Origin of the sequence: Pseudomonas sp. I8001 (genome assembly GCF_013385345.1) — a bacterium.
Taxonomy (GTDB): Bacteria; Pseudomonadota; Gammaproteobacteria; order Pseudomonadales; family Pseudomonadaceae; genus Aquipseudomonas.
In genome coordinates, this window is sequence record NZ_JACAQC010000003.1 from 1 (window position 1) to 57,671 (window position 57,671).

The following is a 57,671-nucleotide window of genomic DNA, read 5'->3' on the forward strand; positions in this document are numbered from 1 at the left end:
CGAGTGGTGGGGCAAAGACCTTTTACTTTTGGCTGGGCCGGCATTCCGGGCGTTTGCCAAAAGTGACCCGCTGTAAGAGCGGAACCATAAGTCGCCGTTACCTAAATAACGGATATGCCCCCAAGCAACCGCTCAGCGCCCCCTAGCGAACAATCTTGTCCACCTGAATCCCCAGCTTCTTCAACCGATACCAAAAACTGCGCTCGGAAATCCCGATCTTCTGCGCCGCCGCAGCCTGCACCCCGTTGCTCTCCTGCAACGCAGCCATGATGTAAGCCTTCTCCACCTCAGCCAGCGCCGCATCCAGATCCTGCGGCACACCCGGCCCGTTGCTGAGTATCGCGCCCACCCCGTCCTCAGCCGGCGTCGAAGCAAACAGATACGCCGGCAAATCAATATCCTCGATCACCGGCGTCGCCGCGACAATGGTCGCCCGCTCCACACAGTTCTGCAGCTCACGAATATTGCCCGGCCAGGAATACGCCGCCATGGCCTGCAACGCCTCGGGGCTGAAACCGGTGATGCGTTTGCCCGCCGTGGCACTCAAGGTCTGGGCAAAGTGCCGGGCCAGCGGCGCGATATCTTCCACCCGCTCACGCAAGGCCGGCAGCGGAATCGGAAATACGTTCAAGCGGTAGTAAAGGTCTTCACGAAACTCTTTGTTCGCCACCGCATCCAGCAAATTCTTGTTGGTGGCAGCGATCACTCGCACATCCACCTTGCGCTCGCGCGGGTCACCCACCGGCTCGATCACCCGCTCCTGCAAGGCCCGCAGGATTTTCGCCTGCAACGCCAACGGCATGTCACCCACTTCATCGAGAAACAACGTGCCCTTGTCGGCCTGCATGAAGCGCCCGACCCGATCCGCCACGGCGCCAGTGAAGGCGCCCTTGCGGTGGCCGAACATCTCGCTTTCCAGCAAACCTTCGGGGATTGCCGCGCAGTTGACCGCCACAAACGGCTTGTCGGCGCGGTTGCCGTGCTTGTGGATGGCGCGGGCGACCATCTCCTTGCCGGTGCCGCTTTCGCCCGTCAGCAGCACCGTAGCGTTGCTGTCGCGCACCGAGTCCACGGCGTGCAGCACGCGGCGAAACGCCGGGCTGTCACCCACCAGGCTGTCGAACTGCGCATGTTCATCCAACTCGGCACGCATGCGCGCGTTGTCGCGCATGATGTCGCGGAACTGCAGGGCCTTCGCCACCGTGATGTCCAGCTCGTCGATATCGAAGGGCTTGGCGATATAGTCGTAGGCGCCGTTGCGCATCGACTGCACCGCGTTTTTCACGGTGCTGTAGGCGGTCATCACGATCACCGGCAACTGCGGGTAGCGCACCTTGATTTCCGCCAGCAGCGCCGGCCCGTCCATGCCGGGCATGCGCCAGTCGCTGATCACCAGGTCGATGTCTTCCTGCTCCAGCACCTTGAGCGCGTGCAGACCGTTGCCGGCGGTAAACACCTGGATCCCGCTCTGGCTCAAGGCCGACGAAAGCAAGTCACAGAGCTTGGGTTCGTCGTCAACTACCAATACGTTATGCGTCATCACCATCCTCATCATCGCCGTCGTCTGCACCCTGGGCCGGAATGTACAGGCTGAAGGTGGCGCCGGCATCTGTCTCGCTGACACATTCGATGCTGCCGTCATGACTTTCCATGATCGAGAACACTTTGGCCAGACCCAAGCCCGTGCCCGAGGCCTTGGTGGTGACGAATGGTGTGAAGATCCGCTCGATCATGTCCGGCGCAATGCCCTCGCCGGTATCGCCGATGCTGATCACCGTGTTGCCGCCCACGCTGTGGATGCCCAGGGTCAGGCGCCCGCCTCCGGGCATGGCGTCGATGGCGTTGAGAATCAGGTTCAGGCACGCCTGCTTGAGCTGCTTGGCATCGGCATAAATCGTCGCGCCGGGAGCCGCATCATCAATTTGCGCGTCGATGTTATGGGTCGCAAGCTCAGGCCCGCAGAAGCCGAGGATCTCCTCCACCACCGGGCGTGCCGCCTGCACGGTGCGCAGCGGTGCACTGGGTTTGGCGAAGTCGAGGAATTCGGTGATCAGGTCGTTGATCCGGCTGACTTCGCTGATCACATATTCGAGGTGACGCTTGTCGGTTTCCGGCAAATCGGCGCGGCGATGCAGCAATTGGGTGGCCGTCTTGATAATGCCCAGCGGGTTGCGGATTTCGTGGGCCAGGCCCATCGCGACTTCGCCCAGTGCATGCAGGCGGTCGCGGCGGCGCAGTTGCGCTTCCAGGTGATGCAACTCACCGAGGCGCTCGGTCATGTGGTTGAAGGTGCTGCTCAGTTGCGCCAGCTCGTCGCCGCCGCTGACCGCCACACGATGCTGATAGTTACCCGAGATCACCGCGCTGACGCCTTCGGACAGATCCCGCAATGGCCGGGTCAGGCGCTGGGACACCAGCATGCCCGCACCAAGGGACAACGCCGAGCTGAGCAGGAAGATCAACACGAACAGATTGCTCTGGTTCACCAGGCCCACCAGGCTGGTATGGCGCAGCAAGCCACTGAAGATCACCCCTTGCAGCTCGCCGGCATCGTTGAAGATCGGCCAGTACAAACCGCTGTAGTTGTTGGTGAACTGTTCGCTGGGCTGCTTGGTGCTGCGCAGCGCAGATTCGATACTCGAAGGAATCCGCGCGGGGTGATCGACAAAGCGCTGGGTGGAGAAAATCTCCGAAAACCCGCTGGGGTTGGCCAGGTACAAGCGCAGGTCGAGGGAATGCACATCGGCCACACTGGTCAGGAAACTGCTGTCCAGATAAGTGGCCACCAGCAGTTGATAATCGACGCCGTCCTCGCTGGTCTCGAAGGTGGACACCACAACCCCGGTGGTCACGCCACCCACTTCGACCGTCTGCAACACCGCATTACTGGCCAGGTTGATTTGCTTGACGATGTCGTCGGCGGCGGTGGTAAACACGATTTTGTGGTCACTGCTGCGGATCAGCGCGACCACGTCGATGTCGGTGGCGGCGGCAATATCAGCGGTCAGCTTGTCGTGTTTCTCGGCCTGGCGCGACGACGGCGGTTTGGTATAGCGCAGGAACAGTTGGGCAACCCGGGCGTTGTCGTGGAGGATGTCGCCGATCTCGTCCTTGACGATCTTGGTCGACTCCTGCAGCCAGATGCGCACGTTGCTGTCGAAGATCTGCGACAACGTCGTGGCGGCCAGCTCCGCCGCGATCATCGTCGGAATTACCGTCACCAGCCAGAACGCCAACACCAGCTTGCGCTGGACGCTCCAACGCGAAATGGCAAAGGGGCGGGCTTTTTGGCGGGTCTTGTTGATCATCAGGTTTCGCTTATCGCAGCAGCCATGGCAGGGTCGGATCGATCCGGTCGGAGAAACACTTTTGCAACGAACAGCGCACGGTTGACCAGCCAGTTACGGTGGCGGAAAAACATGCTGTTGCCCTGGAACTCGCAGCCCAGCAGCAACTTGCTGGCATAGCCGGCCTGACCACATTCATATAACGCAATATCGTTGCGAATACAGTAGTCGATGTTGGTTAACCAACTGCGCACCGCCAGGCTGTATTCGCGACTGTAGTTACTGTCTTCGCCGAAAAACTTGTCAATCAGGCGATCCCGGTTAAGCAGGATCAGGTTGAACGCCACCAGTTGCTCGTCCACCCAATAAAGCACACAGACCGCACGTTCCTGCAGCTGTTCAAGGATACCGGTGAAATAGCCTGCCGGCAGTCGCTCGAACTGCAGGTCGGAGCGTTCCAGGGTGGCCTCATACAGCGCCATGATGCGCGGCAGTACGTCGTCGATGTTGCGTCGCCACTCGACACGCGGCCCCGGCGCACGCAGTTTGCGGCGCAGGTCCTTGCGGGTGGCTTTGTCCAGGGAACCGAGGTAGGCGTCCACTGAACCAAAAGGGATCGGCAACAAGGCCGTTGGCAGGCTGGGCATGCTCTGGAAACCCGCGCCAAGGCAGCTGTTTGACCAGCCTTCGTCCCTGGTCGGTGCATCCTTGACCGCCACCAGCCCGACGCCGAACGTATCGGCATCCTGGCGCGCGGCAGCGAGCAATTGCGCAAGCAGAGCCTCGCGCCCTGATTCGGCAACGTGGCTGGCGATGCCCGCATTGCACTGCTCCGCCACCGGCGAGCCGATGGCATACAGGCCCAGCTTCAAAACACCCGGCCACAGTCGCTCCAGGCGCTCGGTAAAGCGCTTGCCTACGCCTGACACGGTGGTGTCCAGGCGATACCGCGTGATGAACGCCGGTGCGACCGCCACCAGCCTTGCATCGTCAAACACCGCGAGGTAGCGCCACTGAAAGTCATCAATAGCGGCGTTTTCCACGGCCACGTAATAGTCCCAATCCTCCAGGGCATCGGGAAAACAGTCGTTCCAGGCACTGCGTTCGATGGCCCGAATGGTCGAAAAGGCTTGGGCGGTGATCACGTCAAATCCTTAGGGTTCAAGCCAGCTGTCGATAATCTTCAGGTGCCTCTGTGGCGTGTGCGTGCTGCCCGACAAACTCGGCACTCAACTCGATCACCCGACGGTATTGCAGGTCGACGGTGATCATGTGGTAGCAGTTGTCCAGCAGGATCTTGGTCACGGGGCCGCCGAGATGGCGTTCCACGTAATCGGCGTTCCAGCGGCTGGTGATGTCATCCTCGATGGAATGCAGCACCAGGGCCGGGGTCTTGATCGATGGCATGAGCTTCTTCACCACGGCATTCATCCAGTGCAACTCGCGCACCGTGACGCCCTCCATGGTCAAGAGACCCGCCTCGCTGCTCTCCCCTTCCTTCATCTGCCGCTCGACGATCGCCCGCAGGCGCTCGTTCTTGATGCCGTAGGGCGGCTTTTCAGTAAAGCGGAACAGGCGCACACCGAAGGGAATACGGATCAGCAAGGGCGTGATGAACGCCATCTTGTTGATGCTCCAGCCGTCGTACTTCAACGTCGTGGAGTACATCAGCAAGCCGGCAACCTGGCCGGGGAACTGCGACGCCACGTACATCGACATCACCGCGCCCATCGACAAGCCGCCGACGAATACCTGCTCGTGGCGCTGTTTCACCGCGACGAACGTCTTGCGCACGCCTTCGTACCAGTCCTGCCAGCCGGTGGCTTGCAGGTCGCTGTTGTCCCCGCAGTGGCCGGCCAGGGTCGGCACGTACACCGTGCAGTTACCGACCTTGGCCAACCCCTGGGCCACCCGACGGAGTTCCGTCGGGGTGCCCGTCAGGCCGTGGATCAACAAGATCCCAATCGGACCGCTACCGAGAACGAAGCCGGCATCACCTTCACCGAGGTCGATCTCGTGGCTGCTCACCGTTTGGTCGCTCGCACAAGCAGTTGCTCGAGCAGCTTCAGGCCCAGGTCGATTTCCGGGTAGCTGATTTCCAGGGACGGTGCCAGGGTGATCACGTTCTTGTAGTAGCCGCCCACGTCGAGGATCAGGCCGAGTTTCTGACCGTCAACCACCATGTCGCCCTTCATGCCTTCCTCGACCATGTAGTCCAGGGTCGCCTTGTCCGGAGTGAAGCCGTCCGGGCCGCAGATTTCGCAGCGCAGTGCCAGGCCCAGGCCGTCGACGTCGCCGATGATCGGGAAGCGCTTTTGCAGCTCTTGCAGGCCGGCCAGGAAGTATTTGCCCTTGGCCATGACCATCGCGCCGTAGTCGACTTCGCTGGTCATCTTGAACATTTCCAGGCCTACCGCGGTGCCCAACGGGTTGGACGCGAAGGTGGAGTGAGTGGAGCCTGGCGGGAAGATCTTAGGGTTGATCAACTCTTCCTTGGCCCAGATGCCGCCCAGCGGGTTCAGGCCGTTGGTCAGCGCCTTGCCGAAGACGATCACGTCCGGCTTGACGTCGAAGTGTTCGATCGACCACAGCTTGCCGGTACGCCAGAAGCCCATCTGGATTTCGTCGACGACCATCAGGATGCCGTGCTGGTCGAGGACCTGCTTGAGCTCGCTGTAGAAGTTCATCGGCGGGATCACGTAGCCGCCGGTGCCCTGGATCGGCTCGACGTAGAAGGCGGCGTATTCGCTCTGGCCGACTTTCGGGTCCCACACACCGTTGTATTCGGTTTCGAACAGACGGGCGAACTGCTGCACGCAGTGGCTGCCGTATTCTTCCTTGGTCATGCCTTTAGGGCCGCGGAAGTGGTACGGGAACGGGATGAAGTTGGCGCGCTCGCCGAAGTGGCCATAGCGACGACGGTAGCGGTAGCTCGAAGTGATCGACGAAGCGCCAAGGGTACGGCCGTGGTAGCCGCCTTCGAAGGCGAACATCAGGCTCTTGCCGTTAGTGGCGTTACGCACCACCTTCAGGGAGTCTTCGATGGACTGCGAACCGCCCACGTTGAAGTGCACACGACCGTCGAGGCCGAATTTTTTCTTGGCGTCGACTGCGATCATTTCCGACAGCTCGATCTTGCCTTTGTGCAGGTACTGGCTGGCGATTTGCGGCAGGGTGTCGATCTGCTGTTTCAGCGCGTTGTTCAGGCGCGGATTGGCGTAACCGAAGTTAACGGCCGAGTACCACATTTGCAGGTCGAGGTAAGCCTGGTCTTCGGTGTCCCACACGTAGGAGCCTTCGCAGCGGCTGAAAATGCGCGGCGGGTCGATGTAGTGAACGGTGTCGCCGTAGGAGCAGTACTTGGCTTCTTTATCCAGAAGAACCTGGTCTTCTGCGGTAGCGATGCGGATATCAGACATGGTGGAAGAGTTCCTGATTGTCGGAAGAGGTGCTGAAGGAGGTGGCGTTGGCGGCGATGCCCTGAGGCAGCTTGGCCAGCAATGCCGGCAGTTCGGCGAAGGTGTCGAACCGCGCGTAAGGGATGTTGTTGGTTTCGCAGTAGTCGGCCAGGCTGGCCTTGGCGAAGACGAAGTCGGCGGTGGAGGCTACGCACATGTCGGACTTGCCGTCGCCGATCACCAGCACGCGCTTGTTGCGCGGCGTGGACTTGCACTTGCAGTTGCCGGAGGCGGCACGGCAGGCGTCGCTGGCATACGGGAAGTCGATGCGCCAGCTGTTCTGGTCGACCTGGCGCAGGCGGTTGGCGAGGATCGGCAGCAAGGTCACGTAGTTGCGCGACAGAATCCGCGCGATGCCTTGTTCGATGCCATCGCTGACCACTTCAATGGAAGCGCCCAGGCCCATGACGTGGTCGACGAAGTCCGGGAAGTCCGGATCGATCTCGACGCTGTCGAAATACGCCAGCAACTCGGCCGGGGTCGCCTTGATCAGCGCCAGTTGACGGCTCAGGCATTCGCGCGAACCGATGTGCCCATCCAGCCATTCCTGCTCGATGGTTTCCCACTCGGGGCCGGCGAAGCGTTGGAGGACGTTGTCGATGACGTCGGTAGGAGTGATAGTCCCGTCGAAGTCACACACGATATGCCAGTGGATCATCTGCATTTACCTATGAAGTAGGAGCGCGCTGTTGCGCTTGCAGAGTGCTAGAGCATGGACTGTGCCAAGTGCTCGCACCCCCTGTTTTCAAAGGGTTTGGCGGGTATTTGCATTTGGTTGTGTCGGAACTGGCTACAATTTTTGTAGCTTGCTACAACCTAGATGAGTGCTTGCCTAAGGTCGGGTGTTTGCGCGTTCATGCGCGCATGTTCACAAAAGGAAATGGCTCCATGTTCAGGGTTACTTTTGCTGTATTCACCGGTTTGCTGGGGCTGTGGGGCGTTTGCGGCGCTGCGCTGGCGGACGGAATTACCGGCGAGGTCGGCGCAGGCGTCAGCTATCAGCCCCATGATCCGACGGGCAGCCGCTACGAAACGCGGCCGATCCCGTATTTCGATCTGGATTGGGGGAGTGTCAGCCTGGGTACCGACGATGGGCTGACCTGGAGTGCCCTGAATACCCATGGCTTTACTGCCGGGCCTTACATCAACTACTTGCCGGGGCGGACGGCCAATGGGTCGCTGCGGGGCTTGCGTGATGTTTCGGATATGGCCGAGGTTGGAGGCTTTATTCAGTACGCTCCGGCTGATTTCTGGCGGGTGTATGCACAGGTGGGTCAGGCCGTGGGCGGGGCGCGTGATCAAAGCGGGGTTGTGGGCAAGCTCGGCGGCGAGTTGGGTTATCCGTTGGGGAGCGGCATTATCGGCAGCACCGGCCTGATGGCGCACTTTGCCGATGCCCGCCAGGCGCAGACGTTTTTCGGGGTGGATGCCAATGAGGCTGCGGCCTCCGGGTTTCGGCCGTATAACGCCAGTGCCGGGTTTCAGAACCTGACGTTGACGCAGAGTTTTGAGTTTCCTTTGGATGCGAAGTGGTCGCTGTTGACCAGTGCCAGTTGGATACACCTGGTGGGGTCAGCGGCCAATAGCAGCATCGTCAAGGAGACCGGGGATGTGAATCAGGGGCAGGTGCAGACTGCCATCAGCTATAAGTTTGATTGAAGCAACAGCAAAATCAAAGGCGGGCACGCTCCAAATGTGGGAGCGGGCTTGCTCGCGAAGGTCGTTAACGATGACTTGGGCCTCCTGATTCAACGCGGCGCCCTCTGGTTCTTCGCGAGCAAGCCCGCTCCCACATAAAGCGGCTCTGCTTTTGCTTCTAACACTCAGGTCGGCTGCTTTTGATTTTTATCTGACAGCCCCATTCAGCCCTTGGCCTCACTGATAATCTGCCGAATCGCCCCGACAAACGCCTCAGCCGGCTGCCCACCACTCACCGCGTACTGATCGTTGAACACGATGGTAGGCACAGAAGTCACCCCGCGAGATACCCACAACTGCTCCTGCTCCCGCACCTCGGCGGCATATTCGTCCGAAGCCAGAATTTCCTCTGCCCGCACACGGTCCAGCCCAACACCCTCGGCAATCCCCGCCAACGTCCCGTGATCAGACGGATCCTGCTGGTCAGTGAAATACGCCTTGAACAATGCTTCCTTGAGGTTGTACTGCAACCCCTCAAGCCCCGCCCAATGCAACAGACGATGGGCATCAAACGTGTTGTAGATACGACTCTGCCCGTCCGTACGAAACGCAAAACCCAACTCCGCCCCCATATCACGAATCCGCGCCCGGTTAGCCTGGGACTGCTCAGCCGTGGAACCGTACTTTTCAGTGATGTGCTCGGTAATGTTCTGCCCTTCGGCAGCCATGTTGGGGTTCAGCTCAAACGGCTGGAAATGAATCTCGGCCTGCACCTCCGGACCCAGTTGGTCCAGGGCCTCGGTCAAGCCACGCAGGCCAATGATGCACCAGGGACACGACACGTCGCTGACGAAATCGATTTTCAGGGGAGTACTCATGACTAGGCAACCTCGCTGGCATTAAACGCCGGAAAGGTCCCACGATACACCCCGTCAAGCCCTTACAAAACCTTCGCAGGCACCACCGGGTCGATCTGCGCCCAATGCGCCGCATCCTGCCGATGCTCTTGCAAGTAGGGCAAGACCGCCGCCAGCAACGGCGCCTTGAACGCCTCCTGGAAACGATGGGCCAGCCCCGGAATCAGCCGCAGCTGGCTGCCCTGGATATGCGCCGCCAGGTGCACCCCATGCATCACCGGCAACAACGGATCGGCCGTGCCATGCACCACCAGCGTCGGCACCCGCAGTTGATTGAGCAACGGCACCCGGCTCGGTTCGGCAAGGATCGCCATGATCTGGCGCTTCACACCGTCAGGGTTGAACGCCCGGTCGTACGACTGCGCCGCCTGCTGCAACAGCACCTTGCGGTCATCCTTCACATAAGGACTGCCCAGCGCCGCCAGCAGGTCGGCCTGTTGTTCCAGGGCCACTTCACGATTGGGCGCGCTGCGGCGCGACAACAGTTGCACCAGCGCCGCACTCGGTGCCGGCAGGCCTTCGGCGCCGGAGCTGGTCATGATCAGCGTCAGGCTTTCCACCCGTTGCGGCGCCATGGCCGCCAGGTGCTGGGCGATCATGCCGCCCATGCTCGCGCCCAGCACGTGGAATTGCTGGATGTGCAAGCCGTCCATCAAGCCCAGTGCGTCGTCCGCCATGTCGGTCAGGGTGTAGGGCGCCGCCACCGGCAGGCCGAGCTTGTAGCGCAGCACTTCAAAGGTCAGGTTGGCGCTGGCCGGTGCCTGGCGCCAGGTGGACAGCCCGACATCACGGTTGTCATAACGAATCACCCGAAAGCCCTGCTCACACAGGGCCACCACCACCTCGTCCGGCCAGTGGATCAACTGCCCGCCCAGGCCCATCACCAGCAGCAAGGCCGGGTCGGAGGCACGACCAATGCTCTGGTAGGCCAGGCTCACCTGTTCCAGATCAACCCGTTCAGTCGGGACATTCACATCACATCGAGAAGCCGCAAAGGACGGCAGGCCGAATAACAGAGCGGCCATGAAAAACAACACGCGCATGAAAAACACCGAAACGCAGAACCCCAGTAGAGCGCGAGTCTGATGAAATTTGTACAAGCGCGCTGCCACAGTTCAGTGACAGTTTGATGAAGGGCGCCCAACGGTCATCCGCGTATCTATCTATCACCTCACGCCCTGGCCCCGCCTTTTTAATGGTGCATTCACCGGCAAGCCCGGTCTCACCAGAGCATGAACACACCATCATGAGTGACCTCACCCTACTTCCCCCGTCTGCCACCCTGAGCGACTTCGCCTCACCGTCGCTTCCAGGCCAGGCCCGCCTCCAGGACCAGAGCCTGTCCCTGCAAGCCTCAGCGCGCTGGCGCGAAAGCCAACAGGAGCTGCATCAACTGATTGCCCAGGCACCCGGCGTGCGCGACTCCATCGAACAACTGCTCACAGAGCATTGGCAACTGGGCGCCGCACCGGTCGGCCTGGGATTTCTCAAGACCGAAGATCACGACGAGCACTTCGTCAGCCTGGTGGATGCCTGGGGATTTATCTGCCAGTTTCCAGACATCTCCCCCACCCTGGATACGCGCAGCACCGTGGTCGGCCTGGCGTCCCACCGCCTGTCAGCCCTCACGCCCGTGCAATTGCTCAAGCGGCTCCAGGCACTGGGCCTGGGGAAACTGCTCAGCGCCCGCTGGGAAAACTATTGGAGTACCCGGGCGCCGGGTACGCCGTTGTCCCGTCGCGAGCGGGCGGCACAACTGTACTGCCAGCATTTCGAGGCCTGCGGGCAATCGGCCTATGCCCAGGGAAGGCTGGGTGCCCAACAACTGATCTCGTTGCAGACAGTGCTCAACCCGGTCACCACCCCCAATGGCGTACGCCCCGTCGAGACCTGCCAGCTGGCGTTGCTGCTGCCCGACCAGAGCAAGGTCAAATTGGCTGGCGCCTGGGTCATCTCCGTGGGCCAGGAGCCGCTGTTGACACAAACCCTGTACCTGCCCTGCCGGCAACCCGGCGTGATGGTCTTCAGCCAACGCCGCGACATGGAGCAGTGGCTGGTCGCAGCGCATCAGCAACTGATCCCGCCGGACGTCGCGGCTGACGCTGTCACCGTCGAATACAGCTCGCGCACCGAACCCCTGGAGCACGGCATTCTGGACCTGCTGTCGCACCTGCACGCGGCTCAGCTGGAAAGCCTGCGCAACCGTCATCGCAATGGCAGTGACCTGGCCCGTTACGCCAGCCATGCCCTGGATGATGCCGACCGCCTGGACAGCCAGCGCCGGGAAATCCCGATGCTTATCGCACCGCATCAACCGGCAGATACGCCCGGCCCGGACGCTGACGACCTGCCTCCTGCCCTGCCCTTCGGCCACCTCAGCGCCGACATTGCCCTGGGCCAACGCTGGGCCGCGATCAGGCTGCAACGCAGCGCACTGGAGCGCTTCCTGGGCGATGGCCCTGAGCAAACCGCCCGGCTGGCGCAGTTGAAGGGTTTGATGCAGGCGCTGAAAGACGCAGAGCAGGCCGGCAATGATGCCGCCAGCGGCCTGCTGGCAAAAAAAGCCGCCTTCGATCAACTTGAGCTGCGGCAAAAACCCAATCCGGACTATGACGCGCTCTACCAGGCGCGGCTCGCCGCCCTGCGCGCCGAGGGCGCCATCCAGCATGCGCTCCAGCAGATCAACGATGAAGAACACGGCCTGCTCCTGGCCGTCACGGAACACCCCGCGGCCCCGGAACGCCGCCCGGCTGTCGCGGTGACCCGCCTGATCCTCTCCAGCCGTGACCCAAGGGAAGGTTCCGAGGAGCTGACAGGCCTGTTGCTCATCACCCAGACCAGCGCGCTGACCTCTTCGGCGCCCCACAGCCTGTTGCTGTACTGGCCCGGCAATGCAGGCGGCCTGCAGCATTTCGAATCCCGCCAAGCCCTGGAACACTCGCTGTTCAAGCTGTCGAGCGAAGCGCAGGACGTCACCCTGCAATTGTCGCTGCTCACCGGCGACCCGATTGAATACTCGTTGCAACAGCAGCTGTACGCCAGCGAACAACAGGCGTATGCGCTGATCTCCCTCTTCCCGGTGCCTCCGTTCGGCCAGGAGCGAACCGAAGGCCTGGACAGACTCAAAGAGCAAACCCTGTTTACCCTGCAAACCCCGGTGTGCCCGGCGCGGGAACTGGCGTATGGACAACTGCTCGAGCAACAACGCAGCAGCACCCTGGCCGGGGCACTGCCTGGGGAGTTGAGCCAGTTGCCGGCAGATGAACGCCTGGCGCTCAAGCACCTGATACACGCGCAGATCAGCGCCCTGCATCGCTCGCAGCAATTGCTCGAACGCGAGCTGGAACCCTTCGACGACTTCGGCCAGCGCCGCCTGGACCAACGCCTGCGCGAAGACTTCCAGCTTGAACACACCTGGTCGGTGCAACTGGACCTGCCCGATACGGTCAGCCAGGAGCGCGAATACCTGTCCGAATACGCGGGCCCGGGTACACCGTTCAAGTATGTGACGGTGCCCAGTACCCGCCGCAGCACCCTGTCATTGTTGCAACTGGCCCAGCAAAACATCGACCCGACGCTGGCCCAGCGCCTGACCTACATGAAGCTCGATGTCTCCGGCCCCAATGCCCCTGAAACCACCCGGCTGACCACCGGCCTGTCCCTGGAATACCTGAAGACCCTGGTCAAGGAGCTGGACCTCGCCGGGGCCTACGAAAGCTTGATCACCCGCACCTTCCTCGGTGATCCCGCGGCGGCGCCTTTCACCACGCAGCACCGTCGCGAATGCCTGGCCGAGCCGCTGCGCCTGATGCTCAAGCTGCAAGGCAAACGCGCCCGGGCCCTGGGGCGATTCGACGACAACGATCTGCGGCTGCTGAACATCGCCATCGACGCCGACAACGCGGATGCCTGGCAGGTGGAAGACAAGAAAATCGTGCTGCTGCCGGCCACCCTGAGTGCGGGCGGTGAAGATACCGACTTCGGTCCGACCACCCTGTCAGGGGTCACCTTCATCCAGGAACAAATCTCCGGCACAACCCTGCTGTACCTGCCAAACAGCCCGGACAACCAGGACCTGCGGCGCTACGCGAGCCTGGAACTGGCCCGCAAGGCGCTCTACGACCTCAGCCTGGTCAGCGGCATGAGCGCCTACCTGGCCGGCCTGGCCATCAAGGGCGACACCGCCGCCCACCTCGCCCGGATCGCTCAGGCCCAGCAACGGAATTTTGATCCGGTCTTTGCCGTCGGAACCCCGTGGCCGGCCACCACATCGCTGGCCGCCCATTTGCTGAACGCCCATATGGGCCGCGTCATAGAAGCGCATCGCGCGACCTCGCGCTCCAACGCGGCCTTGTTGCTGGAGCAGAATGCGCTGCGCGCCGGGCTGATCTTCAACTACCTGAAAATCGCCCTGGGGCTGGTGCCTTTCGTGGGTTCGGTCGTCGCGTTGTATGACGCCTGGTCCAGTGCCAACCTGGCCACTGCTGCGTTCTTGCGCGGGAACGTCGGCCATGGCCTGGCCGAGGTCGAGGCGGTGCTGTTGTCGCTGATCGACTGCGCCATGGACATTCTGCCGGGCAGCCTCGCCCTGCCGGTCAACGCCCGCGCCGCCACGCGCCAGCGTCAATTGCGCCATCTGGCCAGCAGCGCCGCCAGCCTGCACCTGCCCTCGGTCACCCAGGCTCGGCGGGCGGCACAGCGTTTCGCCGGTTATGAATATGAAGGAGTGATCTCGCTGGCCGGGCTGCAACCGCAGACCCACGGTTTTTATCGCAATGTGTACCGGCATACCGAAGGCGACTTCATCATGCGGCGCGGGCGCATCTATCAGGTTGAGCTGGCCGGCGATCCCCTGGACTGGCGCCTGAGCCCGACCCGCAGCAAAACCTACAAGCAGCCGATTGCCCTGGATGAAAACGGCGAATGGGACACTCACTACGGCGTCTACGGCAGCGCATTCAAGGGCGGCCTGGCGGGTGGCGGCAGCGTGCTCGGGCATATGGCCGAAGTGCTTGATCCGATCTGGCCCCAGTCGATCCGTGATTACTTGCCACGCTGGTGGACCGACCGCGCCCTGCGCCGCCAACAGGCGCTGGCCAACAGTATCAACAGCCGCGAAGACCTGATTGCGCTCTCCATTAACCGAACCGAAGAACTGATGGCCCGCACCGACAGCGCAGGCCCGGCGATCCGCAGAGCCTTCGAGCAGGACATCGAGCTGTACAGCCGCCAGTATCAGGAACTGACGGAGTTCGTGCCCTTTACCAGCGGCAACCGCCAGCGCGCGATCAGAGAGGACATGAGCCGCAATGCGGCGCGCCTGACCCTCACCACCCTGAACCGGGCGCGCTATCACTTCAAGCAGATCGAGGCACGGATCCTGGAGCTTGGAACCCATAACATGACCGCCATCAACCCCGAGATTTTCGGCACACCGGCGCTTGTTCCTGCCGTGCTGGACATTCTGCGGCAACGTAAAAGGATCAGTGTCGAGATTCTGCGCAACCTGGACATAATCGATGCCGACTTTCCCCAATTCAATCGCTGGTTCGAACAGGTGACTGACACCGCCCACCGTGCCCGGCTAAGCCCGATGCTGGAACGGTTCCGACACGTGCTTAATGACAACTACCGCATGCACCTGAGGCTGGCGCACCGCTTCGACACCCTTGAGGTATACCCCGAAGTGACCGAACTGTCCTGGTGGTACCTTAGAGCCCAGGCCCGTGACAGCTATGCCAAGGTCAACCGGGCCCAGGCTTCGCATTTTGAATTGCCTAACGCCACTGCCAACATCACACAGCGGCGCAAGGTGCTGGAAGACTGCATACAGGCCTATGAACAATTCCGGCTGACCATCCGCACCTGGAACCTCGGTTACCCCCAGCATTTCGACCAGGCGCAACTCAGTGCGTTTTTCGTCGACATTGACCAGATGATCGAACTCGCCCGCCGGGCCATCAAGGAGTCGCCGGCAAGCCGCCCACCGGCCGGGCAACCTGTACGGCGGGTATTCGACACCGAGGACAATATTTCCCTGGTAGGTACCGAGATCATAGACCCGCAAACCCAGGCCACCACTTACCGGGTCGATAGCGCCAGAGGGCGGTCCGAGACCTGGATCAAGGGCCCCGGCGGCAAGTCCCGGCTCAAGGACAATGCCGCCTCGGAACCCGCGCCGCCGGAGTCCAACGTCAAGCCGTTCGTGGTGAGCGAAGCCAGGGCTCGCCTGGACAACGTCGCGCTGTACGAAAACCGCGCCACCGCCTACACCGAGCAAAAAATGCTGCCGGTGGACCTGGAGCACCTGCTGGTCAGTGAAGCGGCCGAGTTGAACCTGCGGGCCAATCGCCTGGAACGCCTGAACCCCACCGAAGACCTCGTGCGCCAGTTGCGGGCCAAGGCCGCGGAGCTGACCATCAAGGGCCGCAACCTGCGAATCCGCCAGACCCTCGCCAGCAAAACCCCCACCGAAGGCTATCTGGACTACCTTCGCGAACAACGGGTGGTGGAGATTCGCAAGGGCGAACCGGCCCGCAACCTCAATGAAGGCAAGAAAGGACGGGCGGATTTTCTTCAGGAATACGTGATTCAGGACCTGACACAAACGCCGCCCGCCACCCTGTGGTATGCGCACTTTCATTACGACAAGGCCGGGGCGCAGTTCGACGAGTTCATCAAGGCCCACTTGAAGATTCCCGAGCAGCGCAACCTGGGCCTGCAATGGCAAGTCGCCCAGGCGCAAGCCGGGGTCGCGGTGGACCCTATCTGGCGCGGCAATATCGGGCGAGCGCTGGCCACCCGGCACTTTGCCGGGGTGTAAAGGCGGCGGGACTTGCGCACGACGGTCGACACACATAACAACATGAGACAAACTCAACCGATCCGAATTTGTCACAAGTTATATTCATGGAGACCCCGTGCTCGAAATCCGCCATCTCAAGACCCTGCACGCCTTGCGCGAAGCCGACAGCCTGGTGGAGGCCGCTGAGCGCCTGCACCTGACGCAATCAGCACTCTCCCACCAGTTCAAGGAACTGGAAGAGCGCATGGGCATGCAGTTATTCGTGCGCAAGACCAAGCCGCTGCGCTTCACCAGCGCCGGCCTGCGCCTGCTGCAACTGGCGGACGCCACCCTGCCCTTGCTGCGCGGTGCCGAACGCGACATCGCGCGCCTGGCCGGCGGCACGGCCGGGCGTTTGCACATGGCCATCGAGTGCCACAGTTGCTTCCAGTGGTTGATGCCGACCATCGACCAGTTCCGCGATGCCTGGCCGGAAGTCGAGCTGGACCTGGCCTCCGGCTTCGCCTTCGCGCCGCTGCCGGCCCTGGCCCGTGGCGACCTGGACCTGGTGGTGACCTCGGACCCGCTGGAGCTGCCGGGCATCACCTATGTACCGCTGTTCACCTACGAAGCCATGCTCGCCGTGGCCAACCAGCACCCGCTGGCGAACAAGCCGTACATCGTGCCCGAAGACCTGATCAGCGAAACCCTGATCACCTACCCGGTGGAACGGGATCGCCTGGACATCTTCACCCGCTTCCTGGAACCGGCAGATGTAGAACCGGCCCAGGTGCGCACCTCGGAACTGACGGTGATGATGATGCAGTTGGTGGCCAGCGGTCGCGGCGTGTGCGGCATGCCCCATTGGGCGCTGCATGAATACAGCTCCCGGGGGTATGTGAAGGCCAAGCGGCTGGGGGAGAAAGGTTTGTTTGCCACGCTGTACGCCGGGATTCGCGCCGACATGCTGGACGCGCCGTACATGCGTGATTTTCTGCTGACGGCCAAGGACACCTCGTTTTCGACCCTGGACGGCGTCAGCGCCGTTCGCTGACCTGTAGCGGATACCTGTGGCGAGGGAGCTTGCTCCCTCGCCACAAGATCAGGCAGGGATCAGAGAGGCGCGGTAGAACGGCAGAATCAAATCCCGGGTCAGCGGCGCAAGCTGCAAACCGCCGTCGCCCGCCGGGTCGATCCAGCACACCTCTTCAATCTCGGCAGCCGGCATCACCGCCACGTCGATGTGCACCTGGAACAATTCGGCCTGCACCACAAACCCCGGCTCATTCGCCGCCGGCGCCGAGAACTGCCCAAGGTACACAGCCGCCTCCGGATCAACTCGCAGGCCCAGTTCTTCGTGCAGCTCACGGGCCAAAGCCTCTGCGGGTTGCTCGCCGGCATCGATCTTGCCGCCCGGCTGCATGAAGGCCTGGGTGCCGCGCTTGCGTACCAGCAGGGTCTGGCCGTCGCTGCCGATCAGCAGGGCGGCGGCGATGCGAATGGTGGAGGTCATGAAAAGGTCGCCTTGAATACAAAGGCGCAAGGATCCCATGAACCGGTCTCACCCCGAAAGCAGTGCCTCATCCGGCTCCTTGATGAACACGCTGTACTTCGCCCCTTCCATGGCCTCGAACGCAATCAGCTTGTCCACCAGCGGCAGGTTCAACACCTTGCCGGCGTTGAGCAGCAGCATGCCGTTGTCGGCGTTGAGGTTGCGCGCCAGCACCATGCCTTCGGCCAGTTCGCGGGTGGTCAGGACCTTCACCGACGGGTCGCCCAGGGTCACGTCGCTGAGGAACGCGGCGCAGGCCTGGATGAAGTCCTCGACCATGTCCGGGTCGTAAAGGCGCCCGGCGTATTTGCGGATGTAGAGCAGCGCTTCGTCGCTGTTCATCTGCCGCTCAAGGATCAAGCCGCGTTGCAATTCGATGAAGTCCACCGCCAGTTTCAACAGGCGCGAACCTACAGGTATTGCTTCGCCCTTGAGGTGGTCGGGAAAGCCGCTGCCGTCCCAGCGTTCCTGGTGATGGCGGATCAAGCGTGCCGCGTCTTTCATCGGTTCCAGGGTCATCAGCAACGATTCGCTCTGGGCCGGATACGCCCGGTACCGCTCACGGTAGGTGCTGTGCAGCAGGTCGCTGGGAGAGACCATCATGTTGTCGCTCCAACTCAACTTGCCGATGTTGTAGAGCGCGGCGGCCATGGTCAGGTCGCGATTGCTGGCCTCATCCAGGCCGCGGCCGTGGCACCAGGTGCGCACCAGCTCGATGATCTGCCGGTTGGTTTGCTTGGCTCGGGGCAAGCGCAGGTTGGCCAGCAGCGAGAACACTTCGGTGCCGGTGGCGTAGCTGTGTTTGAGTTCTTCGTAGGCCAAGTCGAGCATGTCAGCGGTTTGCTGCAGCTCGCTGGTGCGTGAGGCCACGCGTTTTTCCAGGCTGGCGTTGAGTTGCTTGAGTTCGTCGTTCTGCTGGCGGGTCAATTGCTCCAGGCGCAGGCGCTCACGCTCGGAATGTTGATGGGCCAGGGATTGCCGCAACGCCAGCAGCAGTTCTTCGTCTTTCCAGGGTTTGCTCAGGTAGCGGTAGATCTGCCCTTCGTTGATGGCCTTGATGATCAGCGTCAGGTCGGTTTCACCGGTCAGCAGGATGCGCACGGTGTGCGGGTAATCATGGTGGATCTGCGCAAGCAGGGTGGCGCCGTCCATGTCCGGCAGGCGCGCGGCACTCATCACCAGGTCGACGGGTTGCTGCGCCAGAATCGCCAGCGCGTGAGCGGCGTCGGTGGCGCTGCATAATTCAAAGGGTTCCAGGCGCAGCAACTGCGTCAGGCGGTCCAGCACGTCCGGGTGTGCGTCAATCAACAGCACTACCGGGCGGTCGGGATTTGCGAAGGTCACTGACTCTCCCATGGGGCACCTCGTATAGCGTCGATGTGCGTGTCCTACGGTCAAGGTAACAGCCTCCTGGCCATTACCCAGCAGTTTAGTCGGTTTTTCTTTGCAGTGATGGCCTTGCGACATCACTTCGTCAGATGGGCATAAAAAAGGGCCACTTCATTGAATGAAGCGGCCCTGAGGTAACGCGCGGTGCATCACGCCTCGGCGGTTTTACCGGCCGAACCAAACGACGCAAATCGCTTGTTGAAGCCGGCGATGCGGCCTTCGGACTGGGTCTTGCGCTGTTGGCCGGTGTACACCGGGTGCGAGGCGCTGGACACGTCCAGGAGCACGTAGGGATAGGTGTTGCCGTCGCTGTGTTGTTGCGTACGGTCGGTTTCCACGGTGGAACCGATCAGGAAGAAAACGTCGGCGGCGGTGTCATGGAACAACACGGTGCGGTAGTCGGGGTGGATACCAGGTTTCATAAGGCCTCCGGGGCGTCTGGGTGAACATCAAGTGTTATACAGTAACACAAATGATGCACCCAAACGAGAACCGATTGCAATAAGAATAGATCCCGAGCTTCTATGCGGCTTCCTGAAAGTCCATTTCCGGGGGCTGCCGGGAGAAGCCCCGCGTCAGGAAACCCAGGTACACCAGGCCAATCGCCAACCAGCTCAGGCCCAGGTAAATCGCCAGGTGATCAAGGCTGACCATCAACCACAAATCCGCCACCAGGCCGATGGTCGGGAACACCAGGAACAGCACCAACTCCCGCAAACCGCGCTGCTTGGCACCGATCCAGTAGTGGAAGATCACCGACAGGTTCACCAGGCTGAAAGCCAGGAACGCACCGAAGTTGATGAACGAGGTGGAGGTAGTGACGTCCAGTCTCAACGCCAGTAACGCAACCACCGCGCACAGCAGGATGCTGTTGACCGGCGTACCGAAGCGCGCGTGCAAGGTACCGAAGAACGACTTGGGCAACACCCCGTCGCGCCCCATCGCAAACAGCAACCGCGAACCGCTGGCCTGCGCCGACAGCCCCGAGGCGAACTGGCCGACGATCAGGCCGATCAGGAAGATCGACACAAACAGGTCGCCGCCAATGTTGCGGGCAATCTCGTAGGCGGCAGAATCCACGTCGGTGAACTCAAACGATGGGTGGGCGATCTGCACGAAGTACGACACACCGACGAAGATCAGCCCGCCGATCAGGGTGATCAGCATGATCGCCCGGGGAATCGTGCGGCGCGGGTCGCGGGTTTCTTCGGTCAGGGTGCTGACCGCGTCAAAGCCCAGGAACGAATAGCAGGCGATCGCCGCGCCGCTCATGATCAACGGCATTTGCATCTGGCCGTTGAAGAACGGGGTGATGGTCCACAGCGGCTTGCTCGCATCACCGCCGATGTAGTGGATGCACAGCGCGACGAAGGCGACCAGCACCAGGAACTGCACCAGCATCAGCAAGGCGTTGATGCCGTTGGCGAGTTTCAGGCCGATGATGTTGATCACACTGGTGACCCCGATAAACGCCAGTACCCAGACCCATTGCGGCACGGCCGGGAAGGCCGAATGCAGGTAGGCCGCGCCGATCAGCCAGATGGCCATGGGCAGGAACAGGTAGTCGAGCAACACCGCCCAACCGGCGATAAACCCGAGCTTGGGGCTGATGGCCTTGCGCACATAGCTGTAGGCGGACCCGGCCACCGGGAACGCCGAGGCCATGCGGCCGTAGCTCATGGCGGTAAAGAACATCGCCACCAGGGCGGCCAGGTAAGCGGCCGGGACCATGCCGGCGGTGGATTGCGCCAGGATACCGAAGGTGCCCAGGACAATGATCGGTGTCATATAGGCGATGCCAAACAGCACCACCGACCCTAACGACAGGGTGCGTTGCAAACGAGCCATGAGCGATTCTCCGCGCAATTATTAGATTTATGGCAGAACTGAAGTCGGTGCAGCGAACGCAATAATTTTTATGGTTGAAGCAGCTTTTTGGTGAAATGCAGCTTCTGTGGCGAGGGGGCTTGTCCCCCGTTGGGCTGCGAAGCGGCCCCAGAAAAAGCGGGAGCGCTTCGCACTCCAACGGGGGACAAGCCCCCTCGCCACAACAGCATCCTTGCCACGAGACCCGTGTCAGGGTTTGGGGATCAACAATTCCCGCGTCCCGTCCTCGCGCTCAATCACCTCCCCCGGCAATTTCAAGCGCTGGTCATCCAGGTAGCGATAGTCCTGTCGCGCCGCCGCCAGTTGCCCCAGGTCCAGTTCAACCCTGAACTGCCCTTCCCCGCGCCCGGCTTCAAACAGCAAGCTGCCGAACGGGTCGACCAGCGCACTGCCACCGGCGAACATCAGGCCGTCGTCGCCCTCTTCCACTCGGTTGACCATCAGCGCGAACGCCTGGTTTTCCTGGGCGCGGGCCATGATCGCAGTGCGGTGGGTGGGGCCGTACGGGTCCATGTTGCCGTTGGTGACGATCAACACTTCAGCGCCCAACTGCGCCAGGGCCCGGGCGGTTTCCGGGAATTCGATGTCGTAGCAGATCAACAGGCCGACTCGCACGCCGTTCCACACGCAGGTGGCGTAGCGGTCACCCGGGGTGAAGACGCCGCGGTCCGAGGCCCACAGGTGGGTCTTGCGATAGCGCAGGGCGATGCCGTCCGGGGTGATCATCAAGGTGGTGTTATAGAATTGGCCCGCGTCGCTCTCGGCCATGCCGATGACCACGGCGATGTTGCGCGCACGGGCGGCCTGGATAATCGCCTGCACGGTCGGGCCGTCCACCGGCTCGGCCACCTCGGCCACGGTGCCGGCGGTCGGGAAGCCCATCAGGTGGGTTTCCGGGAATACGACCAATTGGGTATCCGCCGCACACGCAGCAATTGCCGCCAACGCGCGCTCAAGGTTGTAAGCTGTGCCGTTATCGCGGCCTGCCAGCTGGGCAAATTCGACCTTCATGGTTATTCCTTGTTCTTTATCTGTGGCGCAGTATGCGCAGCCGCGAACACTCGGGAAATCACGCAGCCGGGTTAACCCTATGGGGGTAGATGCATGACATTGTCGCTGGAAGACATCGCCTGGCACCGTTCGGTGGGGCAGATGATAGACGCCCTGGACCAGCCGAATTTCTGGACGCAGCTTGTCCGGTTGCTGGACCAATATGTGCCGTTCGACAGTTGGGTGGTGTTGCTGTTCAGCAGCGAGCACAAACCCCTGGTGTTCGCCGAATGCCCGGGCCAGGACGGCGAACCCGACCATCTGTTCCAGGATTACCTTAACGGTTTATACCTGCTCGACCCCTTCTACATCGCCAGCCGCGAACACTCGCGCACCGGGCTGTTTCGCCTGGCCGAAGTGGCCCCGGAGCATTTCGAGCTGACCGAGTATTACCAGCGCTACTTCCGGTTGAACGTGGTGGCCGATGAAATCCAGTTCAATTGCCAGCAACCGGACGGGCGAACCCTATGCCTGTCCCTGGGCTCCAAACAGCGCTTTGACCCACAGCAGATTGCCCTGCTGTCGCTGATTCAACCGTGGGTACTGGGCTTGCTGCGCCAGCGCCTGCCCCATGAACTCAACCAGGTGAGCGCTCCGGAGCAGCCGATCCACAACGATGGCTGGGGCGCGCAACTCACCGCGCGGGAGCTGGATGTGGGCCGTTTGATGCTCAGTGGTTGCTCCAGCAAGGAAATCGCTCGTAAGCTGGAAATCTCTGTTGAAACCGTGAAAGTCCATAAGAAACACATGTACAGCAAGCTGGGGATCAAATCCCAGTCGGAGCTGTTCTCGATTTTTCTGCAGGCGCAAAACGCCTGATCGAGCCCTGTAGGAGCGAGCTTGCTCGCGAAAAACGTCAATGCACCGCGGTCATCCAGACAACCGCGCTATCGTTAACGACCTTCGCGAGCAAGCTCGCTCCTACAGGATAAAAACTAAGGAACCCTGTATGAGCCTGTCCTTGTTAAGCCGTTACGCGTTCTTTGCCGTCTGCGTCATTTTCACCCTCGCCAGCATGCCGTTTATCGAACACGAATGGCTGTGGCCGATCGCCGTGGTCACCGGCATCCTTAGCCTGATCGGCATTTTCGACCTGCTGCAAAGCCCCCACGCGGTGCGCCGCAACTACCCGATCCTGGGCAATATCCGTTACCTGGTGGAAGGCATCCGTCCGGAAATCCGCCAGTACCTGCTGGAATCCGACAGCGACGCCCTGCCCTTCTCCCGGGCCCAGCGCTCGCTGGTCTATTCCCGCGCCAAGAATGAAAGTGCCGACAAACCCTTCGGCACGCTGATCGACGTGTACCAGTCGGGCTTTGAGTTTATCGGCCACTCCATGCGCCCCGCGCCGCTGAGCGACCCCAGCGCGTTTCGCGTGATCGTCGGCGGCCCGCAATGCAAGCAGCCCTACTCGGCCTCGGTGTTCAACATCTCGGCCATGAGCTTCGGTTCGCTGAGCGCCAACGCGATTCGCGCGCTCAACCAGGGGGCCAAGCTCGGCAACTTCGCCCATGACACCGGTGAAGGCAGCATCAGCCCCTATCACCGGGAAAACGGCGGCGACCTGACCTGGGAGCTCGGCAGCGGCTACTTCGGCTGCCGCACCAGCGCCGGCCTTTTCGACCCGGAACGCTTCGCCGTGCAGGCGCAGAACCCGCAAGTGCGGATGATCGAAATCAAGATGAGCCAGGGCGCCAAACCGGGCCACGGCGGGATCCTGCCCAAGCACAAGGTGACCCAGGAAATCGCCGACACCCGCGGCATCATGATGGGCGAGGACTGCATCTCGCCGTCGCGCCACAGCGCGTTTTCCACTCCTATCGAAATGATGCACTTCATCGCCCAGCTGCGTGAACTGTCGGGCGGCAAACCGGTGGGCTTCAAGTTCTGCCTGGGCCACCCGTGGGAATTCATGGGCATCGCCAAGGCCATGCTCGAAACCGGCATCCTCCCGGACTTTATCGTGGTGGACGGCAAGGAAGGCGGCACCGGCGCCGCGCCGGTGGAGTTCACCGACCACATCGGCGTGCCGCTGCGTGAAGGCTTGTTGTTCGTGCACAACACCCTGGTGGGCTTGAACCTGCGGGACAAGATCAAGCTCGGCGCCAGCGGCAAGATCGTCAGCGCGTTCGACATCGCCAGCGTCCTGGCCATCGGTGCCGACTGGGCCAACTCGGCGCGGGGCTTCATGTTCGCCATCGGCTGTATCCAGTCGCAAAGCTGCCACACCAACAAATGCCCCACCGGGGTGGCCACCCAGGACCCGTTGCGCCAGCGCGCACTGGTGGTGCCGGACAAGGCCCAGCGCGTGTTCAACTTCCACCGCAACACGTTGAAGGCCCTGGCCGAAATGCTCGCTGCCGCCGGTCTCGACCACCCTTCGCAACTGTCGGCCAAGCACCTGGTGCGGCGCATGTCGGCCACCGAGATCAAGTTGTTTTCGCAGCTGCATGTGTTCCTGAAACCTGGCGAATTGCTCACCGGCGAAGTGAACGGCGAGTTTTATTCGCGCATGTGGCAGATGGCGCGGGCGGACAGTTTTGAGCCGAATGAAATCGCCGCAGCCTGAGCCCGCACTGAACAACCCCGCTGAACCGGACCACCGAACGGCATCGTTGAAACAAGGAGCTTCACCATGCCGTTACTCGACTTCACCGCCCTTGCCGCCCAACTGCCGGACACCTGGAAATCCACCCGCGTGGGCCAGGTCGGCCCGGCGCGGATCAAGGTGCTGCGCATGGATGCACAGGCTTATGAAGAAGAAACCCACGACTACAACGAAGGGCTGTTGGTGATCGACGGCCTTTTGCGCCTGTCTATTGGCGAGGAGGCCATCGACGTCGGCGCCGGTCAGATGTATTTGGTTGAAGCCGGCATCGCCCACGCGGTACTCGCCGGCAGCCAAGGCACGCTGGTGATCATCGACGTTTAAACAAAGCGATGAGACATTCAGCAAAAAACTCAGCTTTGCAATTGCTTACAAATACCGCCAACCTGCGCCCGCCCGACGTACGGCTCGACTGAAGCCGTCGTCCACTTGTCATTACTAAACCCCTTGTTCAAGAGCCCGCTGCCATGTTGAACGGACGCGACCCGCGCATCGATTTTTTTCGGGGCCTGGCGTTGATCTTTATTTTCTGGGATCACGTGCCCCACAACCCTCTGGGCCAGATCACCCTGCGCAACTTCGGTTTCAGCGACGCGGCGGAGGTCTTCGTGTTCCTGGCCGGTTATGCGGCCGTGCTGGCCTACGGCAAGATCCTGCAGCGCGACGGTTATCTGATCGCCTGCGTGAAGATCTGGCGGCGCACCTGGGTGCTGTACGTGGTGCACATCTTCCTGCTGGCGATGCTGATGGGCATCGTGTTCTTCGCCAACAGCCATGTGGAAACCCGCGACCTCGTTGAAGAGATGGGCCTGACGCACTTCGTCACCCATCCCCAGCAAGCCCTGGTGGATGAACTGCTGTTGCGCTTCAAACCCAACCTGATGGACCCGTTGCCGCTGTACATCGTGCTGCTGGGTTGCCTGCCGCTGGTGTTGCCGTTGCTGTTGCGCAAGACCTGGGCGGTGGTGGCTGTTTCGCTGGCGGTGTACTTGCTGGCGCCGCACCTGGGCTGGAACCTGGCGGCGATTGCCGACGGCGTGTGGTACTTCAACCCGGTGACCTGGCAGTTGCTGTTTGTGCTGGGCGGCGCGGCGGCGATTCATGCCGGGCAACCCCGCCCTGTCGAGACTCGGCGCCTGTTGCGTCAGCCGTTGTTCGTCGCTGCGGCGGTGTATGCGCTGTTGGCGGGGGTTCTCACGCTCTCGTGGCGCTGGCCGGAAATCCACGACGCGCTGATGCCGTCGGCGCTCAGTGACCTGCTGTACCCCATCAGCAAGACCGACCTGTCGCCCGTGCGTTTGCTGCACTTCCTGGCCCTGGCCTATGTCACCGCCAAGCTGTTGCCTGGCCACGCCTGGACGCAAAACTGGCTGGCGCAGCAAACCTGCCGCATGGGCCGCTACTCCCTGGAGGTGTTCTGCCTGGGGGTGCTGCTGGCACCGCTGGCGGACATGATCAATGCGATCACCGGCGATGCCTTCGCCATGCAAATCTTCACCGCATTGGTAGGCGCCGGGCTGATGGCGCTGCTGGGGGCCTGGCTGGATTTGAACAAGCGGCTCACCCAACCGGCGCCTCCCGCCACCGCCTGAAAAACAAAAAGCCCCGTAAGGGGCTTTTTGTTGAGCGCAGGAAACTCAGCTCGCGGTGCGTGCCGCCGCTTGAGTCGGCTGCAACTTGAACACGTAGAACAACACCGTCAGCAGCACCAGGAACACCGGCCCCACGTAGAGCGCCACACGGGTGTCCGGGAAGTACGCCATCAGGCCCACCACCAGCACCAGGAACGCCAAGGCCAGGTAGGAGCTGACCGGGTACAGCCACATGCGGTATTTAAGGCCGTCACGTTCGGCCTGGGTCAGGCTCTTGCGGAATTTGAGCTGGGCCAGGAGGATCATCAGCCAGGTCCAGATCGCGCCGAAGGTAGCGATGGAAGTGACCCAGACGAAGACTTTTTCCGGAACCATGTAGTTGAGCAGCACGCCCAGCAACAGCACGAAGATCGACAGCAGCAGCGCCTTGCGCGGCACGCCGTTGCTTGAGGTGGTACCGAACGTGGCCGGGGCCTGGCCGTTCTGCGCCAGGCTGTAGAGCATGCGCCCGGTGCTGAAGATACCGCCGTTGCACGACGACAACGCTGCGGTGATCACCACGAAGTTGATGATGCCGGCGGCGGTCTTGATACCCAGGCGCTCGAAGGTCATCACGAACGGGCTGCCCTGGGTGCCGATTTCGTTCCACGGGTAGATCGACAGGATCACGAACAACGCACCGACGTAGAACAGCAGGATGCGCCAGAACACCGAGCCGATGGCACTCGGGATGGTCTTCTGCGGGTTCTTCGCTTCACCGGCGGTGAGGCCGATCATCTCCACGCCCAGGTAGGCGAACATCACCATCTGCAGGGACATCAACACACCCTGCACACCATTGGGCATAAAGCCGCCGTGGGTCCACAGGTTGGAAATGCCCAGGGCCACGCCATCGTTGCCAAAGCCGAACGCGATGATGCCGACGCCGCCGATCACCATGGCGATGATGGTGACGATCTTGATCAGTGCGAACCAGAACTCGAACTCACCGAAAGCCTTGACCGCGATCAGGTTGATGGTGCCCATGCTGATCAGTGCTGCCAGGGCCCAGATCCAGCGGGGTGTATCGGGGAACCACACGCCCATGTACACGGCGACGGCCGTGATTTCTGCCACGCAGGTCACCAGCCACAGGAACCAATAGTTCCAGCCGGTGAGAAAGCCCGCCAGCGGGCCGAGGTAATCCTGGGCGTAGCGGCTGAACGAACCGGCCACCGGGTTGTGCACGGCCATCTCGCCGAGGGCGCGCATGATCACCAGGATCGCCAGGCCGCCGATGATGTACGACAGCATGATCGCCGGGCCGGCCATTTCAATGGCCTTGGCCGAGCCTAGGAACAGGCCGACGCCGATGCATGCACCGAGGGCCATCAGGCGAATATGCCGTTCGCCGAGTTCGCGTTTCAGCGGACCGCCCTGAGCGGTCTCGCCATGGGGCAGATGATTGCCAGCTGGCATAGGGATACAACCTCGTCTTGTTATTGGATATGAGCCACCGAGTCCGGGGCGTCATGGCGGGTCTGCCATGGCGTACCGTTGCCGGATCACCTTTTGGGTAAAACGGTCTGGCCGGGCCAGATCAGCGGGGGTGCAGTATAAAAAGCTAAACCCAGGGGTTTTCACTCTATAAACGGCAAGATTCAGCGGGAACTCTCGGTAAAGGCGCCTTTTGCGGAGGAGCATCACCTGGTTAGCGTAGGAATCATCGCCACCGAACGGCGGCGAGTATTGCACGGTAATGGTGCAGCGTCATGCCCCTACCTTTGGCGGGTTTACGAGTGGGGGAGGCTCTAGCTCGACGGTTTGGGGTTATGTGGCGGGGTTATCTGTGACGAGCGGGCTTGTCTGTGGCGAGGGGCTTGTCTGTGGCGAGGGGGCTTGTCCCCCGTTGGGCTGCGTAGCAGCCCCAAAACCTGCCATAAGTTCTATCCGGAAAAATGCGGTGTCTTTACTGGGGCTGCTGCGCAGCCCAACGGGGGACAAGCCCCCTCGCCACAGACAAGCCCGCTCGCCACAAATCTACCTTCGAGAAACACGCCGACACTGAACTGCAAGAGAGCACTCCACAGCAGCTGCTAACGTCAATTGACTACTTCCCCTCAAGGAGCAAAGGAATGCTTCATCAACCCAACTCTCATCTGTTACGCCGTGGTCGACATTCAGAATCTGGCCGTCCTTATCTGATTACCGCCGTGGTTCACAACCGGCAACCCCTGTTCAAAGACTTCCATTTGGGAAGACTACTGGTAGCAGAATTCAGGAAGACCCATGAATTGGGAATGGTCGACTCTCTGGCATGGGTCGTCATGCCTGATCACTTTCATTGGCTATTTGAGCTGCAAGGCACAACGTTGTCGCAGGCTGTGGGACGTACCAAATCCCGCAGCACCCTCACCATTAATCGCGCACGCGGCAGCAAAGAACGATTCTGGCAACTTGGCTACCATGACCGAGCAGTGCGTAGCGATGAAGACCTTCGCAAAATTGCCCGCTACATCATCGCCAATCCTCTGCGAGCGGGCCTGGTCGAACATATTGGTGACTACCCACTATGGGACGCAGCCTGGCTCTGATTTTTCCTGTGTGGAGAGGGCTTGTCTGTGGCGAGGGGGCTTGTCCCCCGTTGGGCTGCGCAGCAGCCCCAGTAAACACACCGCATTTCTTCAGGAAGATCTTCATGGCAGGTTTTGGGGCTGCTGCGCAGCCCAACGGGGGACAAGCCCCCTCGCCACAAACAGCATCACCCTCACAAATTCCTCCCACTCGCCCACCACCGTCTAAGCTTCAACCAAGTCCGATCAATCTGCGTAAATGGATCAATCGACTATGGGCGCTTTATGGCAAAACGCTTCGACCAAGGCTGCGGTATCCACCGATAGCCCGGATGAACAGCCGTTGCCACAAAGCCCTCCTCCCCGCCGACGGTTGTGGTGGCGGCTGTTCTGGCTGGTTCTGCTGATTGCGCTGATCGCCCTGGGCTTTGCCGCCCTGCGGGAAATGCGCACTTCAAGGTTGCAGGCCAAGACCTTCTCCGACATTGCCTCAACCCTCACCTACCAAATGCATTCGGGCCCCAGTGATGCGCGGGTTTACCCTGGCGCCGGGCCCTTTGACAAGCGCCTGGGCTACAGCGCCCTCGGCGAGTTCCTGCCGCGCTTGATCAAGCGTGACTACCTGATCCAGGCTCAAGCGCGCTTCTCCCCCGACCTGATGGCCTACGCCCAGCGCGGCCTGTTCGTGCCCTACCCGGAAAAGATCCAGGCCGGCCTGACCATCACCGATTGCCGCGCCGCGCCGCTGTATCAGTTCACGTATCCACAACAGTTCTACCCAAGCTTTGCGGCGATCCCGCCGGTGGTGGTCAGCAGCCTGCTGTTTATCGAAGACCGCGACCTGCTAGACCCGAAAAACCCGCAACTCAACCCGGCCGTGGATTGGCCGCGCTTTGCCAAGGCCGCCTGGTCCCAGGTGGCGAAGCTTTTGCACCTGCCCGGCCAGACGGCAGGCGGCAGTACCCTGGCCACGCAGCTGGAAAAATACCGCCACTCGCCCGACGGCCTGACCCTGTCCGGCGGCGAGAAAATCCGCCAGATGATTTCCGCCAGCGTGCGCGCGTATCAGGACGGCCCGCAAACCCTTGCCGCTCGCCAGGACATCGTGCGCGACTACCTCAACAGCGTGCCCCTGTCGGCGGTACCCGGCCATGGCGAAGTGCACGGCATGGCCGAAGGCTTGCGCGTGTGGTACGGCGCCGACTTCAACCAGACAAACGCGCTGCTCATCGGCACCGACCCCAAACAGCTGCCGCAAAAGGGTCTGGCGTTGCGCGAGGTGCTATCGCTGATGATCGCCCAGCGTCGCCCGTCTCACTATCTGTCCAAGGGCCACAAGGAACTGGCGGACCTCACCGACAGCCACATCCGCCTGCTCGCACAAAACAACGTGATCGACCCGGCGCTGGCCAGCGCAGCCCTCGCCAGCAAAGTCACCTACCGTGACTGGCAGCAACAACCGACGATCCAGCCAATCGAAACCAACAAGGGCATCAGCGTCGCCCGCACTCGCCTGGCCGCCCTGCTCAACCAGCCGCTGTACGACCTCGACCGACTCGATCTCTCTGCCACGAGCACCTTGCAAGCCGACCTGCAAAGCCAGGCCAGCACGTACCTCAAGCAACTCGCCGACCCCGCCTTCGCCGCGCAGATCGGCCTGCTCGGGCCCACGCTGCTGACGCCCGCCAGCACCGCTCAGGTTCGCTACAGTTTCAACCTCTACGAGATGACACCCGACGGTGCCCGTGTGCGCGTGCAAACCGACAGCACCGACCAGCCATTCGACATCAACGAAGGCAGCAAGCTGGAACTGGGTTCAACCGCCAAGCTGCGGGTGATGACCACCTACCTGCAAATCGTCAGCGAACTGCATGATAAATACGCTGCGACACCTGCCGCCGAGCTGCGCAAAGTCCCGGTCGAGGACACGGACCGCATTACCCACTGGGCCCTCGATTACCTGGCCCAGAACAGCGACCGCAACCTGCCGGCCATGCTCGACGCCGCCCTCAATCGCCAATACTCGGCCAACACCGGCGAAGGTTTTTTCACCGGCGGCGGCATGCACCACTTCCACAACTTCCGCAGCCAGGACAACGGTCGCAATCCCACGTTGATCGAAGCCCTGCGCGAGTCGATCAACTTGCCGTTCATTCGCCTGATGCGTGACCTGGTGCGCTACAGCACCTATCACGGTGCGAACAACAGTGCCGAGTTGCTCAAGGACGACAGTGACCCGAGGCGCCAGGAATACCTGGCCAAATTCGCCGACCGCGAAGGCACCACCTTCCTGCTCAAGTTCTGGAAGAAATACCGCAACAAGAACACCCAGGCGCGCCTCGATACTTTCCTCGATGGCATGCACCCCACCGCCATCCGCCTGGCCGCCGTACACCGCTACCTGCTGCCCAACGCCAGCCAGGCGAGTTTCAACAGCTTCGTCCGCTCGCACTTGAGCAGCGTCAAAAGCCCTGAAAAACTCACCGACGAGCGCCTCGAAAAGCTCTACCAGAATTACGGCCCCGGTGCCTACGACCTGCCTGACCAAGGCTATATCGCCAAGGTTCACCCGCTGGACCTGTGGCTGATGGGCTACCTGCTGAACAACCCCGACGCCACCTTCACCCAGGCCACCGCCGCCAGTGAACACGAGCGCCAGGAGGTTTACAGCTGGCTGTTCAAGAGCCGCCACAAGAGTGCCCGCGACAGCCGCATCCGCACCATGCTGGAGATCGAAGCCTTCCTCGATATTCACCAGCGCTGGCAGAAAGTCGGCTACCCCTTCGACCACCTGGTGCCGTCGCTTGCCACGGCCATCGGCAGCTCCGGCGACCGCCCGGCGGCCCTGGCGGAACTGGTGGGGATCATCCTCAACGATGGCGTGCGCCAGCCCACCCTGCGTATCGACAGCCTGCGCTTTGCCGCCGACACCCCGTACGAAACCCGCTTGGTCAACGACCCCAATCGCGGCAAGCGCGTGATGCCTTCCGAGGTGGCCACGGCACTCAAGGGGGCGCTGTCCCAGGTGGTGGACGCGGGCACTGCACGGCGCGTGTCCGGCAGTTTCAAACTGGCGGACGGTACGCCTTTGGCCATGGGTGGCAAGACCGGTACCGGCGACAACCGGATCGAAGCCATCGGCGCCGGCGGGCGGATTCTCAGCTCCAAGGCGATCAACCGCACGGCGACCTTCGTGTTCTACATCGGCGAACATCATTTCGGCACGCTGACCGCCTTCGTCCCCGGCGCTTCGGCCCAGGGTTTCAAGTTCACTTCGGCGTTGCCGGTACAGGTACTCAAGGGCATGGCGCCGATTCTTACGCCCTATCTGCAACCGGGCAACAACAGCTTATGCAGCGTGCGCTGATGGGCCTATCCCTGCGCTTTTCACTTGCGGATTACTGAGGGATCCGCCGCGGTTTCCACCCACTATTCAAACTTATCCGCAGCCGTGCCGGTGCATAGACTCAAGCCTTCTTTTTGAGCTCTACAGGTTGCCCCCATGGCCGACATACCCGACCAGTCCCTGCACCACGCGTTTATCGAAAACGCCCTGCCGCACTGGCTGAAAACCACCTCGCCACTCCGCCTGCGCGCACTCAACGACGTCGCCCGCCAAGGCATCCGCCACTATCCCCATGCCAGCGCCAACCAGCATCAAGCGCTCAAGCCCGCGATCGCCGCACACTGGCAGCAGCAGGCTGCGATGGACCAGCGATTCCAGGCATTGACCGACGTGTATGCCTTCGCCGAACCGCTGCTGAAAAATGCCTTGAAGGCCTATGGCGAGATCGACGTCAGAACCACCTGCCTGCGGCTGTATGCCAGCGCCAAAGTTGCCTGGTGGGTGCACGATTTCAATCGTGGGGAGCAAAGCAAAACCCTGTCGCTGCTGGACGTCGCGCTGGCCAACTTTGCCGCCTCGGACACCTTCGTCGACTACGCCTTCCTGTCCGCCGAAGACCCACGCGGGCAGCGGGATACACTGACCTTGCGCCACTCCATCACCGGCGCCGTATTGACCGCTGAACAGTTCAAGCACATCTGCCGCACCCTGGACCTGGGCGCCCGCTACCAGAAAAGCCTGCGCCAGGCCCTGGGGTTCTATGACCCGGCGGTGACCCGGGCCGTGCGCCTGCAGATGATTGCCACTCAGAAGACTGCCCTGGGTACGGCGGCGCACCTGGCCTTGATCAACCGGGACATCGACGCCGATGCCCACGGCGCCGTGCTCGACCTGATCGCCGGCCGCGTCGCGCTGCTGGACGGTCAGGCGCTTGGATGCCATACCCTGAGCCTGATGAACACGGCATTGACCGGCATCCTGTTGCTGTTTGTCCCGCAGCCCACCCGACCCGTCGGCAAGGTGCTGGTGTACATCCCCGCAGACCCCGAACACCCTCTGAAGCAATACCCTTCGCCTGCGGCCTTCCTCAGCCACCTCACGGAAAAACTGCGGGACAGCCAGCGCTACCAGACCTTCTTCAGCCAGTTCATCGACCACGCCAGGCGCGGTGAATTCTTTGCCGGGCTCAATACACGCTTGAGCCGTGTGCGCTGGCATCAAACCGCCCACACCGACCCGCGTCCCAGCTGGCGCGACACCCCGACCACCCAGCCAAACCTGCAATTCAGCGTGCAGGCTATCGGTGACGATCACGTCAATCGCTCAACGCTCGCCGCCGAAAATGACCTGTGGAATTACCAGTACCGCCTCAAGTTGAACAAGATCGTCAACGATGCCCTGGACATCGCCGTGCCCACCGCCACCGCCGACCGCCACGCGCGCTGGGCCTGGTGGGACAACCTGGAAAAAATCCTCGGGGATATCTTCAATGCGGCGCTGCTGGTGCTGACGCCCTTCGTGCCGCTGCTGGGGGAAGCGATGCTCGCCTACAGCCTGTACCAGATCACCGACGAGGTGTTCGAGGGGATTGTCGATTGGGCCCAGGGGCGTGGTGCCGAGGCGGCGGAGCAAGTGGTCGCGGTGGCCGACAGCGTGATCCAGTTTGCCTTGTTCGGTGCTGCCAGCCAGTTGGGCCATGTCGCACGGCTCAAGCTCAGCCCCTTCGTCGAAGGCTTGCGCCCGGTGGTGCGGCCCGACGGCAGCACGCGCCTGTGGCACCCGGATATTGCGCCCTATGCTGTGAAAAACCTCGACCAGCCGCCCATTGTCGACGGCCTGCACACCCATCGGGGCAAGCAGATCCTCGCGCTGCAAGGTACTCACTTCGAAGTGCAGGCAGACCCTGAAACCGGCGACACGCGTATCGCTCACCCGGAGCGCGCCAACGCCTATCAACCCCTGGTGCGGTTCAACGGCGACGGCGCCTTCGTACATGAAGCCGAGCAACCGCGCACCTGGGACAGCGCCACGCTGATGCGCCGCCTGGGGCCGCGCACGGCGCCCTTCAGCAACCAGCAACTGCAGCAGATGCAACGCATCAGCGGTGCCGACGACGGTGTGCTGCGCAACCTTTACGTGCAAAACAGGCCGACCCCGCCGCTGCTGGAAGCGACCCTCAATCGCTATGAAGCCCAGCGCGCTGCCACACAGACCGTGCACACCATTCGCGCCGGCGCACCGCTGCCGCTGGATGCGACGTCCGCCTGGTTCGAGCAGACCATCACCGAGCTGCCGGGCTGGCCCCAAACCAAGGCATTGGAAGTGTTCGTGCGCTCGGACAAGAGCGGTGACTCCCACAAGTACGCCAACCCGCAGGCATCGCCGGCCGACACGCTGCAATTGAGCCTGGCCGAGGTGATGTCCGGCGAGTTGCCGGCGCGGGTGCTGGAGTTTCTCGATGAGCCGTCGATCAGGCACCTGCTGGGCGGCGACGTGCCGCAAGCACTGCGCGTGCAAACCTTGCGCGATCAACTGGCGGACTCGGTGGCGCGCCAGACCGGTGACATCGCCGACTACATCCATCAGGCCCGCCAGGTCAGCGCCGATCCCCATGAACGCCGTTTGCGCGTGCAGGTCAGCCCGCTGGACCGGCCGCTGGCCGACACCCTGCTGGCCGGCACAACCCCGGCCGAACGGCAAACCCTGGACCACCACGTACCGCTGCGCCTGCTCAATCAGGCCAGGGAACTGAGCTTCGCCCAGCACAGTGTCCAGGCCTACGCGGGGTTCTTCCCGCCCTGGGCGATCACCGAAGGTACCGAGCGCCTGGTGCTCAATACCCTCAAGCGCTACAGCGATGGCTTTGGCGACCTGCACCTGCAAATCCGCGATCGCCTGGTCAGCGGTACGCTGCGTTGTGAAGCCGGGCCGGCCGATGCCCGCCGGCGCCGGGTGCTGGTGCGCCAGAACGACATGGGCTACGAACTGTTCGATCAGCAGGGCCAGCGCCTGCATGGGCCGGATACCCTGTATGAATGCCTGTTGCGCGCGCTGTCCGAAGCGCAGCAACGTGAACTGGGCTACCGGCCCGGCCAGGGCGCCGGGCTCAAGCATTGGCTGATGGAAACCCTCGAACCCCTGGCCGAACGGCGCCGGGTGCTGGCCGAGCCACCGCTGCGCAGTACGGCAGATGTGCAGACCACCACCCTGCTCGGCGGCGCGGCCCTCGGCGGGTTGCGCCGCGCCCAGGAGCACCTGGGCCAGGCCCGCGCCCGGGAGGTGCTGGCCAGTCTGTTCCCGACCCTGGAGGAGGAACGCCTGCAGCGGTTCCTCAATGAGATCGGCCCGGGGCTGAACAACGATGTCCTCAATCGCCTGGTCCTGCAGCGGCACAACCTGTACCGGGAGCTGGAGCAATGGAAGCGCCTGCCCGGCCCCCATCCCAAAAACAGCCGCATGGCCCGGGAGGAAAAACTGCGTAAAAATATCATTGCGCACAAACTCTATCGCTGCTGGGAAGACCGCCTCGCCGAGCACCGCGACGACTTGGGCCAGGTGCAGAGCGGCGCGAGCCTGGACCTCAGCGCCCTCGACCTGCCCGGCAGCCTGCCGCTGCTGGGCAATGGTTTCGAGCACGTCACCCAACTGAAGCTGGCCAACTGCATGTTCAACGACAGCCAGTGGCCCTTTCTGCAGGCATTCCCGTCCCTGCGGGAGCTGGACGTCAGTGCGAACGAACTGACGCGGCTGCCCGAGCCCATCGCCAACATGCGCTACCTGCGCGACCTCAACGTGGGGGAAAACCAGATCACGCTGCTCAACGGCGACGTTGCGCGCCTGAAAAACCTCAAGCACCTGCGCAACCTGAACCTGTACCGCAACCCGCTGACGCAGCCACCGAACATCTCGAAAATGCCGCACCTGCGCCGCCTGTTCCTGAGCCGCACCCCCATCACCCAGTGGCCCACCGGGCTGTTTGCCCACCCACGGGAGGAGGGTTTCCTGCTGGACCTGAGCCAAACCCGGATTGATCATGTGCCAGCGCTCATGGCCGACAGCGCCGAGGCCCGGACCGTCGCCCATACCCGCCTGGACCGCAACACCCTGCTCAACGACCAGCGCCTGCTGTACGAGCAGTACCGCGAAGCCGCCGGACTGGACCCCAACCGCAGCTATGAACCCCGTGGAGAGAGCGGCCCGTGGCTGGAACGGGTCAGGCCGCCGTTACTGGGCAGGCGCCAGGAGCTGTGGCAAGCGGTGGAGCGCGAGCACGGCTCCCAGGGTTTGTTCGAGGTGATCAAGGCCCTTGAAGCGCCCGACTTCTTCCAGCGGCCCCAGGACATGGACACCTATTGGGACAATCTTGAAACGTTGCGCGAGCGCGTCTGGCGTTTGCTGGAGGCGGCCCACAACGATACGGCGCTGCGTGAAAAGCTGTTCAAGATGGCCAGTTTTCCCGGCCTGTGCGCCGACGGCAGTGCACAGATTTTCAATGACCTGGGCATCGAAGTGCTGGTCAGCGAAGCCCAGCGTTACTCCGCCTCGGCCAGCGAGCGCGAGGGCAAACTGGTGACGCTGGCAAAGGGCAATGCACGGCTCAAGCAATTGAACCGCATCGCCAGCGAGGACATTGCCCATCGGCTCAAACCCGAAGCCGAAGGCGGCCTCGGCCAATGGCTGCGTTCGCAACGACGGGAGGGCGTGATGGGTAACGTGGACGACGTGGAGGTCTACCTGAGCTACCAGACCTCCCTGGCCAAGCGCCTCGACCTGCCCTGGCTGTCGGAACACATGCTGTACCGCGACACCGGCGACGTAAAACCCACGCAGATCGAACAGGCCTACAGCACGGTGCTGGAGCTGGGCGAAGGCGATGGCCTGGTCAACCAGATGTTGCTGGAGCCCTATTGGGAACAGTACCTGCACGACCACCACCCGAACACCCTTGAGGCCAATGCCCGGCATTTCGACGAACAATGCGCACGCCTTGATGAACTGCAGGAAGCCCAGGCCAGACTGACCCAGGCCAACGGCTTACCCGCCGAGCAGAAGGAAGCGTTGAGGCTCACGCTGATCGGCCTCGCCGACGCCCTGGGTGTACCGCACCCGCAGGTGCTGACCGGGCAACCCATGACGGACGACAGCTACAACCTGCTGCTCAACGAACTGGGCTACCGCGAAAAACAATGGATGCGCGAGTTGACCCACCAGGCGTTGGAACGCCACAGCCAACAACGTAACCGCGTGACGCGCCAGGTCTGAACGTATGGGTGTGTCATGGCACACCCATTACCAACACGCCGTTGCCATTTACGACCCCCTCGACAGGCAGGGACCCCGCCTGCTTGACCAGGGCGAACGTTACAACGTCGCTCCCGGAACTGTTGGTGATACGGGTCAGGAACGAGCCATTGACTCGAACCGCAGTCCCCTGACGGACAAGGGCCGTGCCCACGTTCCGATTGCTCATCACCAGCGCATTGGCGTTGAACGAGGACGGCGTGCCTTTGTAGGTAATGGTGATCGGCGTGGTAATCCCCGGGTCCGGGCACCGGTAGGTCAACGTGTGATCTTTACGAACAGTGGTGGACAGCGGTTCCGTGCCTATCGCCCTCTGATGCACGTTGCCGAAGTCGATATTGATCGGCTGGTTATTGTTGATCGTGCACGACGATGGAGAGATCGCGAATTTATTATCCGCGGTGTACTGGAGAACAAGCCGCGTGCGGTTTGAATCGTAGTTGTTTGTCTGGTCCAGCGTTAACGTTCCAAGGATGTCCCCTCTTTCAACTTCGATTGGGTTGGTCGGATTGTTTCTTATCAAAATATAGGGCGTTACATTGACTCGTACCCCAATACCATTATTTGGCATGACAGATATTCGAATTCCGCCCGGGACGGGAGTATTCAAGTCTGAGCCGTTAATTCGTAGACCGGTGCCGAAGCCTGCGAATTTTCCGCCGGGCGCCCAGGCAGATGGCGCAGTTGCCCAGTAGTCCTGCCTCCAAGCGGGATGGCCGTCCAAGAGAGAGTACCGACACTCCAGGTTCGCCCCATCAAGCAGAATACGGCTCGTGTCCGACCCCAATCGGACAGTCACCGGGACCGTTAGGCTTACAGTTTGTCCAGTGTCCAATCGCTTCCAGGGCCCGCCATTGACCCGGCAATCAGCCGCTTTCACGGTCGTCGTAATGCCAGCCAGGGCAAGCAGCACAACGGCTCCAAATAGTCGTTTCATGTTGTTCTCTTTCATCCCATGCATAACGGTTTAGCGTTACGGATAATCCAGCGTAAACGTCGAAGTCACACGGTAGCTGCCGTGCCCGATGGTCTTGTCCCGCAGGGCATCCGGCTCACCCTGCACATAGGCCTTGAGCAGGATGACGTTGTTGCCGGGGCTCAATTTCTGCTCGTCGCCGACCTTGTTCACCGGCACCGGCTTATCGCTCAGTGTCTCCAGGCCCAGCCCGATACCTGAGGCACCACTGCCACCATCCAGCGCGAACAAACCGGGCAGCGCGCGGTTTTCCGCACCGTTGAACAGGATGGTCACCGAGTCGCTGATAGTGGTATTGCAGTCATCCAGGTGCAGGGTGAAACGTTTGCCCACTGAGCGTGTGTTGATGTAGAGGTGCTTGCTGGTCAGGTCCCACAGCTCCAGGGTGATGGCTTCATCGCCCGGGCGGATGGTGCAGGCCTGTTCCACCAGGTTGCCCTTGAACCTCAGGTTGTCCACCGCCTGCGCCGTGGCCGCCAGGCCGAAGGTCAGCAGCAGGGCCAGGCCCTTATGAATCATTGCGTGTCGCATACACTCGACTCCTACTGGTATTCAGCCAACAGCGTGGCCACCGCCGTGAACCCTTGGGCCTTCAGGACCGAACCCGGCCGTTTGACCGGCACCACTTCCAATGTCGGCGGTGCAGCCAGGCTGATGTCCAGCGGCGTGTTGAGGCGAAACGGCGCGTTGTTCTGATACAGCCGAATCCCCAGGTCAGGCGCAGTGGTCTGCAGGGCCGCGTTATCAAAGCTTGTCTCTGCGCCCTTGACGCTCAACTTCAACAGCCACGGCAGCGTGGAGGCGCCGCAGCGGATGGTGTAGCCGACGGCCCTGCGATATTTCACGCCATCAACACGCTTGGTGCCGACATCCCCGAAATCGACTTCAATCGTGCTGCCCGAATCAATCGTGCAGGGCGGCGGCTCGTTCAGCGTTCCGTTGAACGTCAGGTTGGCCGACGCAGCACTGAAAAAGCCGAAGCAACACAAGCCGAGCAACGTTCGCTGTGGCCAACATTTCATTGATCGTTTCCTCATTATTGGTACTCGATCACGAGGGTGGCGGCGGTCGCAAATGCCCCGCCCGTCAGCGTGCTGCCTGCGCGCTTGACCGGCACCGCCTGCACGACCGGAAAGGTCGGATGGGTAAACCTGAGCGGCGTGTTCAGCGGCCAGTCCGCCCCATTGGCGAAGAGCTTGACCCCCAGGTCGGTCTTGGGGGTCGAGAGCACTTTGTTATCAAACCCGGCTGCCGCGCCCTTGAGTTCCAGGGTCATCGCGTTGCTGTAAACGGGAGGACTGCAGGTGACGGTATACGGCACGTCCCGTCGATAATTCACGCCATCAATCCGTGACGTCAGCAGGTCATTGCCGAACGGCACATTCAGCGTGCCGCCGCTGTTAATCACACACGGTGGAGGTGCAATGATGGTCGCGCGGATCGTCAGGTTGGTATCGGCCTGCACGCCCTGGCTGACCGCCCACAGCAGTCCCGCACCGATAAAAATGGCCCACGGGCCGGTTAACCTGGTCATTGTTCTGCCCTTACTCATAATTGAGCCTGAAATCCACCACGGCCCGGAATGCACCGCTGGTCAGGGGTGCCGGGGTGCGCGTGGGCTGGACGTTCCAGGTCTGCGTGTTGCGGCCCAAGGGCAAGAACAATGGCTCCCCCCTTGAACCCAGCTGTACATCGCGCCCCTGGGAATCGGTCAGGCGCAGGCCCATCCCGGTGATGCCTTGCACCTTGACCAGCCGTGAATCATCGGCATCGGCTGGTGCGATGAACGCCACCGAGAGCACCGGTTGATAAGCACTCCATGTCAGGTTCCCCGTGCGTTCACTGGCGATGCGGCCGGCGGTGCGCCGGCAATCCTCGAACAGCAGTTGAAAGGCCACGGAGGTCGCCTGGTCACCCGGCCGTTGCAACTGGCTGGCCGACACCGGGCCCAGGTCGATCGTCTGGTGCAGGGATGCCATCTCCAGGCTGCAGGGGGTTTCGTGCATGGACCCGAGAATGTTGAGCATCCCGACCATGCCCTCCACATCCTCGTCATCCGCGGCGTGCGCCGGCCCCATCAGGGCCAGCAACAGACCGCCCAAGACCTTCACTGTGTGCAACTTCATGACGTTCTCCGGCAGCAGGCACTACTGATTGGCCACAGACAGTTGCGTGTTCACCTTGCATGTCTCGCCACTGCAGGTGAACGCCAGCAGCGGACGGCCACCGTAATCATTCACGTAGGACAAATAGGGGGTGGTGCCAAGCTCCTTGGCAGTCGGCCCCAGGGCCTGCGTGCCTTTGGGCGGGACCATCACCGGCTCGAAGCCCGGTATGGTCTTGCCGTCCTTGCTGCTGCGCGCATCCACCAGGGTCACGTAGTAAGGCGTGGGGTTATTCACCTGGTAGTGATCGCCTTGCCGGGTAAGGGTCAGCTTTTCCTGCCATGGGTTGGACAGGTCCTGCTGGGTGGGGGTAATTGCCTGCGGCCGGTAAAACAATTTGATCCGGGTTTGCAGGGCGATTTGCAGGGTGTTGGGCTTGTCGCTGCGCGGCGGAATTTCCCGCAGGTTGAAGTAGTAGACCGTCTCCCGATCCTGGGGCAGCGATTTGGCGGCCGGCAACGCCTGGACTTTTACCTGGCTTTGCTTGCCGGGCTCCAGGCGTTGGACCGGTGGCAGCACGATCAACGGCGAGGTGATCTTGTTGCCCTCTTCATCCTCGATCCAGCCCTGGGCCAGGTACGGCAACTGGGGGTTGTTGTTGGTGATGTTGACGCTGGTTGCGTCTTTGCCACCGTCGAAAATCACGCGGGTACGGTCCAGGCCGACAGCGGCGTTGGCGCTCTGGCTCAAGACCGCCAGCAGCAGTGCATAGGTAAAACGTGTGCTGTGTTTCATGAGGATGGGTTCTCCATAGTGTTTCGCTGGCCGGTCAGGGTGGCTGGCTCGGGTGAGGCTTGATCGACGGCTACCCTCTGGCAGCGCAGTTGCAGGGCATCGGTGAACGCATCCGTTGGCAACTCGACAGGCAGCGTCAGGACGCAACGCTCGGTGCCGCCCCAGCTGACGATCATCTGCTCGCCGGCCTGAATGCCGCTCAGGTAGACATCCCCGCCGTCATTCACCACCCCGGTGTCCTGCTGCTTGCGGTTTTTCACCGTGGCGCCGAAGGGCGGTGCGCTGCCATCCGGCAGGCGAAGAACCGCCATGGCCTTCTGGCCGGAAATCACTTCCAGGGATCGGTAGCCAATGGCCCCCTCGGTGAGGGTCAGTTGCGTCACGGATTGAGTGGCCTCGACATCGCTGGGCAATTTCTCCAGGTCAACACTGGCCGCCGTACGCTGGTAGCTGGTGATGTCGGAGATGACCGCCTTGCCGAACGCGTTGCTGCGGGTCGGCGTGCCGTAGCCCCGCACGGGCACATCGGGCACACCGGCGGTATCGACCAGCAGCCGGGTTCCGCCGGTACTGGTGGTTCGATGCAGCGCCCCGCCGTAAGGCGTGAGCGTGCCGCCGCCACGCACGGATGCGCTGAGGGTGCGGTTATTGCCTTGTTGCGTCGTGGCGCTGAGGTCGATGTCGGCCTGGTCACCAATATGGCTCAGGTAGCCGCTGGCCGAGGTGTCGCTGGCACTGACCTGGTAGCTGTTACGTTCATCCAGGCGATCGGCGTAGCGTGTGGTAAAGCTGTTTTTGCCGCCGGCCCTGTTGGCATCCATCGACAGGGTGCCGGTGGGTCCCAATGGCAGGCTGACCGTCAGCGCTGCTCCGTTGTCCTTATATTGGTATTCATGGGTGCGATATAAATTCAGCGACAGGCTCATGTTCCTGACAGAGCCCACGTTGAAGTAACGAGACGCCGACAGGTTCCAGCGCTGGGTGTCCGGCCGGTTCCAATAGGTTTGTTTGTTGTAGCTGGCATACACCGTGGTGTTCAGATCGCGGAACTGTTTGTTCACCGTGACCGTATACAGCGCCTTGTTACCGCCAATGGGTTTCCAGTGTTCAATGAAGTTACCGTCTTCATCGAACACGCCGCGCCCACCCAGTTCACCGTTCAACCCGTAGTGCCGAGCATCCAGGTATTGGCTCATGCTCAAGTAGTTCTTCTCGGAGAACCGGTAACCGGCGAAGGTGACCTGGCTGTCGTACTCTTCAAAGTTCTTGGAATATTGAAGGCGGTAGGATTTGCCCGAAAGTGTCTGGCCCCACAGGCTGGCGCGAGACTGGGTGACGTCCAGGGAAACGGCCCCGAACGCCAGCAAATCCCGCCCCGCGCCCACCGACAGCGCACGGTAGTTGTTATCCGTTATCGCACCGCCCAGCAGCGACCAACCATTGCTGATCCCCCAGGAGAACTCGCCGGTACCGAAAAAGTCACCGCGGGATTCGTACTGCAGGTTGGACGGTCGCCCGGCAGACAGCTTGTAACGAACCTGCCCGGGACGCGTCAGGTAGGGAACGCCTGCCGTATCGAGCTGGAATTTCTGTACCGAACCGTCCTGCTCCTCGACCCGCACATCCAGCGTGCCGGACACGGCGTCGTTAAGGTCCTGGATCCGAAAAGGGCCTGCCGCCACCAGCGTTTCATAGAGCACACGCCCCTGCTGGCTGATGACAACCTTTGCATTGGTCTTGGCCACCCCGACCACTTCCGGTGCATAGCCCCGCAGGTTGGGCGGCAGCTGGCTTTCGTCTGACTTGAGCCCGGCACCGGTAAAGCGGAAGCTGTCGAACAGGTCCGAATACAGGTAGTCCTCGCCCAACACCAGGCGTGCCTTCAGCGCAGGAATGGCGCGATATGCGTAATAGCGACTCCACTCCAGTTTTTGCCGGCTGGCCTGCGCCTCGCGGTCTTTCTCGACACGCCCTTGCCAATCCGCCCGCAGGCGCCAGGCCCCGGCATTGGCCCCGAGTGTGCCGTTACCGCTGAGGTCATTGCGCGTACCGTCACCTTTGCGGTAGCTGGACTGCGCCGTCATGTTGTAGTCGACCAGCAGCCCCGGCACCCCCTCGTCCCAACGTGACGGCGGGTCCCAGTTGATGGCGCTGTATTCCAGGTAGGCCTGGGGAAGGTTGATGTCCAGGGTGGACGTGCCCAGGTCGGCACTGACTTCCATGCCGGGCAAGCCCGTGACATCCAGGCACTGCCCGCCCTTCCACCACTTCAGCTGGTCAGCACCGGACGCCTTGAGGCCCAGTTGCTCGACAAGCTCGCGCGATAAACAGGGCACACTGCCTTTGGGATCATCATCGGGGGCAAAGAACGCCACCGATTGTTCAGATATAGGTTGGGTATTGAGCTGGACCACCATCGAGTAGGTGCCAGGCAAGATAAACCCACTGCGTGCAAACTGAGACAGGTCAATATTGGAGCGATCAATCAGATCAAGAACGTCGGTATTAAACTCAATATCCCCGGCGCCCATTGCAGTTCCAGCCAGTGATATCAACCCGCCAAAGAGGCTGGGGCGCAGCGTATTCATGACTTTCGACGTATTCAACATACACGCAACTCAATCTTCAAAAGTATTCCAACTTGAACCGCACTGCCGCGCGGTGAGCCCCTGCCAACAGCGGCACTCCGTTGCCCACCAGGCGGAGCCTGTAATGAAGTGTCATGTCGCCATCAACCACCGGCAGCAGCGCCATCGGCACTCCCGGCACACTCACCTGGCCAGCGGCGTCCTCAATATGGAAAGCAACCCCCTGCGAGGCCCCAAAGGCCGCAAAGGTGCGCCCGCCCATATCGCTGGGCCCGTCGAACGTCACGCGAAGATGCTCCCAGTCCGGCAGCGTTTCGCCGGGGCGCAGCGGGTCGGGACGCGTCACGGTGCAGTTGACCAGCCGTAGCTGGAACGGCTGCATTTGCCCCGCGCCCTCTCGCAACAGGCGGCCGATGGGTTCGGGAGGCATGTCGATGGTCTGATCGGCAGTGACCGCTTCCAGCCCGCAGGCCGAGTCGATGATCTCGCCTCCCAGCGTGACGAGCCCATCGCCTTGCACACGCGTCTGCGCGGCATCACAAGGGCTGATGAACAACGTCAATGAAGAGGCAATAGCGAGACTTATGAATGTTTTCACCTTGATCTCCCGCCAGTTTTCCCCCGCCACCAGTGGTGGCGGGGGAAACACTTACTGATAAGCCAAGGTGAAGTTGGTGACCGCGCTGAAATCACCAGGAACGATGTCGCCTGTCGCCTGGCCTTGTACGTAGGCGCCGAACTGCAGGGTGTTATTACCGGCAACAATGACCTGCGGAGTGGTTGGCACGCCCAGCTCAATCGCTTTGCCGCCGTGGGTCATCATGATGCCGATGCCGCCCGCGCTGCCGACCGTGCCGATGCCGCCAGGCACAACGCTGGACGGTGCACCGGTGAAGGTAGTGGTCACGGTGTTATCGGTGAGGCCAGACAGGTCGCACCCTTCAAGCTCGATCGCCACGGGGCGGGCGGTGGACTTGCCGCCGGATTGCAACTGATGCTTTGCAATAGCGCCAAGTGCAACTGACTGATCCACAGACTCAGGCTTGATAGAGCAAGCACCCGAATGGACCGAACCGGTAAATGTAATCGTCCCGTCCGCCGCATTAGCAACAGAGATCGAACCCGCCAACAGGCCGACAGTCAACAGCGCAGCTTTTACTTTAGTCTTCATTTGCAGAGGCTCACATGTATTAAAAATCAAAACGAAATCCTGGCTTAGTTGCGCACAGGACTTAATTAACCCAGCGCCAGAACAATTTCCTGAAGCAATGGAAATCGGATGCTTTCCAATTACTTGTATTGCAATTCAGGAGTTCGTTCGAGGCCGGGCAATTATCCATTTCGATTTTGAATATGAAAGCCGGTCGATTCGCTTATTCACGTAGCCTTGTCACACCAAGACACATAGGAAAATTATGGCACTTTGCCAAAACTTTTGAATCAACCGTAAGAAACGGACTACATCAACTTAACGAGAATGATTTAGTGCAGAACAAGTCCGTAAGAATAGGATTACATATTATAAAAAACAACAGTAATTACTGGGGCACGCCAACTAACAAGTTGGCGAATATGTCGAAAGGGTCAGTGCGCTGATCGGCCCGTTTCGAGTCCCGTCTCACAAGACGCGAGATGACCGTTCGTCTGCCGGGGTTGCGGCGGCAATAAGATATATCTTACGTTGTATCTAAACCAAACGAGAGCACCCGAAATGAGAGACCATCATTCACACCGCGACCCCGGTGACAGCCGCGACGGCTTCGACAAACGTCCAGGCCGCGAGCGCGGCGGCCGTGGCCCGCGGGTCTTCGCCCCCGGCGACCTGAAACTGCTGCTGCCGGCGCTGATCGCCGAACAGCCGTGCCATGGCTACGACCTGATTCGCCGGATCGAGACCCTGTTCGACGGCGCCTACAGCCCCAGCCCCGGCGTGATCTACCCCACGCTGACCTTTCTCGAAGAAAGCGAATTGATTACCGGCGACGCCGAAGACGGAAAAAAACGCTACACAATCACCGACGCCGGTCGTCTCTTCTTAAGCGAACAGGCGGTTGCCCTCGAAGGCATTCGCATGCGCATGGATGTGAGCAAACGTTCGCTGCGGGGCCAGGACCGTCCGCCGGAAATCCACGAGGCAGTGCATAACCTGCGCCACGCCTTGCATTCGCACCACGGGCGCTGGAGCCCGGAAGAAATCGTTCGTGTCGCGGCGCTGCTCAACAGCACCGCCCAAGCCATTGCCGACGGGAAAGCTCAATGAATACCCAAGCCATCCACCGCGTGACCCACGAAATCAAACGCCGCCGCCTCGAAGTCCTGCGGGTGGTCGACATCACCCCGCGCATGCGCCGCATCACCCTGGGCGGGCCGGAACTGGCGGGCTTTATCAGCCTGGGCAGTGACGATCACATCAAGCTGCTGTTCCCACAGAACGCCGCCGAACAAGCGGCGCTGGACAGCCCCGACTTCAACCTGCGCGGCGACGGCCCGCAACCCGCCATGCGCGACTACACCCCACGCCGGTACGACCTGGACATCGGCGAGCTGGACATCGACTTCGTGCTGCATGGCGATGGCCCTGCCTCCACCTGGGCCGAGCAGGCCAAGGTCGGCCAGCAGCTGCATATCGGCGGGCCGCGTGGCTCGATGATCGTGCCGGATATCTTCGACAGCTACCTGTTGATCGGCGATGAAACCGCGATTCCGGCGATTGCCCGGCGCCTGGACGAATTGCCGGCGGGGCGCAAGGTATTGGCGGTGATAGAGATCGCCAATGCGGCGGAACAGCAGCCGCTGGCCAGCGCTGCCGAAGTGGAAGTGATCTGGGTGGTGCGCGGCCAGGATGACCTGCTCGAGACGGTGCAGAACCTGACGCTGCCGGGCGGTTCGCTGTACAGCTTTGTCGCCACCGAGAGCAAGCTCTCGCGCCAGGTGCGACGGGTGCTGCTGGACACGCACAACGTCAATGAGGCATTCCTCAAGGCGGTTGGTTACTGGCAACAGTGATCCCTGTAGGAGCGAGCTTGCTCGCGAAGAACCTGAGAGCGCCGCGTCAAACCAGACACACTGCGTTATCGTTAACGTTCTTCGCGAGCAAGCTCGCTCCTACAGATTTTATCCAGCCCCACCACCACCAAAGCAACCAGTACAAACCCCACCAGAATTCCCCCGGCATTGATGAACACCTGTGGATAACCCAGGGTGTCCACGTTAATGAACGGGTACTGATACAGCCCCCACACATACCCGCGCAACAACGCATAGGCGAAGTACACCACCGGGTAAATCACCCACAGCCCGATGTGTTTGAGGCGCAGACTGCCCTTGGGCACGCACCACCACCAATACGCGACAAACACCAACGGCATCACGTCGTGCAGCAACTCGTCCGCCACAAACTGCACCCCCGCAGGCTGCCACATGTGGCGCAACAACAGGCTGTAGGCGAGGCTGACCACGACAATGCTCACGGCAATCCCGCTGCTGACTACGGGCCCGAGGAAGAACCGGCTCGCCGCGGTTGGCCGTTGCACCCACGCATGGGTCAACACCACCGCCACCATGGTGTTGGTGAGCACGGTGAAGAAGCTGAAGAAATTCACCAGGCCCGGCAACAGGCTGGCGCCATCGACCCAGCGGAAGTAGAAAATGATGTACTGCTGCAGCGCCAGGCCGGCCCAACCGCCGAGGGCTGCGAGGCCGATAAGGTGACGTTTCACCTCAGTCCTCGACCGGTCGCTTGGTGCGCATCAACTTCACGTACAAACCTTCGACCTTCTCCCGCGCCCACGGGGTCTTGCGCAGGAACGACAGGCTCGACTTGATGCTCGGGTCACTGGAAAAACAGCGGATATTGATGCGCTCGGCCAGGCCTTCCCATTGGTAATGCGCCACCAGCGCGGTGAGGACCTGTTCCAGGGTGACGCCGTGCAGTGGGTCTTTGTTTGTCGCGGTCATGCCGGGCCTTTTGTGCAGAAAAGAAGAAAACGAAGCCGCGCACCTTAGCGGACGGGCCGTGCGGGTGGAAGCGTTGCCTTCACTATAGGCCACTGTTCGATCGTTCCCACGCCCTGCATGGGAATGCCGAATTGGACGCTCTGCGTCCCTCGGTCGACGCAAGTTTTAACCCTGCGCAATGGTGACGCAGAGCGTCACGGCATGCATTTCCACGCAGAGCGTGGGAACGATCAGCGTGGGAGTGATCGAGCGGGGTTTGGGAAAGTTCCCCTTGGCAGGGAAAAAAGTGATGTTATATTGTAACGATAACTATCAAAGGGTATCGAATCCCTTACCGTTTTCAGCCTTCTCTTTTTGCCGTTTGCCAAGGAACGACCGATGTCCCTCTCTTCTCTCTGGCGCCTCACCCCGCTGGCCGCCGCCCTGTTGATCACCTCCCAGGCCAACGCCCTGGAACTGCAACCCCAAGTCATCACCGGCAACCCGCTGGGCAGCGAAACCCTCGCCTCGCCCACCACCGTGCTGGAAGGCGATGACCTGACCCTGCAACAAAAAGGCAGCCTGGGTGAAACCCTGAACAAGCAGCCCGGTGTGTCGTCGTCGTACTTCGGCCCGGGGGCCAGCCGGCCGATCATTCGTGGCCAGGATGGTGACCGCATTCGCCTCCTGCGCAATGGTGTGGGCGCGCTGGATGCCTCGTCGCTGTCCTATGACCACGCGGTGCCGCTGGACCCGGTCAACGTCGACCGCATCGAAATCGTGCGTGGCCCGGCCGCCCTGCTCTATGGCGGCAGCGCCATCGGCGGCGTGGTCAATACCTTCGACAACCGCATCCCCACCGAAGCCATCGAAGGCATTCACGGGGCCGGTGAATTGCGCTACGGCGGCGCCGACACCACCCGCAGCAGCGCTGGCAAACTGGAAGCCGGCAACGGCACCTTCGCCTTGCACCTGGACGCCAGCGCGCGGGAATTCAACGACCTGAAAATCCCCGGCTTTGCCCGCAGCCGCCATGCACCGCCAAGCGACGACGGTGAAGGCAAGAACGGTCGCCTCGGCAACAGCGACGGACGCCAGGACGGTGGTGCAGTCGGCGGTTCCTACACTTGGGACGACGGTTACGCCGGGCTGTCCTACAGCAACTACGACAGCAACTACGGCTCCCCGGCCGAGCAGGACGTGCGCATCCGCATGAAGCAGGATCACTACGCCTTTGCGTCCGAAATCCGCAACCTGCAAGGCCCGTTCACCTCGGTCAAACTCGACGCCGGCTATACCGACTACAAGCACATGGAAATCGAAGGCGGCGAGACCGGCACCACCTTCAAGAACAAGGGCTACGAAGCCCGGGTGGAAGCGCGACACTTGCCGATCGGGCCGTTCAACGGCGTGGTGGGTGCCCAAGTCAGTCGCAATGAATTCTCGGCCCTGGGTGAAGAAGCCTTCGTGCCGCAGACCGATACCAACGCCGGCGCGCTGTTTATCCTCGAAGAAATGCAGGCCACCGAGCGCCTCAAGCTGAGCCTCGGCGGGCGCCTGGAACACACTAACGTCGACCCGGACGGCAAGGGCAACGCACGCTTCGCCAATGCCGACAAATCCGCCGATTTCACCGCCGGCAGCCTGTCGTCCGGCGCGGTGTACACCCTCACGCCGATCTGGTCCCTGGCCGCCACCCTCGGCTACACCGAACGTGCCCCGACCTTCTACGAGCTGTATGCCAACGGCGCTCACGTCGCCACCGGCACCTATGAACTGGGCGACGCCAACCTGTCGAAAGAAAAAGCCGTGTCCAGCGACCTGGCACTGCGCTTCGACAACGGCACCCACAAGGGCAGCTTCGGCGTGTTCTACAGCCACTTCTCCAATTACATCGGCCTGCTGGGCAGCGGTCGCACCTTGAATGACGAAGGCGAGGAAGACGCCGGCGGCATCCCTGAGTACAAATATTCCGGTGTGCGTGCGCGTTTCGCAGGCTTTGAAGCCCAGGATCACATCAAGCTGGGGGAAGGTGCCTACGGCAAGTTCGCGCTGGAACTGTCGGGCGACTACACCCGTGCAACCAACCTGGACACGGGTGAAGCGTTGCCCCGCATTGCGCCGTTGCGTTTGAACAGCGGCCTCTTGTGGGAACTGGATCGCTGGCAGGCGCGGATTGACGTTGAACACGCGGCGGGCCAGGGGCGGGTGCCGGATAACGAAAGCGGTACCGACGGCTACACCACGTTGGGCGCCAGCGCCGGCTACCGCTTCAATGTCGGCGGCAGCCAGTGGCTGGCGTTCGTCAACGGCGAGAACCTGACGAACCAGACCGTGCGCTACGCCAGTTCGATCCTGCGGGACATCGCCCCGGCGCCGGGTCGAAGTGTGCAGGTCGGTCTGCGTACCACCTTCTAACTGACTGCACTCGGTTAAAACTGTGGGAGCGGGCTTGCTCGCGAAAGCGGAGTGTCAGTCAATACATGGGTGACTGACTCACCGTCTTCGCGAGCAAGCCCGCTCCCACATTGACTGTGCCCACTTCGAACAGGTGGTGGGGTTAGTACCGCGCATCCACGGGCTTACCCCCCTTCGGCCAGTCCTTCACCTTGTCCGGGAAATCCGGACGAGGTTGTTGGGAGAAGTACGCTGCCACATCCACCGCCTCCTGATCCGACAACCCGCCCTGCCCCAACGGGAATTTCTCGTGGAAACCGATCGGCATGTTGCGTTTGACGAACGCCGCCGCCGTGTACAGCCGCGCCATCCCCGCCCCGATATTGAACGACTGCTCGCCCCACAACGGCGGGTACACCAACTCGCCATCCGCCCGCGTCAACCCTTGGCCATTGTCGCCATGGCACACCGCGCACTGCTTGGCGTAGACCTGCCTGCCATTCTGCATATCCGGCTTGATCGCCGGGTCGACTTTGCCCACCCCGCGCCCGGCGACTTTATCTTCGGGCCTGGTGTTGTTTTTCATCCAGTCGAAGTACGCCACCATCGCCTGCATATCCGCCGATTCCGCTGGCAACGGCTTGCCATTCATCGAGCGACGGAAGCAGCCGTTGATCCGCTCTTCCAGGCTCACCACCTTGCCCGCACGCGGCGCATAGCTCGGGAAAAATGCCGAGACGCCCACAAACGGCGAACCATCCGCCACGGTGCCGGCGTTGAGATGGCAGCTGGTGCAGTTCAGCGAGTTGCCCACGTTATTGGGCAGCAGTTCCTTGGTCTGCAGGTGCAGGCGCATGCCGCGTACCACCTGATCGGCATTCGGCGCCGCCAACAATTCGGCCAGGCGTGGGGTTTCAAACGCTGACGAATCGGTGGTGACCGGGTTGAGCTGGCCGCGCATTTTCTTCACTTGGGCAGCCGTGACAGGCGTGCCTTCGTTGCCCCAACTGCTGCGCACGAAACTGAGGATTTCAGCGATTTCCTGATCCGCCAACCGCGCAAACCCAGGCATGGTGTAGACCCGTGGATGGGCTGCGGTCTCGGCGGTTTCCCAACCGGTGAGGGTGATGTGCAGCAGTGACGTCGGGTTGTTCGAGGCAACGCTCGGGTTGCCGGCCAACGGCGGGAACAGCCCTTTCACCCCGCCGCCATCGCTGCGGTGGCAGTCACTGCAAAACTGCATATAGCCCAGGCCACCACGGCTGGTGAACAAGTCCTTGGGCGGTGCGGCGGGTTCGTGGGCCACGGCGGGCATCGGCAGGTCGTCCTTGCCCGGCGGCAGGGATTTGAGATACGTCGCGATGGCGGTCAAATCGGCATCGGTGAAGTGTTGGGTACTGTGATGAATCACATCCGCCATGTTGCCCGCGACCGTGGCAAAGCGGTTCTGCCCGGTCTTGAGCAATTGCACGGTGTCGTCCACCGTCCACAGGTTGCGCAGGCTCAAGGCGCGCCAGTGCTCGACAGTCTCCCCGGCCAGGTAATGCCGGCCACTGCGGCCCGCGTCGCTCAGGGCTTTTTCCTGGAAGGCGATGCCGCGCGGGGTGTGGCACGAGCCGCAGTGGCCCAGGCCCTGGACGAGGTAGGCGCCACGGTTAAGCACGTCATCCTTCGCCGGGTCCGGCACGAATGGTTGCTTGTCGAGAAACGCCAAATTCCACAACGCCAGGCCCCAGCGCTGGTTGAACGGGAAGCCCATCTCGGCGTCCAGGTTGGGTTTGTTCACCGCCTCCACGCCCTGCATCAGGTAGGCGAACAAGGCGCGCATGTCGCCTTCGCTCATCTTCGCGTAGGACGGGTAAGGCATCGCCGGGTACAGGTTCTGCCCGGCCGGCGTCACGCCTTCACGCATCACCCGGTCGAACTGCTCGAAGGTGTACTGGCCGATGCCGGTGTCACGGTCCGGGGTGATGTTGCTCGAATAGATCGTGCCCATCGGCGTGCCCAGTTCCAGCCCGCCGGCCATCTGCGCGCCTAGCCTGGCGGTGTGGCAGGCGATGCAGTCGCCCAGTTGGGCAACGTATTTGCCCTGTTCGATCAGCGTGGGGTCGGCTTCGTTGGCGTGCAGGGGAAGGGACAGGCACAGCACCACCCCCACAAGGCCCAGACGTGACAGGGGAAAAATCATCGCACTATTCCTTTAATAACCCGGCCTGGGGCGGTCCCCTCGGCGCAGGTTTGCAATCGTTTTTATTGGGTCATCAGGCAGATAACCGGGGCATGGCCAGCCCCAGCTTCGTTGTAGCGGATTTTTTGCGCGCGGCCCTTGATGTGGATCAGGCGGCATGTTCTACAGTGGAACTGAAATTGACTAATTGACGCGGGCATCGATGTCGGCGAGGAGAGCAAGGATGCGTTATTCACCCTTTGTGGGGCGCATTGGCGGCGAATCCGTCAGTGCCTGGGATATTCACTACGCCGCCGCCGAAGCCCAACTGCGTGGCGAAGACGTGATTGTGCTCAGTGTCGGCGACCCGGATTTCGCCACACACAGCGCGATCTGTGAAACCGCCGTGGACGCCCTGCGCGCCGGCGACACCCACTACACCCCTGTGCTCGGCCGCCCGAAACTGCGGGAATCCATCGCGGCCCGGCAGAGCCTGCTGCAAGGGATTGCGGTGCACGCCGACAATATCGCCCTGGTCGCCGGCGCGCAGAATGGCCTGTTCGCGGCCTGCTTGTGCCTGTTCAGCCACGGCGATGAAGTGCTGGTGCCAGAGCCGATGTACCTGACCTACGAGGCCTGTGTCCAAGCCTCGGGGGCACGCATTAGAACCGTCGAACAACCGGCCGCCAACGGCTTTCGCCTGACCCGTACCGCGCTACAAGCCGCGATTACCGACAAGACCCGGGGCATCGCCCTCGCTACACCGTGCAACCCCACCGGCAATGTCTACTGCCGCGAAGAGCTGGAAGCCGTCGCCGAAGTGGCACGCGCCCACGACCTGTGGGTGATTTGCGATGAAGTGTATGGGCAGCTCATCTATGACGATCAACACCTGAGCATCAGCGCGTTACCCGGCATGGCCGAGCGCACGGTGGTGCTCAACAGCCTGTCGAAGAGCCACGCCATGACCGGCTGGCGGGTTGGCTGGGTGGCAGGCCCGCCCACATTGATCAACCATCTGGAAAACTTGCTGCTGTGCATGATTTACGGCCTGCCAGGGTTTATCCAGGCGGCGGCGCTCAAGGCACTGGAACTGGATGAGGCCTTGGTCAGCGATGCCCGTGCGGTGTATCGGCGCCGGCGTGACCTGGTGGTGAACGCGTTGAGTGCGATCAGCGAGCTGGACTGCCGAGTCCCCCAGGCGGGCATGTTCATGCTGGTGGACGTACGCCGCACCGGGCTCACCGGCCGGGAATTCGCCTGGCAACTGTATCGCCAGACCGGCGTATCGGTGCTTGACGCCCAGGCGTTTGGCGCCAGCGCCGAAGGGTTTGTGCGGGTTTCGTTTACCGTTGCCGATGACACCCTCAGGGAGGCTTGCCAGCGCATTGCCGGCTTCGTCGAAGGGCTTGGGGCCAACGCCGCGCCTTTACGGGATCGCCGATAACGGGCATAAAACGCCCTTTGCCCCGTTCGAAGGACTGCCATGTCTCAAGGATTGACCTATCGCCAGGCGCACCAGGATGACCTGCACACCCTGTGCGTGTTGGGCCAGCCGCTGAACCGCCTGCACCACCAGGAACGGCCCGATATCTATCGTGATGCCACCGACCAGGTGGAGCGCGACCAGTCCCATTGGCGGCCCTGCCTGACCAGCCGGGTTCAGGCGGTGTTTCTTGCCGAGCAGCACGGCGTTGGTGTTGGATTTATCACCGCGCAAATCATCGAGACCGCCAGCCCGTTGTTGCAGCCGCTGCGTGTTGCCAGGATCGGCTCGATCTGCGTGCTGGAGGCGCACCGCGGCCAGGGCATTGGCCGTGAACTGATGGCGCTCGCCGAACGCTGGGCCATCCGCCAGGGCGCCCGGGATTTGCGCTTGACCGTCTGGGCCTTCAACGAACCGGCGCAGCGGCTGTATGAGGAATTGGGCTACGAAAAACGCGCCTTCGAAATGGGCAAGCGCCTCGGTTAAATCGATGGACAGACCACGCGCAGCCCGGCGAATATCGACGCCCAACTTCATCAGGCACGGACGCTGACCATGCTCGACATTCTTCAGGGCACGCCCCTTTGGGTGTACGCCGTTTATCTGTGGATCTGCTGGTACGGGATCAAAGCCACCCGCGGCAGCCGCGAAAACCACCGGTCACTGATGATCCTGCCGGTGGTGCTGGTGATCTGGTCGCTGCTGTCCATTGAGCATTCAACGCTGTCGATCGGCTGCTGGCTGGGCGGTGCCGCCGTGGGTTGCCTGTTGGCGATGGCGATGTTCACCGCCAAGGGTGCAAGCCTCGATGGCCACACGCTGGTGCTGCCCGGCACCTGGAAAATCCTGCTGATCTCCCAACTGTTCTTCGGCGTGAAGTATTACCTCGGTTACCAGCACGCCGTGCACCCGTTGCTGTCGAGCACCGCGCCAATGCTGGCCCTGACGGGCGGGGCTTCGGGTTTTACCGTTGGGCTGTTTTGCGGGCGGGCGATCAAGCTGCAGCGGGCGTTGGCATCATTCAACCGCGATGAGGGCATTGTGCTGCCTTGACCTGATCCCCCTCCCCGCTGAAAATGCGCGACGCTTTTCCCGTCTCCCCGTTTACTGAAGTAGTGAAATTTCAATGTCTGATTCCCGCACCGAAGAATCCGTAGTCGCCTTGCAATCCAAAGCTGAATACGAAAACGCCATCAATCTTTCACAGCACGTGCCGGCGGCCAAGATCATCAGTGAAATGGTGCTGGACGCGTTCCACACCTCCAAGGAAAGCGACCAGATCCGCGAGCTGCGCGTGGCCATCCGCCAGGCCCACGACGCCTTCGACGACGACAAGGCCTACGACCTGATGGGCGAGCTCAAGCAGCTCAAGGACGCCGAAGCCGCCGACAACGCCGCCCTCGAAGACCTGAACAGCAAGTTCTCCATCAGCCGCATCCTGTCCAGCTTCAAGGACGACCCGGAGTTCCAGGAGCTGGTCTACGGCCTGGCCCTCAAGGTGCTGAACCAGACCCACCAGGCCATCAGCAACCCGAGCGCCGGCAAAGGCAAGGCTTCCCGCCCGAAGAAGGAAGTGGAAGTGTTCGCCATCAGCAAGGACGGTATCAGCGTCACCCTGCCGCTGCGTTCGCCGCGCTCCAAGCCGAACGTGGACCGTGAGGCGTTTGAATTCCTCGGCTTTACCTTTGTCGGTGAAGGTGACGAGGCGGAACTGGAAGTTGAAACCTTTGTGGATAACTCGGGCGCCGAGCAGCCACTGACGCGTAAAAGCATCATCACCGCGCTGCAGCAGCAGACGGCGTTTGAGGGCTACAGCATCGCCCAGCAGTAACTCGATCTAAATGTGGGAGCGGGCTTGCTCGCGAAGACGGTGGGTCAGTCACGTATGCATTGACTGACACTCCGCTTTCGCGAGCAAGCCCGCTCCCACATTTGACCTGCGTCGCAGCGAATTCAGCCTACGACTTGAGCCGCAAACACCTCGCGAAACCGCTGCATCTCATCAGCGTTGCCCACGGTGACCCGCACCCACTGCGGCCAGTTTTGCCACACGCGCCCAATCTTCACGCCCTGCTCGCCCAGCCGCTCGATGACCTGTTCCGCCGGACGGCGCACATCAATCATGAAGCAGTTGCTGTGAGACGCCGTGCAGGTGAATCCGCGGTTTTTTAGCCAGGCCACCGTCTCATCCCGCAACCGGGTATTGAGCGCCTTGCGCGCCGGCACCAGTTGCGTATCCGCAAGGCTGGCGCGGGCGGCCAGCAGGCTGGCGGCCGCCGGCACGTTGTCCCCGCCAAACACCGCCAGTTGTTCCAGCAGCTGCGGATGACCGATCGCAAGCCCCAGGCGTGCGCCGGCCAGGCCGTAGATTTTCGAGAACGTGCGCAGCACCAGCAAGTCGTCATGGTCCTTGACCCACGCCACACAACTGGGTGCGTCACTGAAGTCGATGTAGGCCTCGTCCACCAGCAAAATGCTGCCCTGGGGTTTGCGCGCCAGTGCCTGTTCGATGGCCTTGGCGGGTGTGAGGGTGCCGGTGGGATTGTTCGGGTTGCAGAGGTAGATCAGGCCGGGCTGCCGGTCAACGGTGAGCATGGCGGGAAGGTCATGGGCGTGATCGGCGGTGAGGTCCACTTCATGCACCCTGGCCTTGCACGACTCGGCTGCCTGGCGCGGAACTTCGTAGGAAGGCGTGGCCATCACCAGGCTGCGGGTTTCGCTGGTAAACGCCAGCACCGCGTAGCGCAACGCGGCCATGGAGCCGGCGAACACCGCCACCTGTTCCTCCAGAATGCCTTGCTGTTTGGCAAACTGTTCGACCAGCGCGTACATGTCCGGGTACGGGTAGCGCCCCGAAACGGCAATACCGCGCTGCATGGCCTGCCGCGCAGCCGGCGAGGGCCCGTAGGGGCTTTCGTTGTAGTTGAGCAGCACCTGGGGCGCCGCCACGGCGGGGCTTGCCTCAGCCCAGTCCAGGCGACCCAGCAACGGCAAGACCGCGCCCAGTGCGATCAGGGAACGACGACTCACGTTGACCATGAAGACCTCTCCTTGTCGGCTCGCAGCTTCAGGTGCGGGATTCGCCCCCGTTCCTGCAATTGGGTATGACGAGGAAAACAGCCGGTGATTTACCCAACCAACAAAAAGCCCCGCACTTCATACCGAAGGCGGGGCTTTTGCGTTTCCGGCTAGTTGGAATGAAAACGCCGGTTCAACGCGATCCGCTTGGCCTCCACTGCCCGCAGGTGTTGGTGGTGACGGCGCCACAGCAACAGCACGATGATCAGCACCAGCACCACCAGGCCACCGCCCCACAGCAGGTACGGCATGGCCGTGATCAACAACGGCGCATCCCCGCCACGACGCAGGCTGGTGACTTCTTCGGAACTGACGCTCAGCGCCGGGTTGCCGAAGGTGTGCAGGCTGTAGTTGGCGATGGCGGCGATTTGCGCGTCGTTCAGGTCACCGCCCAGGGCCGGCATGCTCACGGCGCCGTCGGCACCTTTGCGGTCGATGCCCGCGATGATCGCCATCACCAGGTTGTTGGCCTGGTTGCCGTTGAGCGCGGTGTTGAGGCTCAGGGACGGGTAGAACTTGTCAGCCGAGCCCTGGCCATCGCGGCCGTGGCAGCTGGAGCAGGCCGAGTTGTAGAGGCGTGCGCCATCCAGTCCGGTGGCGTCGGCCAGTGAGGCTTGATCGCCCTGGCCGGTTTCCAGGGTGCTCATGTCCACCGGCTTGACGTCACGCACCACCCGCTCGGTTTGCCCGGGATCGCGGATCGGCGGCACGCTGTGCAGGTAGGCGGCCATGGCATGCAGGTCGCTGTCGCTGAGGTAGCGGAAGCTGTTTTCCACGGCTTC

45 protein-coding genes (1 of these 45 running past the window's edge) are annotated in these 57,671 nt (G+C 61.8%); 17 read left to right on the top strand and 28 right to left on the bottom strand.

The window, feature by feature from the left end; translation table 11 throughout:
• Positions 1-142 precede the first annotated feature (142 nt).
• From HX839_RS01215 to HX839_RS01240, 6 genes are read right to left on the bottom strand one after another with little or no spacing between them, the layout of a single operon-like run.
• On the bottom strand, positions 143-1,540 hold the full coding sequence (locus tag HX839_RS01215) for a sigma-54 dependent transcriptional regulator (protein ID WP_003216481.1): 1,398 nt from the start codon (positions 1,538-1,540) through the stop codon (positions 143-145).
• Entirely contained in the window at positions 1,530-3,308 is a 1,779-nt protein-coding gene (locus HX839_RS01220; protein WP_102369840.1) for a HAMP domain-containing sensor histidine kinase, read from the bottom strand. Before HX839_RS01220 ends, HX839_RS01215 begins: the two co-directional genes overlap by 11 nt.
• On the bottom strand, positions 3,308-4,432 hold the full coding sequence (locus HX839_RS01225) for a GNAT family N-acetyltransferase (protein WP_177020514.1): 1,125 nt from the start codon (positions 4,430-4,432) through the stop codon (positions 3,308-3,310). Before HX839_RS01225 ends, HX839_RS01220 begins: the two co-directional genes overlap by 1 nt.
• Before the next feature lie 16 nt (positions 4,433-4,448).
• Entirely contained in the window at positions 4,449-5,315 is an 867-nt protein-coding gene (locus HX839_RS01230) for a carboxylesterase (protein ID WP_003216475.1), read from the bottom strand.
• Positions 5,312-6,706, bottom strand: a complete 1,395-nt coding sequence (locus HX839_RS01235) for an aspartate aminotransferase family protein (RefSeq protein ID WP_003216473.1) — start codon at positions 6,704-6,706, stop codon at positions 5,312-5,314. The genes HX839_RS01230 and HX839_RS01235 overlap by 4 nt, the downstream gene beginning before the upstream one ends.
• Positions 6,699-7,403, bottom strand: coding sequence for an MtnX-like HAD-IB family phosphatase (locus HX839_RS01240; protein WP_008435530.1), 705 nt, complete (start codon positions 7,401-7,403; stop codon positions 6,699-6,701). Before HX839_RS01240 ends, HX839_RS01235 begins: the two co-directional genes overlap by 8 nt.
• 230 nt (positions 7,404-7,633) lie before the next feature.
• Between HX839_RS01240 and HX839_RS01245 the strand changes: the two genes are divergently transcribed.
• Positions 7,634-8,404: a MipA/OmpV family protein gene (locus tag HX839_RS01245; protein WP_177020512.1), complete on the top strand. Its 771-nt coding sequence runs from the start codon at positions 7,634-7,636 to the stop codon at positions 8,402-8,404.
• 203 nt (positions 8,405-8,607) lie between these two features.
• Here the strand turns inward: HX839_RS01245 and HX839_RS01250 are convergent, their stop codons facing one another.
• A complete protein-coding gene (locus HX839_RS01250; protein WP_003216466.1) occupies positions 8,608-9,261 on the bottom strand; it encodes a DsbA family oxidoreductase in 654 nt (217 codons plus the stop codon).
• Positions 9,262-9,323: 62 nt separating this feature from the next.
• Positions 9,324-10,343, bottom strand: a complete 1,020-nt coding sequence (locus tag HX839_RS01255) for an alpha/beta fold hydrolase (protein ID WP_003216464.1) — start codon at positions 10,341-10,343, stop codon at positions 9,324-9,326.
• Positions 10,344-10,546: 203 nt separating this feature from the next.
• Between HX839_RS01255 and HX839_RS01260 the strand changes: the two genes are divergently transcribed.
• The gene (locus HX839_RS01260; protein ID WP_177066629.1) at positions 10,547-16,123 is read left to right on the top strand and encodes a dermonecrotic toxin domain-containing protein; all 5,577 of its coding nucleotides are present in this window, start codon (positions 10,547-10,549) and stop codon (positions 16,121-16,123) included.
• 97 nt (positions 16,124-16,220) lie between these two features.
• Positions 16,221-17,138 carry a transcriptional regulator MetR gene (gene metR, locus HX839_RS01265; RefSeq protein WP_003216460.1) on the top strand — a complete coding sequence of 306 codons (918 nt, stop codon included), beginning with the start codon at positions 16,221-16,223 and terminating at the stop codon, positions 17,136-17,138.
• Positions 17,139-17,186: 48 nt separating this feature from the next.
• Here the strand turns inward: metR and HX839_RS01270 are convergent, their stop codons facing one another.
• The 5 genes from HX839_RS01270 to HX839_RS01290 all read right to left on the bottom strand — a co-directional run bounded on the left by HX839_RS01270 (position 17,187) and on the right by HX839_RS01290 (position 21,923).
• Positions 17,187-17,597: an NUDIX domain-containing protein gene (locus tag HX839_RS01270; protein WP_177066630.1), complete on the bottom strand. Its 411-nt coding sequence runs from the start codon at positions 17,595-17,597 to the stop codon at positions 17,187-17,189.
• A gap of 48 nt (positions 17,598-17,645) precedes the next feature.
• Positions 17,646-18,992: an HD domain-containing phosphohydrolase gene (locus tag HX839_RS01275; protein ID WP_023659212.1), complete on the bottom strand. Its 1,347-nt coding sequence runs from the start codon at positions 18,990-18,992 to the stop codon at positions 17,646-17,648.
• 182 nt (positions 18,993-19,174) lie between these two features.
• A complete protein-coding gene (locus HX839_RS01280) occupies positions 19,175-19,447 on the bottom strand; it encodes a type B 50S ribosomal protein L31 (protein ID WP_003216453.1) in 273 nt (90 codons plus the stop codon).
• A gap of 100 nt (positions 19,448-19,547) precedes the next feature.
• Entirely contained in the window at positions 19,548-20,873 is a 1,326-nt protein-coding gene (locus HX839_RS01285; RefSeq protein WP_003216451.1) for an APC family permease, read from the bottom strand.
• Between the two features lie 228 nt (positions 20,874-21,101).
• On the bottom strand, positions 21,102-21,923 hold the full coding sequence (locus HX839_RS01290; RefSeq protein ID WP_102369845.1) for a carbon-nitrogen hydrolase family protein: 822 nt from the start codon (positions 21,921-21,923) through the stop codon (positions 21,102-21,104).
• Between the two features lie 93 nt (positions 21,924-22,016).
• On the opposite strand from HX839_RS01290, the gene HX839_RS01295 reads away from it, so the two are divergent.
• The 4 genes from HX839_RS01295 to HX839_RS01310 all read left to right on the top strand — a co-directional run bounded on the left by HX839_RS01295 (position 22,017) and on the right by HX839_RS01310 (position 26,162).
• Positions 22,017-22,781, top strand: a complete 765-nt coding sequence (locus tag HX839_RS01295) for a LuxR C-terminal-related transcriptional regulator (RefSeq protein ID WP_003216446.1) — start codon at positions 22,017-22,019, stop codon at positions 22,779-22,781.
• A 130-nt stretch (positions 22,782-22,911) separates the two neighbouring features.
• The gene (locus tag HX839_RS01300; RefSeq protein WP_003216444.1) at positions 22,912-24,531 is read left to right on the top strand and encodes an FMN-binding glutamate synthase family protein; all 1,620 of its coding nucleotides are present in this window, start codon (positions 22,912-22,914) and stop codon (positions 24,529-24,531) included.
• A 66-nt stretch (positions 24,532-24,597) separates the two neighbouring features.
• A complete protein-coding gene (locus tag HX839_RS01305) occupies positions 24,598-24,894 on the top strand; it encodes a cupin domain-containing protein (protein ID WP_003216439.1) in 297 nt (98 codons plus the stop codon).
• A 143-nt stretch (positions 24,895-25,037) separates the two neighbouring features.
• Positions 25,038-26,162 carry an OpgC family protein gene (locus HX839_RS01310; protein ID WP_177066631.1) on the top strand — a complete coding sequence of 375 codons (1,125 nt, stop codon included), beginning with the start codon at positions 25,038-25,040 and terminating at the stop codon, positions 26,160-26,162.
• A 45-nt stretch (positions 26,163-26,207) separates the two neighbouring features.
• Here the strand turns inward: HX839_RS01310 and HX839_RS01315 are convergent, their stop codons facing one another.
• Positions 26,208-27,620 carry an amino acid permease gene (locus tag HX839_RS01315; RefSeq protein ID WP_003216436.1) on the bottom strand — a complete coding sequence of 471 codons (1,413 nt, stop codon included), beginning with the start codon at positions 27,618-27,620 and terminating at the stop codon, positions 26,208-26,210.
• 656 nt (positions 27,621-28,276) lie between these two features.
• Here HX839_RS01315 and HX839_RS01320 point away from each other — a divergent pair.
• From HX839_RS01320 to HX839_RS01330, 3 genes are all read left to right on the top strand, one after another.
• On the top strand, positions 28,277-28,735 hold the full coding sequence (locus HX839_RS01320) for a transposase (protein WP_032899435.1): 459 nt from the start codon (positions 28,277-28,279) through the stop codon (positions 28,733-28,735).
• 253 nt (positions 28,736-28,988) lie between these two features.
• Positions 28,989-32,081: a biosynthetic peptidoglycan transglycosylase gene (locus tag HX839_RS01325; RefSeq protein WP_177066632.1), complete on the top strand. Its 3,093-nt coding sequence runs from the start codon at positions 28,989-28,991 to the stop codon at positions 32,079-32,081.
• A gap of 135 nt (positions 32,082-32,216) precedes the next feature.
• Positions 32,217-37,322 carry an NEL-type E3 ubiquitin ligase domain-containing protein gene (locus HX839_RS01330; protein WP_177066633.1) on the top strand — a complete coding sequence of 1,702 codons (5,106 nt, stop codon included), beginning with the start codon at positions 32,217-32,219 and terminating at the stop codon, positions 37,320-37,322.
• Positions 37,323-37,335: 13 nt separating this feature from the next.
• Here the strand turns inward: HX839_RS01330 and HX839_RS01335 are convergent, their stop codons facing one another.
• Genes HX839_RS01335 through HX839_RS01375 form a run of 9 tightly spaced genes read right to left on the bottom strand, consistent with a single transcriptional unit; the run spans position 37,336 to position 44,996 of the window.
• Positions 37,336-38,298 carry a fimbrial protein gene (locus HX839_RS01335; RefSeq protein WP_177020502.1) on the bottom strand — a complete coding sequence of 321 codons (963 nt, stop codon included), beginning with the start codon at positions 38,296-38,298 and terminating at the stop codon, positions 37,336-37,338.
• A gap of 36 nt (positions 38,299-38,334) precedes the next feature.
• Positions 38,335-38,868 carry a fimbrial protein gene (locus HX839_RS01340; protein ID WP_023659210.1) on the bottom strand — a complete coding sequence of 178 codons (534 nt, stop codon included), beginning with the start codon at positions 38,866-38,868 and terminating at the stop codon, positions 38,335-38,337.
• A gap of 11 nt (positions 38,869-38,879) precedes the next feature.
• Complete coding sequence (locus HX839_RS01345; protein ID WP_003216426.1) at positions 38,880-39,359, bottom strand: fimbrial protein; 480 nt, start codon at positions 39,357-39,359, stop codon at positions 38,880-38,882.
• A 14-nt stretch (positions 39,360-39,373) separates the two neighbouring features.
• A complete protein-coding gene (locus HX839_RS01350; protein ID WP_087692799.1) occupies positions 39,374-39,871 on the bottom strand; it encodes a fimbrial protein in 498 nt (165 codons plus the stop codon).
• Positions 39,872-39,881: 10 nt separating this feature from the next.
• Positions 39,882-40,463, bottom strand: coding sequence for a fimbrial protein (locus tag HX839_RS01355; RefSeq protein ID WP_003216422.1), 582 nt, complete (start codon positions 40,461-40,463; stop codon positions 39,882-39,884).
• Positions 40,464-40,484: 21 nt separating this feature from the next.
• On the bottom strand, positions 40,485-41,237 hold the full coding sequence (locus HX839_RS01360) for a fimbria/pilus periplasmic chaperone (protein ID WP_003216420.1): 753 nt from the start codon (positions 41,235-41,237) through the stop codon (positions 40,485-40,487).
• Positions 41,234-43,846, bottom strand: a complete 2,613-nt coding sequence (locus HX839_RS01365; RefSeq protein ID WP_177066634.1) for an outer membrane usher protein — start codon at positions 43,844-43,846, stop codon at positions 41,234-41,236. The genes HX839_RS01360 and HX839_RS01365 overlap by 4 nt, the downstream gene beginning before the upstream one ends.
• A gap of 16 nt (positions 43,847-43,862) precedes the next feature.
• Positions 43,863-44,423, bottom strand: a complete 561-nt coding sequence (locus HX839_RS01370) for a fimbrial protein (RefSeq protein WP_023659209.1) — start codon at positions 44,421-44,423, stop codon at positions 43,863-43,865.
• Positions 44,424-44,474: 51 nt separating this feature from the next.
• Complete coding sequence (locus HX839_RS01375) at positions 44,475-44,996, bottom strand: fimbrial protein (RefSeq protein WP_177066635.1); 522 nt, start codon at positions 44,994-44,996, stop codon at positions 44,475-44,477.
• Between the two features lie 540 nt (positions 44,997-45,536).
• Between HX839_RS01375 and HX839_RS01380 the strand changes: the two genes are divergently transcribed.
• Positions 45,537-46,085, top strand: a complete 549-nt coding sequence (locus HX839_RS01380; protein ID WP_003216412.1) for a PadR family transcriptional regulator — start codon at positions 45,537-45,539, stop codon at positions 46,083-46,085.
• Positions 46,082-46,831: a siderophore-interacting protein gene (locus tag HX839_RS01385; protein ID WP_177066636.1), complete on the top strand. Its 750-nt coding sequence runs from the start codon at positions 46,082-46,084 to the stop codon at positions 46,829-46,831. Before HX839_RS01380 ends, HX839_RS01385 begins: the two co-directional genes overlap by 4 nt.
• Before the next feature lie 71 nt (positions 46,832-46,902).
• On the opposite strand, the gene HX839_RS01390 is transcribed toward HX839_RS01385, so the two are convergent.
• Entirely contained in the window at positions 46,903-47,544 is a 642-nt protein-coding gene (locus tag HX839_RS01390; RefSeq protein ID WP_177066637.1) for a Pr6Pr family membrane protein, read from the bottom strand.
• A gap of 1 nt (position 47,545) precedes the next feature.
• On the bottom strand, positions 47,546-47,782 hold the full coding sequence (locus tag HX839_RS01395) for a VF530 family DNA-binding protein (RefSeq protein WP_003216406.1): 237 nt from the start codon (positions 47,780-47,782) through the stop codon (positions 47,546-47,548).
• A gap of 378 nt (positions 47,783-48,160) precedes the next feature.
• Here HX839_RS01395 and HX839_RS01400 point away from each other — a divergent pair, with 378 nt between their 5' ends.
• Positions 48,161-50,179, top strand: coding sequence for a TonB-dependent receptor (locus tag HX839_RS01400; RefSeq protein WP_003216404.1), 2,019 nt, complete (start codon positions 48,161-48,163; stop codon positions 50,177-50,179).
• A gap of 142 nt (positions 50,180-50,321) precedes the next feature.
• Here HX839_RS01400 and HX839_RS01405 read toward each other — a convergent pair whose 3' ends face one another.
• Positions 50,322-52,346, bottom strand: coding sequence for a c-type cytochrome (locus HX839_RS01405; protein WP_177066638.1), 2,025 nt, complete (start codon positions 52,344-52,346; stop codon positions 50,322-50,324).
• A 223-nt stretch (positions 52,347-52,569) separates the two neighbouring features.
• Between HX839_RS01405 and HX839_RS01410 the strand changes: the two genes are divergently transcribed.
• From HX839_RS01410 to HX839_RS01425, 4 genes are all read left to right on the top strand, one after another.
• The gene (locus HX839_RS01410) at positions 52,570-53,772 is read left to right on the top strand and encodes a pyridoxal phosphate-dependent aminotransferase (RefSeq protein WP_177066639.1); all 1,203 of its coding nucleotides are present in this window, start codon (positions 52,570-52,572) and stop codon (positions 53,770-53,772) included.
• A 39-nt stretch (positions 53,773-53,811) separates the two neighbouring features.
• Positions 53,812-54,297 carry an N-acetyltransferase gene (locus tag HX839_RS01415; RefSeq protein WP_177066640.1) on the top strand — a complete coding sequence of 162 codons (486 nt, stop codon included), beginning with the start codon at positions 53,812-53,814 and terminating at the stop codon, positions 54,295-54,297.
• 69 nt (positions 54,298-54,366) lie between these two features.
• A complete protein-coding gene (locus HX839_RS01420) occupies positions 54,367-54,864 on the top strand; it encodes a hypothetical protein (protein ID WP_177066641.1) in 498 nt (165 codons plus the stop codon).
• Positions 54,865-54,937: 73 nt separating this feature from the next.
• Positions 54,938-55,642, top strand: coding sequence for a hypothetical protein (locus HX839_RS01425; protein ID WP_177066642.1), 705 nt, complete (start codon positions 54,938-54,940; stop codon positions 55,640-55,642).
• Positions 55,643-55,764: 122 nt separating this feature from the next.
• Here HX839_RS01425 and HX839_RS01430 read toward each other — a convergent pair whose 3' ends face one another.
• On the bottom strand, positions 55,765-56,850 hold the full coding sequence (locus HX839_RS01430) for a pyridoxal phosphate-dependent aminotransferase (RefSeq protein ID WP_177054460.1): 1,086 nt from the start codon (positions 56,848-56,850) through the stop codon (positions 55,765-55,767).
• 149 nt (positions 56,851-56,999) lie between these two features.
• Positions 57,000-57,671 carry the end of a cytochrome c gene (locus tag HX839_RS01435; protein ID WP_134327284.1) on the bottom strand. Its footprint extends 771 nt past the window's final position, so 672 of the gene's 1,443 nt are visible here — the last part of the coding sequence; its start codon lies beyond the right edge, outside the window; it ends in the stop codon at positions 57,000-57,002.

Coding starts and splice junctions, on each gene's coding strand:
- HX839_RS01215 (WP_003216481.1), bottom strand. CDS start 1,540: ATGACGCATAACGTATTGGTAGTTGACGACGAACCCAAGCTCTGTGAC.
- HX839_RS01220 (WP_102369840.1), bottom strand. CDS start 3,308: ATGATCAACAAGACCCGCCAAAAAGCCCGCCCCTTTGCCATTTCGCGT.
- HX839_RS01235 (WP_003216473.1), bottom strand. CDS start 6,706: ATGTCTGATATCCGCATCGCTACCGCAGAAGACCAGGTTCTTCTGGAT.
- HX839_RS01240 (WP_008435530.1), bottom strand. CDS start 7,403: ATGATCCACTGGCATATCGTGTGTGACTTCGACGGGACTATCACTCCT.
- HX839_RS01245 (WP_177020512.1), top strand. CDS start 7,634: ATGTTCAGGGTTACTTTTGCTGTATTCACCGGTTTGCTGGGGCTGTGG.
- HX839_RS01250 (WP_003216466.1), bottom strand. CDS start 9,261: ATGAGTACTCCCCTGAAAATCGATTTCGTCAGCGACGTGTCGTGTCCC.
- HX839_RS01255 (WP_003216464.1), bottom strand. CDS start 10,343: ATGCGCGTGTTGTTTTTCATGGCCGCTCTGTTATTCGGCCTGCCGTCC.
- HX839_RS01260 (WP_177066629.1), top strand. CDS start 10,547: ATGAGTGACCTCACCCTACTTCCCCCGTCTGCCACCCTGAGCGACTTC.
- HX839_RS01270 (WP_177066630.1), bottom strand. CDS start 17,597: ATGACCTCCACCATTCGCATCGCCGCCGCCCTGCTGATCGGCAGCGAC.
- HX839_RS01275 (WP_023659212.1), bottom strand. CDS start 18,992: ATGGGAGAGTCAGTGACCTTCGCAAATCCCGACCGCCCGGTAGTGCTG.
- HX839_RS01280 (WP_003216453.1), bottom strand. CDS start 19,447: ATGAAACCTGGTATCCACCCCGACTACCGCACCGTGTTGTTCCATGAC.
- HX839_RS01285 (WP_003216451.1), bottom strand. CDS start 20,873: ATGGCTCGTTTGCAACGCACCCTGTCGTTAGGGTCGGTGGTGCTGTTT.
- HX839_RS01290 (WP_102369845.1), bottom strand. CDS start 21,923: ATGAAGGTCGAATTTGCCCAGCTGGCAGGCCGCGATAACGGCACAGCT.
- HX839_RS01295 (WP_003216446.1), top strand. CDS start 22,017: ATGACATTGTCGCTGGAAGACATCGCCTGGCACCGTTCGGTGGGGCAG.
- HX839_RS01300 (WP_003216444.1), top strand. CDS start 22,912: ATGAGCCTGTCCTTGTTAAGCCGTTACGCGTTCTTTGCCGTCTGCGTC.
- HX839_RS01305 (WP_003216439.1), top strand. CDS start 24,598: ATGCCGTTACTCGACTTCACCGCCCTTGCCGCCCAACTGCCGGACACC.
- HX839_RS01310 (WP_177066631.1), top strand. CDS start 25,038: ATGTTGAACGGACGCGACCCGCGCATCGATTTTTTTCGGGGCCTGGCG.
- HX839_RS01315 (WP_003216436.1), bottom strand. CDS start 27,620: ATGCCAGCTGGCAATCATCTGCCCCATGGCGAGACCGCTCAGGGCGGT.
- HX839_RS01320 (WP_032899435.1), top strand. CDS start 28,277: ATGCTTCATCAACCCAACTCTCATCTGTTACGCCGTGGTCGACATTCA.
- HX839_RS01325 (WP_177066632.1), top strand. CDS start 28,989: ATGGGCGCTTTATGGCAAAACGCTTCGACCAAGGCTGCGGTATCCACC.
- HX839_RS01330 (WP_177066633.1), top strand. CDS start 32,217: ATGGCCGACATACCCGACCAGTCCCTGCACCACGCGTTTATCGAAAAC.
- HX839_RS01335 (WP_177020502.1), bottom strand. CDS start 38,298: ATGAAACGACTATTTGGAGCCGTTGTGCTGCTTGCCCTGGCTGGCATT.
- HX839_RS01340 (WP_023659210.1), bottom strand. CDS start 38,868: ATGCGACACGCAATGATTCATAAGGGCCTGGCCCTGCTGCTGACCTTC.
- HX839_RS01345 (WP_003216426.1), bottom strand. CDS start 39,359: ATGAAATGTTGGCCACAGCGAACGTTGCTCGGCTTGTGTTGCTTCGGC.
- HX839_RS01350 (WP_087692799.1), bottom strand. CDS start 39,871: ATGACCAGGTTAACCGGCCCGTGGGCCATTTTTATCGGTGCGGGACTG.
- HX839_RS01355 (WP_003216422.1), bottom strand. CDS start 40,463: ATGAAGTTGCACACAGTGAAGGTCTTGGGCGGTCTGTTGCTGGCCCTG.
- HX839_RS01360 (WP_003216420.1), bottom strand. CDS start 41,237: ATGAAACACAGCACACGTTTTACCTATGCACTGCTGCTGGCGGTCTTG.
- HX839_RS01365 (WP_177066634.1), bottom strand. CDS start 43,846: ATGTTGAATACGTCGAAAGTCATGAATACGCTGCGCCCCAGCCTCTTT.
- HX839_RS01375 (WP_177066635.1), bottom strand. CDS start 44,996: ATGAAGACTAAAGTAAAAGCTGCGCTGTTGACTGTCGGCCTGTTGGCG.
- HX839_RS01380 (WP_003216412.1), top strand. CDS start 45,537: ATGAGAGACCATCATTCACACCGCGACCCCGGTGACAGCCGCGACGGC.
- HX839_RS01385 (WP_177066636.1), top strand. CDS start 46,082: ATGAATACCCAAGCCATCCACCGCGTGACCCACGAAATCAAACGCCGC.
- HX839_RS01395 (WP_003216406.1), bottom strand. CDS start 47,782: ATGACCGCGACAAACAAAGACCCACTGCACGGCGTCACCCTGGAACAG.
- HX839_RS01400 (WP_003216404.1), top strand. CDS start 48,161: ATGTCCCTCTCTTCTCTCTGGCGCCTCACCCCGCTGGCCGCCGCCCTG.
- HX839_RS01405 (WP_177066638.1), bottom strand. CDS start 52,346: ATGATTTTTCCCCTGTCACGTCTGGGCCTTGTGGGGGTGGTGCTGTGC.
- HX839_RS01410 (WP_177066639.1), top strand. CDS start 52,570: ATGCGTTATTCACCCTTTGTGGGGCGCATTGGCGGCGAATCCGTCAGT.
- HX839_RS01415 (WP_177066640.1), top strand. CDS start 53,812: ATGTCTCAAGGATTGACCTATCGCCAGGCGCACCAGGATGACCTGCAC.
- HX839_RS01420 (WP_177066641.1), top strand. CDS start 54,367: ATGCTCGACATTCTTCAGGGCACGCCCCTTTGGGTGTACGCCGTTTAT.
- HX839_RS01425 (WP_177066642.1), top strand. CDS start 54,938: ATGTCTGATTCCCGCACCGAAGAATCCGTAGTCGCCTTGCAATCCAAA.
- HX839_RS01430 (WP_177054460.1), bottom strand. CDS start 56,850: ATGGTCAACGTGAGTCGTCGTTCCCTGATCGCACTGGGCGCGGTCTTG.